Origin of the sequence: Streptomyces sp. NPDC015125 (genome assembly GCF_043080045.1) — a bacterium.
Lineage (GTDB): Bacteria > Actinomycetota > Actinomycetes > Streptomycetales > Streptomycetaceae > Streptomyces.
In genome coordinates, this window is sequence record NZ_JBIBVF010000026.1 from 1 (window position 1) to 57671 (window position 57671).

Genomic DNA, 57671 nt, shown 5'->3' on the forward strand with positions numbered 1-57671 from the left:
GGTTGATAGGCCAGATATGGAAGCCCGGTAACGGGTGGAGTTGACTGGTACTAATAGGCCGAGGGCTTGTCCTCAGTTGCTCGCGTCCACTGTGTGGTTCCCGGGTTGCGAACAGTCGCAATCGCTGGTTGAACCAAGTTTCACTCTTTAACTAAAAAGTGTGCTTGTTCGCTAAGTGTCGATTTCCCGCTCTGCGGGGCGGCCCGATAGTGTTTCGGTGGTCATAGCGTTAGGGAAACGCCCGGTTACATTCCGAACCCGGAAGCTAAGCCTTTCCGCGCCGATGGTACTGCAGGGGGGACCCTGTGGGAGAGTAGGACGCCGCCGAACAATCTTTCAGGACCCTTGGTCCCAGCGTTCATGCTGGGGCCAAGGGTCCTTTTTGTTTTTATGCCGAAGCGCGCCGAACTCATCGGTGCGTGAGAATGAATGCAGTACCGATGACAGGAGTCACGTCGATGTCCACCAACTCTTCCGACGATCGTTCGGAGCGCCGGCCGCAGCGGCGCGACGACGGTGACCGCGGTGGTTTCCGGCGTGACGACCGGGGGCCGCGTCGGGACAACGACCGCGGCGGTCGCCCGGCCGGCGGCGGTGGCGGTTACGCGGGGCGGGACAACCGCGGTGGTGACCGTGGTGGGGACCGCACTGGTTTCCGTCGTGATGACCGGCCGTCCGGTGGTGACCGTGGCGGCTTCCGTGGGGGAGAACGCCGTGACGACCGGCCGCGTGGGCCGCGTCGCGATGATGAGCGTGGCGGTGGATTCCGGCGGGATGAACGGGGTGGAGACCGCCCCGGTGTCCGTCGTGATGACCGTCCCTCGGGTGGTGACCGTGGTGGGTACCGCGGTGGCGACCGGCGCGACGACCGTGGTGGGGAGCGCGGCGGGTTCCGCAGGGACGACCGTCGCGACGACCGCGGCGGGGACCGTGGCGGGGACCGGGGTGGTTTCCGTCGTGATGACCGTCCCTCGGGTGGCGATCGTGGTGGCTTCCGGCGTGACGAGCGGCGGGATGACCGGGGCGGCGAGCGCGGTGGTTTCCGTAGGGATGATCGGCCGTCCGGTGGGGACCGTGGCGGGTTCCGTAGGGATGATCGGCCGTCCGGTGGTGACCGTGGTGGGTACCGCGGTGGCGACCGGCGGGACGACCGCGGTGGTGACCGTGGTGGTTTCCGTAGGGACGACCGGCCGTCCGGTGGCGAGCGTGGTGGGTACCGCGGTGGCGACCGGCGCGACGACCGTGGTGGTGACCGGGGTGGTGACCGGGGTGGTTTCCGTAGGGACGACCGGCCGTCCGGTGGCGAGCGTGGCGGGTTCCGTGGTGGCGACCGCAGGGATGACCGGGGTGGGTTCCGGCGGGATGACCGGCCGTCCGGTGGCGATCGTGGTGGCTTCCGTAGGGATGATCGGCCGTCCGGTGGTGACCGTGGTGGGTACCGCGGTGGCGACCGGCGGGACGACCGTGGTGGTTTCCGTAGGGACGACCGGCCGTCCGGTGGGGACCGTGGCGGGTTCCGTAGGGACGACCGGCCGTCCGGTGGCGAGCGTGGCGGGTTCCGTGGTGGTGACCGGCGGGACGACCGCGGGCCGCGGCGGGACGACCGCGGTGGTGACCGGGGTGGGTTCCGTAGGGACGATGAGCGTGGGCGTCGGCCGTATGGCGCGGGGCTCGGGCGGGATGACCGCCGGGACGATCGGCGCGATGACCGGCGGGACCGGGACCGGGAGCCGATCAAGCGGCTGCCGATTCCGGAGGATGTCACCGGTGACGAGATCGACAAGGATGTGCGTCAGGAACTGCTGAGCCTGCCGAAGACGCTTGCCGAGGATGTCGCCAAGAACCTGGTGATGGTGGCGAAGCTGCTGGACGAGGACCCGGAGAAGGCGTACGGGTACTCGCGGGTGGCGCTGCGGCTGGCGTCCAGGGTTGCGGCGGTGCGTGAGGCCGCGGGCTTTGCGGCGTATGCGGTCGGCAAGTACAGCGAGGCGCTGGCGGAGTTCCGGGCGGCACGGCGGATGACCGGCAGCGCGGAGCTGTGGCCCGTCATGGCGGACTGTGAGCGCGGTCTGGGGCGGCCGGAGAAGGCGATGGCCATGGCCGGTGAGCCGGAGGTCCAGAAGCTGGACCGGGCCGGACAGGTCGAGATGCGGCTGGTTGCGGCGGGTGCCCGGCGGGACATGGGGCAGGCGGACGCCGCGGTGGTGACGCTGCAGAGCCCGGAGCTGGCGTCGAGTGCGGTGCACCCGTGGACGGCGCGGCTGCGGTACGCGTACGCGGATGCGCTGCTGGCGGTCGGGCGTGAGAGCGAGGCGCGCGACTGGTTCGCCAGGGCGCTGGAGGCCGACCAGGGCGGCACCACGGATGCCTCGGACCGGCTCGCGGAGCTGGACGGGGTGGAGTTCACCGATGCGCTGGAGGAGGCCGACGAGGTGGATGCGGCGGCCGAGGTGGACGAGGCGGTCGAAGGCGACGAGGCACGGGACGATGACGGTGCGCGGGACGACGAGGGCCCGGCGAAGGGCTGAGTCGGCGGCTCGTTTCGTGATGAGCTGAGGTGAGAAGAAGGGCGGGTCCCCGTGATGGGGGCCCGCCCTTCTTCCTTTCCGGTGCGGGTCAGGGGGCCGGTGCGTAGGGGGCGATGGGGTTGCGGAGGGTGCCGATGAGCTGGAGGGCGCCGGCGGGGTCCTGGAGGTCGACCATCTGCTGGTTGTTGCGCAGCTGGAGGCGGTTGAGGCAGGAGAGGGCGAACTCGGGGGTGAACATGTCGTACTGCTGGAACTTGTCGGCCAGGTGGGGGGCGGTGGCCTGGTAGTCGGTGACGCAGGCGGCGACCGTGCGCCAGAAGGTGTCCTCGTCGAGGACGCCGCGGTCGGCGAGGGTGCCGCTCAGGAAGCGGAAGAAGCAGTCGAAGACGTCGGTGAAGACGGAGAGGAGCTTTTTGTCCTCGGGGACGTCGGCGCGGATGCGTTCGACGGTGGGGGGCAGGACCGCGTGCGGGTCCATGACGGCGATCTCTTCGGCGATGTCCTTGAAGATCACGCGGTCCACCGCGCCGTCCTCGATGACCAGGATGGCGTTCTCGCCGTGCGGCATGAAGACCAGGTCGTAGGCGTAGAAGGCGTGGAGGACGGGGGTGAGATACGCGTCGAGGTAGCGGCGGAGCCAGCGCGCGGGCTCCAGGCCGGACTCCTCGATCAGGGCGGCGGCGAACGAGCCGCCCTCGTCGTCGAGGTGCAGCAACGAGGCCATGGTGGCCAGCCGTTGGCCCGGTTCGACGGTGGGTACCGGGCTTTCGCGCCACAGGGCGGCGAGCATTTTCAGATACGGGGAGCCCTTGGCGGTGGCGGCCTCGTACTGGCGGTGGTGGTACCCGATGGCGGCGCGCTCGCGGATGATCGAGAAACGGGCGGCCCGGAAGGTGTCATCGGCGGCGATCAGGCGGGCCAGCCAGTCGTTGATGGCCGGGGTGGCCTCCATGTAGGAGGCGGACAGGCCGCGCATAAAGCCCATGTTGAGGACGGAGAGGGCCGTTTTGACGTAGTGCTTGGTGGGGCTGGTGGTGTTGAAGAAGGTGCGGATGGACTGCTGGGCGAGGTAGTCGTCGTCGCCGGGGCCCAGGCACACCAGGCGCTGCCGGGCGACCTCGGCGGCGAAGGTGATGGAGAGCTTGTTCCACCACTGCCAGGGGTGGGTGGGGAAGAAGTAGTAGTCGTCGGGGTCGAGGCCGAGGGTGGTGAGGGTGGTGGTGAAACGGGTGCGGGTGGCGTCGTCGAGCTCGTCGCGTACGAGGGTGTCGTAGTCGAGGTCGGCGCCGGCGGTGAAGGTGGCGTGGTCGCGGTGGGCGGCGAGCCAGATCAGCCGGAGCGGGCTCGCGGTCTCCGGGGCGTAGGCGTGGTACTCGTGGATGCCGAAGCCGAGGCGGCCGTTGTTGGCGACGAAGCAGGGGTGGCCCTCGGTCATACCGGTCTCGATGGTCTGGAACGGTGACTTCGCGAGCTCGGCGGCGCTGGGCAGGCCGGCGGCGAGTTTGTAGGCGGTGCCGGACAGGGTGGAGCTGATCTCCTCCAGATAGACCGGCAGGATGTCCTCGCCGAGGCCCAGGGCTTCGCGCAGTTCGATGAAGAACTCCAGCGCGTCCAGGGGGAGTTCGGTGTCACCGCGGTGGCGGGTGATGCTGTCGGCGTCGACCTGCCAGTGGTCCAGCGCCTGCCGGCGGGCGGCGAAGCGGTAGGCGGTGGTGCCGTCGTCGCTGGGTATGCAGTAGTGGTCGTCCTGCGGCAGGCGCTGAGGCGTGAGCAGCCGCTCATGGGCGAACTCGGCGAGCCCCTTGCGGATCAGCAGGCGGTTGGCGCGGGCCCACAGCGCGGGGGTGAGGTGGGCGACGGCGTCCTGGGCGGTCGGCCCGTTGCCGGCGGTCATCGGTGGTCTCCTCTGGTGGCCAGGAACTGTTCGCGGGTGCAGGTGCTGAGGTAGGCGTCTTTGGAGGGGAGCGAGACGGTGCGCTGGATCTCGAAGCCGACGGCCTTGTTGAGGGCGTGGACGGCGGTGTTGGAGGCGTCGGGTTCGACGACCACGCGGCGGGTGGCCGGGTCGGCGAAGAGCATCTCCATGACGGTGGTGATGACGGCCCGGGTGAAGCCGTGTACCGGGGTGTCGGTGGGGGCCGACAGGAAGTGCATGCCGACGTCGCCGGGTGCGGCGGCGTGGATGCCGACCAGCTCCCGGTGGGCGGGGTCGTAGCGCTCCATGAGGAAGGCCGGGGTGCCGTTGTGCAGGCCGAGGAAGGCGTCGTGGAAGGGGTCGGCGGCTATCCGCGTGAACTCCTTCTCGACCGCGGCGAGGTCGCACTCCTGCATCAGCCAGAAGACGGCCTTGGGGTGCGTGACCCAGCGGTGCAGCAGCTCGGCGTCGGCGGGCGGGTCGACCGGGCGCACGGAGAATTCTCCCAGCGCGGGGTCGGTACGGGTGAAGAGCGGAGCGCTCATGCCGGGGTCTCCATGAGGTGGTGCGGGCCGGCCGGGGCGGCGAATTCCTGGAAGGCGACGGTCTTTTCGACCGGGTAGTGCTCGCGGCCGAGCAGCTCGCGGATGATGCACGCGTTGCGGTACGCGGCCATGCCGAGGTCGGGGGTGACGAAGCCATGGGTGTGCAGCTCGGCGTTCTGCACATAGATGCCGTGGCCGGTGGTGTCGATGCTGTAGTTGCGCGCCACGTCGTAGCGGCCGGCGTCGTCCCAGGCGATCCGGTCGTGGACGGGGGCGAGGAAGTCCGGTACGCGGTAGCGGTAGCCGGTGGCGAGGATCAGGCCCTGGGTGTCGAGGGTGAAGTCGGTGCCCTGTTCCTCCTGGCGCAGGCCGAGGGTGTAGGTACCGCTCGCCTCGTCGTAACCGGCCCGGTGCAGCGCGGTGTTGGTGAGCAGCCGGGTGGGGACGGGGCCGGCCAGGTTCTTCTGGTAGAGCAGGTCGAAGATGTCGTTGATCAGGGCGGAGTCGATGCCCTTGTAGAGGTGTTTCTGGGTGGCGTTGAGGTGGTCGCGGGTGGCCGGCGGGAGGGCGTGGAAGTAGTCCACGTACTCCGGTGAGGTCATCTCCAGCGTGAGCTTGGTGTATTCGAGGGGGAAGAAGCGGGGGGAGCGGGTGGCCCAGGTCAGGTGGTAGCCGTGGCTGTCGATGTCCTGGAGGAGGTCGTAGTAGATCTCGGCGGCGCTCTGGCCGCTGCCGATCAGGGTGATGCTCTCCTTGGCCTGGAGGGCGGGCTTGGCGTCCAGGTAGCCGGCGTTGTGCAGCAGGTCGCCGCCCAGGCCCTGGCAGGCGTCGGGGAGGTAGGGCGGGGTGCCGGTGCCCAGGACGAGCTTGCGGGCCCGGTGGGTCGTGCGGTCGCCGGTGGGGAGGTGCTCGGCGTGGACGACGTACAGCTCGGCGCTCGGGTCGTACTCGACGCGGGTGACCCGGTGGGCGAAGCGGACGTTGTCCAGTTTGCCGGCCGCCCAGCGGCAGTAGTCGTTGAACTCGGCGCGCAGCGGATAGAAGCTCTCGCGGATGTAGAACGGGTACAGCCGCCCTGATTCCTTGAGGTAGTTCAGGAACGAGAAGGGCGAGGTGGGGTCGGCGAGGGTGACCAGGTCGGCCAGGAACGGCACCTGGAGGTGGCTGCTGTCCAGCATCATGCCGGGGTGCCAGTCGAAGGAGGCTTTGTCGTCCAGGAACAGGCCGTCGAGTCCGTCGATCGGCTCGGTCAGGCAGGCCAGGCCCAGGTTGAACGGGCCGAGGCCGATGGCGATGAAGTCGTAAGGGGCGGACACGAGGTCTCCGATGGGGGAGGTCTGTGGTGGGGCGTTCTGCGGTGGGGGCCGGTGGGGAGGGTCAGCGCGCGCTGAGCGCCGGCCGCGGCTGCTCGGCGAGGAAGCTGCCGGCGTGTTCGGCGATCAGGTCGAGGACGGTGGCGATGTCCCCCACCGTCGTCTCCGGGTTGAGCAGGGTGAACTTGAGGTGGTGGCGGCCGTCGACGACCGTGCCCGCGACGATCGCGTCACCGGAGGCGGCCAGGGCCTCCCGGGCGTGCAGATTGACCCGGTCGCCGAGTTCGGGGTCCTGGTCGGTGCCGGGGACGTAGCGGAAGACCAGGGTGCTCAGCTGGGGCTCGACGACGACGGAGAAGCGGGGGTCGTCGTGGAGGAGTTTCCAGGCCTCGGCGGCGCGGTCGATGACGTCGTCGAAGAGTTCCCCGACGGCCCGGGCACCCATGATGCGCAGGGTGAGCCAGAGCTTGAGGGCGTCGAAGCGGCGGGTCGTCTGGATCGACTTGTCGACCTGGTTGGGGATGCGCTGCTCCGCCATACGGCGCGGATTGAGATAGTCCGCGTGGTAGGTGACGTGCTGCAGCGTGGCCCGGTCGCGGACCAGCACGGCGCTCGAACTGACCGGCTGGAAGAAGGACTTGTGGTAGTCGACGGTCACCGAGTCCGCGTGTTCGATGCCGGTCAGCAGTGCGCGGCGGCGGGAGACCAGCAGGCCGCAGCCGTAGGCGGCGTCGACATGCATCCAGGCGCCGTAGCCGGCGCACAGGCCGGCGATCTCGGGGAGCGGGTCGATGGAGCCGAAGTCGGTGGTGCCGGCGGTGGCGACGACGGCCATGGGTATCAGGCCGTCGCGGTGGCAGCGTGCCAGTTCCGCGGCCAGGCTGTCGGTGCGCATCCGCTTGCTCTCGTCGCTGGGGACGGTGATGACGGCCTCCGCGCCCATCCCCAGCAGGGTGGCCGACTTGCGGATGCTGAAGTGGCTGCACTCGGACGTGAGGATCCGCAGCCGGGGCAGGACGTCCGTGAGACGGGCGGCCGGGGGTCCCCCCTGCTCGAACGGAGTGGGGAGCCCGGGGGACGGTGCGCCGTCAGCGGCCAGCGCGCGGCGGCAGGCCTCGTCACGGGCGAGCAGCATGGCCTGGAGGTTGGACTGGCTGCCGCCGCTGGTGAAGACCCCGTCGGCCGCTGCGCCCAGGCCGATCCGCTCGGCCGTCCAGTCGATGAGCCGGCGCTCGATGAGCGTGCCGCCGGCGCTCTGGTCCCAGGTGTCCAGGGAGGAGTTGACGGCGGAGAGCACGGCCTCGCCGACGAGAGCGGGAATCACCACGGGGCAGTTGAGGTGCGCCAGGTAGCGCGGATGGTGGAAGTAGACGGCGTCGCGGAGGTAGACCTCTTCGAGTTCGTCGAGCGCGGCGGTCGCGTCGTGCAGCGGTGCGTCGAGGTCGACGCCCATGACGGCGGGCGTGAGGCCGTCGACGGTGATACCGGTGAACGGGCGGGTGGTGCCGGAGATTTTGGCGCTGATCCGTGTGACGCTCTCGGTGACCGCGCTGTGGTAGCGCTCGGCCGTCTTCTCGTTGAGCAGGTATGTCCGGCTGTCGGCCGGTTCCTCGGCGGGGCGCGCGAGGAGATCCATGAAGGTGTCCTCCCTGGTGCGGACTTGACCACGTCCTGCGCAGGCTGGAGGGCGCGCAGGGGCAGGGAGACCCACCCGTGCGACGTGGTTAGGTAAGGCTAACCTAATGTCGCTTCGGGTGGGGTGTGGGGTGCCGTGGAGGGGCGGCGGCCCGGGAGGTTCAGTTCCGGTGGTCGTCCAGGATGCGCAGGACCAGGCCCGTGGCGGGCTTGGGGCCGAACGAGGTGGACTTCCGCGGCATCGTCACGCCGTGCTCCGCGAGTTGACGGACCGTCTCCTCGGAGGTGGCGCGCATCAGGACCGCGGTGCCGCCGTGCCGGGCGGCCTGTTCGACGGCGGCGCCGGAGTGATGCAGATAGCTGATGTCCGACGGGTGGTCGGGGATGTGCCAGACCTCGTCCAGCAGGACGGAGTGCAGCACCGTGGCGTCCAGCCGCCGCCAGGCCTCGGGCCGGTCCCGGCGGATCGTACGGTCCAGCAGCCCGGGGTCGGGACGGTCCAGGAGGTGGAAGGAGTCCGGCCCGCCGGCGAGGACGAAGGCGGTGCCGGGCGTCTCCTCCAGGGCCTCCAGGGCGGCGGACAGCTCGCCCGGCAGGGTACGGACCCGGAAGGCGCCGGCCAGATCCGCCAGCGCCTTGGCGGGCGGCAGATGCGGCAGTACGCGGTGGATCGCGCGGACCTGGAGCGGGTAGCGGGCGGTGTCCACCAGCAGCACCAGGCCGGAGGCCCAGGGCGAGGCGGCGGTGGCGCCGGGCTGCTGCTCGTACAGCCGCTGATAGGTCGCCCAGCGGTGGTGGCCGTCGGCGATCAGCGCCTGCCGGCGGGTGAGATCGTCGTCGATGGCGGTGAGCTCGGCGGGGTCGGTGACCGCCCACAGGCGGTGCGCGAAGCCGTCCTCGGTGGTGGTGGCCAGCAACGGGTCGCGCTCCACCGTGCGCTCGATGACCGCAGCGGCGCCGGTCGCGGTGCCCTGGCTGCGGTACGAGAGCAGCAACGGCTCGAAATTGGCGGCCGCCGCACGCATCAGGGCGGCCCGGTCCTCGACCACTTCCGGGATGACACCCTCGTGCGGCAGCACCGGGCCGTCCAGGCCCAGCGCCCCGATCAGTCCGCGCTGCAGCACCTCGCCGGAGCGCTGCTCGTAGACGTACAGCGCGGGCTCGGCGTCCTGCCTCAGTACGCCCTCGGCGCGCCAGCGGCGCAGGGTGTCGGCGGCCTGGCGGTGGCGGGTGGTGGGGTCCGCGGCGTGCGGCAGGATCAGCCGGACGATGTTGTACGGGTCGGCGGTCTCCAAGTGGCGCACGCCATCCGGCCGCACCACCACGTCGTACGGCGGGGACGTCACAGCGGTCAGGCTGCTGACCCGGTCGCGGTCGTATCGCAGTCCGCGGAACGGAAGGAGGCGGAGGCCGTCGGTACTGGTCATTGAAGAATGCTATGCCGCCGGGCCGATGAGGGAAGATCGGGGGACGGCCCGTGCGTGGCTGGAAATATCGGTAGGCGCGAGGGGGAGAAACGGTGTATCGGGCGGCGCGGTGAGCGCGCGTCCGGTACCCGGCGGATCCCTTCGAACGGCGTGTGGGAGCGAGGAGCGAGACGGCATGAACGAGCAGGTTCGCAGGCGGCCCGACGGGTGCCGGCGCCCGCTGAGCGAGGCGTACGACACGGCGCTGCTGGATCTGGACGGCGTCGTCTACGCCGGCGGGCAGGCCATCGCCCATGCCGTGGAGTCGCTGACGAGTGCGCGGGACGGCGGGATGCACCTCGCCTATGTGACCAATAACGCCGCACGGACTCCGCAGGCCGTTGCCGATCAGTTGTCCGGTTTCGGGCTGCCGACCGGTCCGGAGGATGTGATCACGTCGGCCCAGGCGGTGGCGCGGCTGATCTCCGAGCAGGTGCCGGCGGGCGCGCGGGTGCTGGCCGTCGGTGGTGAGGGACTGTGGGTGGCGCTGCGCGAGCGCGGGCTTGAGCCCGTCCGCTCCGCGGATGACGACCCGGCGGCGGTGGTGCAGGGCTTTGACCCCACGCTGGACTGGGAGCGGCTGGCGGAGGCCGCGTATGCGGTGCAGCGCGGGGTGCCGTGGTTCGCGTCCAACACCGATCTGACGATCCCCAAGGAGCGGGGAATCGCCCCCGGCAACGGTGCGTTGGTGGAGGTGGTCCGGACCGCCGCGGGCGGCTCGCCGCAGGTGGCGGGCAAGCCGCAGCCGCCGATGCACCGGGAGACGGTGCTGCGCACCGGTGCACGGCGGCCGTTGGTGATCGGCGACCGGCTCGACACCGACATCGAGGGCGCCACCAACGGCGAGGTCGACTCGCTGCTGGTGCTCACCGGCGTCACCACCCCCGCCGAGCTGCTGGCCGCCCCGCCGCAGCACCGTCCCGCGTACGTGGACGAGGATCTGCGCGGGCTGCTGGCGCCGCAGCCGGAGGTGGCCGCGGACGACGGCGGGTTCCGGTGCGGCGGCTGGCGGGCCGAGGTGGCCGACGGCGCGCTCGCCGTGACGGGCGAGGGGACGCCGCTGGACGGGCTGCGGGCGCTGTGCGCGGCGGCCTGGACGGCTGCCGGGGACGGTAGTTGCGGGGCGGATGCGGGGAAGGCGCTGGGGCGGATCGGGAGGTGAGGTGGGGCGGATCGGGCGGGTGAGGTGGGGCGGGATCGGGAGGGTGAGGTGGGGCCGGGCCTTGTGGTCCGGTTCTTTCGGCCCGGTTCTTTCGGTCCGGCGCATTCGGTCCGGCGCATTCGGCCCGGGCCCCTGGCGGGTTCGTCAGTCCTCGCCGTCAGTTCTTGCCCTCAGTCCTTGCCCTGAGTTCTCGCTCTCAGTTGTCGTCGTCGTCGTCGTCGCCGCCGCCGTCGCCGTGGCGGTCAGCTCCGCGATCAGCTCCTCCTCGGTGGCGCCGCGGCGCCAGTAGCCGGTGAATTTCACCGCCCTGCGGTCGATGCCGCGCTCGCGGACGAGGTGCCTGCGCACCGCCTTGACCGTCCCGGCCTCGCCGGCGACCCAGGCGTACGGGCTGCCCTCCGGCAGTTCGGCGGCGCGCAGCGCGTCGAGCACCGGCTCGCCGCGCGCGGCGCTCGCCTCGTCCCGGACGAGCCAGCGGATGTCGGCATCGGCAAAGGTCGAAAGCCGCTGCCGGTCGTCCTCGTGCGCGATCTCGATCCAGACCTCGGCCCGGGTGCCGGGGGAGAGCCAGGACAGGATGCCGGCGATCGCGGGCAGCGCCGTCTCGTCGCCGGTGAGCAGAATCCAGTCGGTGCCTGCCGGTGGCCGGAAGTCGACGCCGCCGTTGTCCTCGACGGCCGGGGCGAGGACGGTCAGCCGGTCTCCGGGCCGGGCCCGGGCGGCCCAGCGGGAGGCGGGGCCGCCCGCCGTGGCGGCGGTGTCCGGCCCGGCGCCGTGCAGCGCGAAGTCGACATCGAACTCCCATGGCTCATAGCGCTGTTCGCGGATCGTGTACGAGCGCATCACCGCACGCTCGGCCGGATCCTGTGCCCGCCAGGCGGTGTACCAGCCGTCGCCGGTGTCGTCGAAGACCGGCCGGTCCTGGTGGGGCTGCGGGAGGAAGAGCTTGAAGCGCTGGTCGCGACCACCGGAGGCCAGTTCCGCGAGCCGCTCGCCGCCGAAGGTGATCCGCACCATGGAGGGGCTCAGCCGTTGGGACCGGACGACGTGCACATCGAAGAAGCGGAACGGTGCGGTGGAGGGGGCGACGGTCGTGGTCATGCGGGAACCTCCCGGGACGGTGGTGGGGGCGGGTGAGGCCGCGGCGGGCGGCTACGGCTCGCGGGCGCCGATCGCCGCGGCCGTACGTCAGTTGGCCTTCTTGGCGCCCTCGATCGCCTTGGCGAGCGATTCGATGAGCGGCGCGGCGCCCGCGTAGGAGAAGCGCGGCTCGCTCGACCAGGGGGTGATCTGGCCGGCCTTGACGGCGGGCAGCTTGGACCAGGAGGGCTTGGCGGCCAGGTCCTTGGGCTGGAGGGTGGCCGTCCGGTTGTCCAGCAGGAGGACGTCGGCCTGGTACTTGTCGGCGTTCTCCCAGCTCAGGCTCTCGAAGTAGCCGCCCTTGTCCAGGTGGTCGGGGACGATCAGCTCCACGCCGAGGGACTTGTAGTACATGAGGTCGGCGTTGATGCCGGGGTTGGAGGCGTAGAAGAGGTCGGGGCTGCCGGAGCAGGCGAGCACCTTGACCGGGTGGGACTTGGCGGCCTTGCGCAGCGCTGCGGAGGCCTTCTCGAAGCGGGCCTTGGCGTCGGTGACCTTCGTGGCCTTCAGATCGGCGCCGAGCGAGGCGGCCAGGTCGGCATAGCGCTCGATGATCTTGACGAGCGGGACGCGGGAGGAGGTGAGGGCGACGGACTCGGCAAGCTTGGTGATCTTGTCCTTGCTGTCGTCCGGTACGAACCACAGCGCGCCCGGCTCGTACATGTTGGTGACCAGCAGATCGGGGCGCAGCGCCGCGTACTTCTCGACGTTGAACTGGTTGTAGGCGTTGCCGATGACGGTGACCTTGTCGACGTCCAGGTCGCCCGCCTGCGGGTCGGGCTTGCCGTTCTTGAGCTTGGTGGGGCCGAAGACGCCGACGATCTGGTCGTCGATCCCGAAGTCGTGCAGCGCGGCCGCGCTGCCGGTGAAGGCAACGATGCGCTGGGGGGTGTTCTTCAGGGAGACCTTCTGCTTACGGTCGTCGGTGAACGACCACGGGCCTGTCGTGGTGCCGCTGTTGGTGCCGCCCGAGTCCTTGTCTCCGCCGCATGCGGCGAGCAGGGCGCCGATGCCGAGGGCACCGCCCGCGGCCAGGATGCCGCGACGGGACGGGGTGACGCTACGGGAGGTGCGCATGATGGCTGTGCTTCTCTCTGGGAGGGGCGGCTGGTCAACGTGAGGGTAGGCTAACCTAACTATCGTGTTGGTTGACAGTCCTCCCGAAGCAACAGCGGCCCCGGCCCCCGTGGCCCCCCGGAGACGGCATCTCCTGCGCTCCGCAGGGCTGGTGGCCTCCCTGGCCGTCCTCGCCGTGATCGCCGTCCTCGGTATCGCCGTCGGCGCGAAACAGATCCCCCTCGACCAGGTGTGGCACGGGGTGTTCCACTACTCCGGCTCCGACACCGACGTGGTCATCCGCGATGTCCGTTTTCCCCGCACCCTGCTCGGCCTGATCATCGGTGCCGCGCTCGGCCTGGCCGGCACGGTCATGCAGGCGCTGACCCGGAATCCCCTGGCCGACCCCGGAGTTCTCGGCATCAACGCCGGTGCCTCGGCCGCGGTCGTCTCCGCCATCAGCTTCTTCGGCGTCACCTCGCTGACCGGCTATGTGTGGTTCGCGTTCGCCGGCGCCGCGGTGGTCTCCGTCGCGGTGTACGTCCTCGGCGGCACCCGCAGCGCCACACCGGTGCGGCTCGCCCTCGCCGGCACCGCGCTCACCGCCGTCCTCGTCGGCTACATCAACGCCGTCAATCTGATGGACACCGCGGCCCTGGACAAGATGCGCTTCTGGACGGTGGGTTCGCTGGCCTCGGCCACCCTGCCGACGGTCAGCCAGATCGCGCCATTTCTCGCCGTGGGAGGTGTCCTCGCGCTGCTGCTCGCCCGGCCGCTGAATGCCCTCGCGCTCGGCGACGACCAGGCGCGGGCGCTGGGCGCCCGGCTGACCCGCACCCGGGTACTGGCGATGCTCGCGGTCACCCTGCTGTGCGGCGGGGCGACCGCCGCCTGTGGCCCGATCGTCTATGTGGGCCTGATGGTTCCGCATGTCGTACGGGCCATCACCGGGCCCGATATGCGCTGGATCCTGCCGTACTCCGCGGTGCTCTCGCCGGTCCTGCTGCTCGGCGCCGATGTGCTCGGCAGGGTGGTGGCCCGGCCCGGTGAGCTGCAGGTCGGCATCGTCACGGCCGTCGTCGGCGGCCCGGTCTTCATCTATCTCGTACGGCGTCGGAGGATGGCCCAGCTGTGAGTGCGACTGTGCGGCCCGGGAAGGGCACCGAGGAGAACATCGAGGAGAGCGCTGAGCACGGTGCCGGGCGGAGTGCTGAGCACAGCGCCGGCAGGAGTGCTGAGCAGAGCGCCGGGCAGAGCACCGAGGCGGTGGCGGGGGCCGGTGCCGCACGCGGCCGGGCGGGGCGGGCCCGGCGGGTCACGGTGGTGCGGACCAGGGGCGGGCTCTCGGCGCGCCTGGACGTGCCCGCCGTGGTGGCCGGGCTGGTGCTGCTGGCCGTCGCGCTGGCGGCCGCCGTCGCCCTGATCGGCTCCGGCGACTACCCGATGACCCCGGCCGAGGTGATCGCCACCCTGACCGGCGGCGGTGACGCGGGCCAGGAGTTCATCGTGCAGGATCTGCGGCTGCCACGGGTGCTGGTGGGGCTGTTGGTCGGTGCCGCGTTCGGGATCGCCGGGGCGGTCTTCCAGACCGTTTCGCGCAATCCGCTGGGCAGCCCGGACGTCCTCGGTTTCGCCCAGGGATCGTCCGTCGGCGCACTGGTCGCCATCGTCTACTTCCAGGCCGGGACCTTCGCGGTCGCCGCCGGAGCGGTCGTCGGCGGCGTGATCACCGGCATCGCCATCTTCCTGCTCGCCTGGAAGCGCGGCATCCACGGCTACCGCTTCGTGCTCGTCGGCATCGGAGCCAGCGCGATGCTCTACGCGATGGTGCTCTACCTCCTGACCAAGGCGAACATCGTCGACGCGACCCGGGCCACCACCTGGATGACCGGTTCCCTCAACGGCCGCGACTGGGACCAGCTGTGGCCGCTGGCCGCCGTCTGCGTCGTCCTCGTCCCGCTGCTGCTGTTCCACGGGCGTCCGCTGCGCATGCTGGAGATGGGCGATGACGCCGCGAGCGCCCTGGGCGTACGGGTCGAGCGGACCCGTATCGTCGTGCTGCTGGCGGCGGTCGTGCTCGTCGCCGCCGCCACCGCGGCGGCCGGGCCGATCTCCTTCGTGGCGCTGACCGCGCCCCAGTTGGCCCGGCGGATGTCCCTCCCGCGCTTCCTCAAGGGCGCGGGGAGAGGCGCACCCCTGCCCGGCCCGAATCTGCTGCTGTCCGCCCTCATGGGGTCCGTGCTGCTGGTCGCCGCGGACTGGGCCGCCCAGCGGCTCTTCGGCGCCGACCAGCTGCCGGTGGGCGTGCTGACCGGTGTCCTCGGTGGTGGCTATCTGTTGTGGCTGCTGGCCACGGAGCGCAAGGCGGGACGGATTTGAGACGGCGGGCGCGACGGACGGACGGGCCGGGGCGGCGAGCGGACGGGCCGGGCGGTGGTGCGCGCGCGGCGTGGCTGCGCCGGGCGGCGCCGCGAGCGCCGGGCGGTGACGGTGCGATGCGCGCCGGACGATGACGGTGCGATGCGCCGGGCAACAGCAGAGAAACGACAACCTCAGGAGTTCCGAAGTGAGCCGTCTTACGGCTGAGAAGGTCACCCTCGCCTACGACCAGCGGGTCATCGCCGAAAACCTCTCGGTGGCCATCCCCGACCACTCCTTCACGGTCATCGTCGGCCCGAATGCCTGCGGTAAGTCCACGCTGCTGCGCGCGCTCTCGCGGATGCTCAAGCCGGCCACGGGATCGGTGCTGTTGGACGGCTCCGCGATTTCCTCCCTGCCGGCCAAGAAGGTCGCCAGGATGCTCGGGCTGCTGCCGCAGTCCTCGATCGCCCCGGACGGGATCACCGTGGCGGACCTGGTGGCGCGGGGCCGCTATCCGCACCAGGGGCTGTTGCGGCAGTGGTCGGCCGACGACGAGCGGATCGTCCAGGAGTCGATGGCGGCCACCGGGGTCGGCGAGCTGGCCGACCGCTATGTCGACGAGCTGTCCGGCGGGCAGCGGCAGCGGGTGTGGATCGCGATGGCGCTCGCCCAGCAGACGCCGTTGTTCCTGCTCGACGAGCCGACGACGTATCTGGACATCCAGCACCAGATCGAGGTCCTGGACCTGTGCGCGGAGCTGCACGAGGAGCAGGGGCGGACGCTGGTCGCGGTGCTGCACGACCTCAACCACGCGGCCCGTTACGCGACCCATCTGATCGCCATGAAGGACGGCGCGGTCCTCGCCGAGGGCGCACCGGGCGACATCGTCACGGCGGAGCTGGTGGAACGGGTCTTCGGACTCAGCTGCCAGATCATCGAGGACCCGGAGACCGGCACCCCGCTGGTCGTCCCGGCCGCGCGCAAGCCCCGTGACGGCGGGAACGGAGCGGGCCGGGGCCCGGCGCGGAAGCCGCGCACGGGCCAGGGCGGGGGCCGGGCCGACGGCGACGCGGGCGAGGGGCGGGAAACCGAGAGGCGGGAAGCCGAGGGGAAGGAAGTCGAGGGGAAGGAGGCCGCCGGGAACCGGGCCGCCGGGAACACGAAGGGCGAGAAGGCGACTACAGCAGCGTCCTGAGGCGCAGCAGGTCGCGCAGGCCGGCCTCCAGTTTGACGCGACCGCTGCCCCAGGCCTTGGCGAAATTCAGCTTTCCGTCCACCAGGGCGAGCAGATCGTCGCCGGCCATGGACAGGCGGATCTCGGCCTTGTGCGGAGGCGGGCCGGGGACACTGGTCACCTCCTGGATGGAGCCCTCGGACAGCCGCCCGAGGAAGGTCACATCGAGGTCCGTGATGCGGCAGCTGAGCGAACGGTCGAACGCGGCCGCGCGCCGGACGTTGCCATCCGCCGAGGACAGATTCTGGGCCAGCCGGTCGAGAGCGGCGCGGCACTGGTCGAGGGTTGCCATCGTGAGCGACGATACGCCAGGTCGGGGACGGCTCGTTCGTCCTTGTCAGCCTTCGCCAAGGTAGCGTCGGGGGCATGGAAGAGCCGATGTCCGGCCCGGAGCCGGAGGCACCCGGGAGAGCCGCGCCAGCGCAGCCCGTGCGGCCAGCGCAGCCCGTGCGGTCAGGGGAGTATGCGCCGCGGGAGTCCGTGCCGTCCGGGCATGAGGGCCACGGGGCCGCGACCGCTGCGGGAGCCGTGGCGGATGCGGGAGCCGTGGACGCTGCCGAAGCCGTGGAAGCTGCCGGAGCCGCGTCGGCCGGCCATGCCGCGTCGGCCGGCCATGCCGAGCCGGACGGCGGACCGGCTGAGCGGGACGCCGGTGTCCGGCCGGATGCGGTGACCGAGCCGGGCGGCCCGGCCGAGCCGCAGCCGATCGGCGTGGGGACGACCCCGACCGGAGAGGACGCGGTCGACACCGTGCTGCGCCGCCTCGCCGATGCCGACCACCTCCCGGCAAGCGGACACCTGCGGGTGTACGAGGATGTGCATCGTGGGCTGCGCGATGTGCTGGCCGCCCTCGACCAGAACCCCGGGCCGCCCACACCTTCCTCGACTTTCTCGACGCCGCACGACAACAGGAGCTGAACCACAGGTGGCAGGAGTGGCACGACGCCGACTCGACGCGGAGCTGGTGCGCCGCAAGCTGGCCCGTTCCCGCGAGCACGCGAGCCAGCTGATCGCCGCGGGCCGGGTGACCGTCGGCGGGACGACCGCAACCAAGCCGGCCACTCAGGTGGAGACCAGCGCGGCCGTGGTCGTACGCGAGGACGAGGCCGATCCGGACTATGTCTCGCGCGGCGGGCACAAGCTCGCCGGAGCCCTCGGCGCCTTCGTGCCCCTGGGCCTGAAGATCGAGGGCCGGCGGGCGCTGGACGCGGGCGCCTCGACCGGTGGCTTCACCGATGTCCTGCTGCGGTCCGGTGCCGGTCATGTCGTGGCCGTCGACGTCGGATACGGACAGCTCGCCTGGTCGCTGCAGAGCGATGAGCGGGTCACCGTGAAGGACCGCACCAACGTCCGCGAGCTGACCCTCGAACAGATCGACTCCCAGCCCGTCGATCTCATCGTCGGCGATCTCTCGTTCATTCCGCTGGGACTCGTCCTGCCCGCGCTGGCCCGTTGTGCGGCGCCCGACGCGGACCTGGTGCTGATGGTCAAGCCGCAGTTCGAGGTCGGCAAGGAGCGGCTGGGCAGCGGCGGGGTGGTGCGCAGCGCGGAGCTGCGCGCCGAGGCGGTGCGGGCGGTCGCGCGTCGTGCCGCCGAACTGGAATTTGGCGTACTTGGCGTAACTGCGAGCCCGCTGCCCGGGCCTTCGGGAAATGTCGAGTACTTTCTGTGGCTCCGCGCCGGGGCGCCTGCACTCGACCCGGCGGACGTCGACCGTGCAGTGGCGGAGGGGCCTCGTTGACCACTACCCAGGCAGTTGAAGGCAGCGCAGCACACGGGAACACCGGAGCCGGGCGGACGGTTTTCCTGCTCGCCCACACCGGCCGCCCCGCGGCCATCCGCAGCGCCGAACTCGTGGTACAGGGGCTGCTGCGCTGCGGCATCGGAGTGCGGGTGCTGGCGGAGGAGGCCGCGGATCTGCCGCTGCCGCCGTCGGTCGAGCGCGTCGAGTCGGAGCAGTGCGCGGCCGAGGGCTGCGAACTGCTGGTGGTCCTGGGCGGGGACGGCACGCTGCTGCGTGGTGCGGACTTCTCCAGGACGTCCGGTGTCCCGATGCTCGGCGTGAACCTCGGCCGGGTCGGCTTCCTCGCGGAGGCCGAACGCGATGACCTCGACAAGGTCGTCGACCGGGTCGTCACCCGCGCGTACGAGGTCGAGGAGCGGATGACGCTCGATGTCCTCGTACGCAACAACGGCAGTGTCGTCTACACCGATTGGGCCCTGAACGAGGCATCGGTGGAGAAGGCCGCCAGGGAGCGGATGCTGGAGGTCGTGACCGAGGTCGACGGCCGGCCCGTCTCGCGCTTCGGCGGCGACGGGGTGGTCTGTGCGACGCCGACCGGTTCCACCGCGTATGCCTTCTCGGCCGGCGGCCCGGTGGTCTGGCCCGAGGTCGAGGCTCTGCTGATGGTCCCGATCAGCGCCCATGCCCTGTTCGCCAAGCCGCTGGTCACCTCGCCGCGCTCCGTCCTGGCGGTCGAGGTACAGCCCAAGACCCCGCACGGCGTGCTGTGGTGCGACGGCCGCCGCAGCACCGAACTCCCGGCCGGCGCCCGCGTCGAGGTCCGCCGCGGCGCGGTGCCCGTACGCCTGGCCCGTCTGCATCATGCCTCCTTCACGGATCGTCTGGTCGCCAAATTCGCCCTCCCGGTGGCGGGGTGGCGGGGAGCACCGCACTAGGAACCGTCCGGCAGACGAGGTGACGGGGGATGAGGTGACGGGGGCTGAGGAGACGGGGGACGGAGGAAACGGGGGACGGAGGGACGAGGGGCGGACCGTCCTGCCTGAGCCCCGGGCGGGGTTTCCAGGAGCTGTCGGCACCTCACCTGAGAAACACGGACCCGCGCGGCGGGGATCGCCCTCGTGCCGCCCCTCGTCGGGGACGTGGAGGGTGCGCCGCCCCCTGCCGTGACCGGCACCCTTCCCACCCCCGCCCGATCCGCTCACCCGGTCCGTCACGGCATCCGGTCACACCTCCGTATCCGGGCCGTGGTGACCTCCGGTCCTATGATCGGCCGAAGGGGAAGGCGGAGCGGACGGGGAAAGGGGAGGGGATGGAGAAGGAGAAGGAGAAGGGGGAGGGGCTGGAGGCGGGGGAGGGGCCGGACCGGAGCATCCGCACCGTGGAGGACGTACTCAAGCTCCTGGACGGCCTGTTCGCGCCGGAGGCTGACCGCTGGACGGTCGAAGGGGCCTCGTGGTGGGACAACTTCTACTCGGACCGCTCCAGGCCGGTGCCGTTCTTCGTGGCGAAGCCCGACGAGAACCTGGTCTCCTACCTCGAACGCGGACTGATCGGTCCAGGGCGCGCCCTGGACCTCGGGTGCGGCCCGGGCCGCAACGCCCTGCACCTCGCCTCCGCGGGCTTCGCGGTGGATGCCGTAGACCTCTCGCCGGCGGCCATCGCCTGGGCCAAGGACCGTGCCCACGAAGTGGGGGCCGACGTCCGGTTCCTGTGCGGCGACGCATTCACCCTTGCGGACACCGCACTGACCGGCCCGTACGACCTGATCTACGACTCCGGCTGCTTCCACCATCTGCCGCCGCACCGCCGCATCAGCTACCTCGCCCTCCTCGACCGGGCGCTGGCACCCGGCGGGCATCTCGCCCTCACCTGTTTCGCGGCGGGCGGGATGGGCTCCGAACTCGGTGATACCGACTTCTACCGCCAGTCCGGCCTCCACGGCGGCCTCGCCTACACCTCGGAGTCCCTGCGCCGGATCTTCTCCGGTCTGTCGGAGGTGGAACTGCGTCGCATGCACGACGAGGGACCGGAGTCCCCGTGCTTCGGCGAACCTTTCCTGTGGACAGCCCTGTTGCGCCGCACGGTCCAGTCGTAACCGGCCCCCGGCGCCCGGCCCCCGGCCCCTGGCGGTCCCTCATGAGGCGCATGCGGGCACCGTCCCGGCGAGTGCGGTCACCGTTCCGGCGAGTGCGGTCACCGTCCCGGCGAGTGCGGTCACCGTTCCGGTGAATGCGGGACGCCGGCCACGCAGCGCCGCCGTGCGTCGCTCCACTCGACATGAGCGCACCTTTCGTGCCGTTCTGTGACCGGCCTGACGGCAGAGCGTGACCGCACACCCTGAGGATTTCCTCCGTTTGCGAGGGGGTTTTCCGCAGGGCCGGTGGCAGGAGTGAGGGGAGGCCGTCGCGGGGCGGCCCCGGACCTCGTAAGGTCGTATCCGTGTTGGAGGAGATGCGGATCCGGTCCCTGGGTGTCATTGACGACGCCGTTGTCGAGCTGTCCCCCGGCTTCACGGCGGTGACCGGCGAGACGGGCGCGGGCAAGACCATGGTCGTCACCAGCCTCGGGCTGCTGCTCGGCGGGCGCGCCGACCCCGCGCTGGTGCGGATCGGCGCCAAGTCGGCGGTCGTGGAGGGCAGGATCGGCGTCGGCCCCCGTTCTCCCGCTGCCGTACGGGCCGAGGAGGCCGGCGCGGAGCTGGACGACGGCGCGCTGCTGATCAGCCGCACGCTCTCCGCCGAGGGCCGTTCGCGCGCCCATGTGGGCGGCCGCTCCGTACCGGTCGGTCTGCTGGCGGAGTTGGCCGACGACCTGGTGGCCGTGCACGGCCAGACCGACCAGCAGGGTCTGCTGCGGCCGGCCCGTCAACGCCAGGCGCTGGACCGCTACGCCGGGGACACGGTCGCCGTTCCGCTCGCCAAGTACACCGCCGCCCACCGCCGGCTGCGCGGCGTCGCCGCCGAGCTGGACGAGCTGACGACGCAGGCCCGTGAACGTGCGCAGGAGGCCGATCTGCTGCGTTACGGTCTCGACGAGATCGCGGAGGCCGAGCCGCAGCCCGGGGAGGACACCGACCTCGCCGCCGAGGCCGAGCGGCTCGGTCACGCCGAGGCCCTGGCCTCCGCGGCGACCGCCGCGCACGCTGCACTGGCCGGCAATCCCGAGGACCCCGAAGGCGTCGACGCCACGACCCTGGTCGCCGGCGCGCACCGTGCGCTGGAGGCCGTACGCAGTCACGACCAGGAGCTTTCCGCGCTCGCCGAGCGGCTCGGTGAGATCGGCATTCTGATGGCGGACGTGGCGGGCGAGTTGGCCAGTTACGCGGACGGCCTGGACGCCGACCCGTTGCGGCTCGCCGCGGTCGAGGAGCGTCGCGCCGCCCTGAACCATCTGACCCGCAAGTACGGCCAGGACATCGCGGCGGTGCTGGCCTGGTCCGAGGAGAGTGCCGCCCGGCTCGCCGAGCTGGACGGCGACGACGACCGGATCGGTGAGCTGGCCGCCGAGCGGTACGCATTGCGCGCCGAACTGGGCGAACTGGCACAAATGTTGACCGATGCCCGCACGGCGTCGGCGAAGCGCTTCGCCGATGCGGTCACCGCCGAACTCGCCGAACTCGCGATGCCGCACGCCCGGGTGACCGTCGAGATCCGCCAGACCGAGGTCGCCGAGGACGCCGACGGCATCGAGGTGGGCGGCCGCACCGTGGCCTACGGACCGGCCGGTGCCGACGAGGTCGAACTCCTGCTGGCGCCGCACCCGGGCGCACCGCCCCGGCCGATCGCCAAGGGGGCGTCCGGCGGTGAGCTCTCCCGGGTGATGCTCGCCGTCGAGGTGGTCTTCGCCGGCTCCGCCCCCGTACCGACCTACCTCTTCGACGAGGTCGACGCGGGGGTCGGCGGCAAGGCGGCCGTCGAGGTCGGCAGGCGGCTGGCCCGGCTCGCGAAGTCGGCGCAGGTCGTCGTCGTCACGCACCTCCCGCAGGTCGCGGCCTTCGCGGACCGCCAGCTGCTCGTGGCGAAGACGAACGACGGGTCGGTCACCAGGAGCGGCGTCACGGTCCTGGAGGGCGAGGAGCGGGTCCGTGAGCTCTCCCGGATGCTGGCCGGCCAGGAGGACTCCGAAACGGCCCGCGCGCACGCCGAGGAGCTGCTGGAGACGGCGCGCACGGGGAGCTAGGCCCCGGCCGTGGGCCGACGCCGGACGAGCGCCGACGCCGGCCCGCAAAGTGGCATCGCCCGAGTGGCATCGCTCACGGCGCGTCCGCCGCGATGCCGACCGCCCGCTCTCTCCGCGCCGGCGTTTGCGCTGGTGGGACACCCTCTGCAGAGGGCCGGGCGCTCGTGATCTTCGCGGCGTACCTCCCTTCGGTCATGACTACACTCGCCCACCATGTGCGAGCCCAGACGGTATGCAAAACGGCACAAGATACGCGGCGGCCGGCCGTGCGCCGATGCTTCCGCCGGGCGCGCGGGGGCTTCGCGGAGCCCGCTCGCCACCGTCACGCCTGCCCCGTACCGGACCTCCGCTGTCCGTAGCCGCACCCCATCGGCGCCGGCCTCCGGCACCCCGGGGGCCGTGTGAGACGCCGCGCGAACCGGGCCCGGCACCGGCGGTCCCGCGACCCGCGCGGTCACTGGCTGCTGCTGATCCTGATCCTCCCGGTGATGTTCGGGGCCCTGCTCTTCGAGGGCTGGACCACCCACGAGGTCGATGCCGCGAAGACGCGCAAGGACTGCACCAGCCCCGTGCCCAGGTCCGTCGACAAGGGCGGCCCGGTGCTCCGGTTCCACGACGGCAAGGCGGTCTCGTCCGCGGTGCCGGCCCGTACGGTGGCGCTCACCTACGACGGCGGGCCCGATCCCGTCTGGACACCCCGGCTGCTCGACCTGCTGCGCGAGCACCACGCCCACGCCACGTTCTTCCTCCGCGGCGCGCAGGCGGCCCAGCACCCGGACCTGGTGCGGCGGATCCGGGCCGAAGGACATGAGATCGGCTCGAACACCTACACCGGCGCCGCCATGGGCGCCTCCTCGCCGCTGCGCGCCTCGCTGGAGCAGTCGCTCACGCAGAAGGTGCTGGCGGGCAGCGCGGGCATCCACACCAAGCTGCTGCGGCTGCCGCAGACCACTGCGGTGGACACCATGTGCGGCGCCGAATGGAAGGCCGCACAGAAGGCCGGCGCGGAGGGGTACACCCTGGTCGCCGCCGACCGGTGGTTCCGCAATCCGTCGCAGGGCGTGATCCGGCAGTTCGGCCAGAACGATCTCGCCTACCTGGGGAGCAAGGAGCTGCTCGACAACCCGAAGGTGGCCAGGTTCACCACCGTGACGGCGGGAGTCCGCCAGCCCTCGCCCGACGAGCCGGTCTCCGGTGTCGAGCGCTGGTCGGGTACGGCCCTGATCTGGGCCAAGGCCCTGGGGCACGCTTTCATCAGCGGGATGGCCTGGGTGCTCGCCCTTGCGGGCGGACTGGGACTGCTGCGGCTGGCGATGCTGGTGTTCTTCGCCCGTACCCACGTCCGGCGGCTGACCCGTATCCGTCCCGGATCGACCTGGCTGCGCGAGGTCACCGACCCGGTGACGGTGCTGGTCCCCGCGTACAACGAAGCGGCGGGCATCGAGTCCACCGTCCGTTCGCTGCTCGCCTCGACCCACCGGCAGCTGCAGGTCATCGTGATCGACGACGGTTCGTCGGACGGCACGGCGGACCTCGCCGCCCGGATCGGCGATCCCCGGGTGAGGGTGATCCGGCAGTCCAACGCGGGCAAGGCGGCAGCCCTGAACACCGGCCTGGCCCATGCGCGGTACGACATCGTGGTCATGGTCGACGCCGACACCGTCTTCGAACGGGACGCCATCCACCACCTCATCCAGCCGCTCGCCCACCCGGCGGTGGGTGCGGTCAGCGGCAATACCAAGGTCGGCAACCGTCGTCGTCTGCTGGGCCGGTGGCAGCACCTGGAGTACGTCTTCGGGTTCAACCTCGACCGGCGGATGTTCGAGGTGCTGGAGTGCATGCCGACCGTGCCCGGTGCCATCGGGGCCTTCCGCCGGGATGCGCTGATGGGCGTCGGCGGCGTCAGCGGGGACACCCTCGCCGAGGACACCGACCTGACGATGGCCCTGTGGCAGGCGGGGTGGCGGGTGGTGTACGAGGAGTCCGCCGTGGCCTGGACCGAGGTGCCCACCTCGCTGAGCCAGCTGTGGCGGCAGCGCTACCGCTGGTGCTACGGCACGATCCAGGCCATGTGGAAGCACCGCGGGGCCGTCGTGCAAGTGGGCCCGGCCGGGCGCTCCGGCCGCCGCGGACTGAGCTATCTCGTCCTGTTCCAGGTCGCGCTGCCCCTGTTCGCGCCGGTCGTCGACATCTTCGCGCTGTACGGGCTGGTCTTCCTCGGCCCCTGGCTGTCGGCCGGCGTCTGGTGCGGCTTCCTGCTCGTGCAACTGATCTGTGCCGGCTATGCGCTGCGACTGGACGGGGAGAAGCTGCGGTCGCTGTGGGCGCTGCCGTTCCAGCTCCTGGTCTACCGGCAGCTGATGTACCTCGTCGTCATCCAGTCCGTGGTGGCCTTCCTGCTCGGCACCCGCCTGAAGTGGCACCGGATGCACCGCTCGGGGACCGCCGCGCAGCAGATCGGGCAGCCGGTGACGTACCGGAGCCTGTCGTCGAGGTGATTCCGGCCCCTACGCGCCCGGGCTCCCGCACAGACTTGGTGCACGCAAATGCCCTGGAACGGACAAAGTGCATGCTCTCTCCCCTAAGTGTCATTCCGGTGGGATGGATGTGCGGAATATTTGGTGAAGGGCACGTGAGCATGCAGACTGTCCGCCCATGAGTGACTGGCTGGACGGGGTCCCTGACGCCCACCGCTACGGTGGTGCGGGGGAGCCGGTGCACGAGCCGGTGCATCCCGTCGCAGGGCAGATTCGGCAGCACGCGCCGTCTCCGCAGCAGTCGATCATCGAGCCACGGCTGCCCGGCCCGTACGGCGGGCGCGGTGGGCCCGTGCGCAGGAGCACCCGGCCCGCGGCCACCCGCCCCACCTGGCGTCGCCGGGTCCTGCGGCTCTCGGGCCTCCTGTTCGCCGTGACCCTGCTCGCCTCCGTCGGCACCTACACGTGGGCCGACACCAAGCTCGCGCGCGACGTCGACCTCGGCGGGCTCGCCGGCCGGCCGGCACCGGGCAAGGGCGCCAACTATCTGATCGTGGGCTCCGACAGCCGCCAGGGCCTGTCCGGAAAGCAGCTGAAGGACCTGCACACCGGCGGCTCGGCGGCCGCGGGCCGCCGCACCGACTCGATGATCCTGCTGCACACCGGCGCCCACGGCACCACGATGATGAGCCTGCCGCGCGACTCCTGGGTGACCATCCCGCCGTACACCCGCCCCGAAACCGGCAAGCATTACGCCGCGTCGAAGGACAAGCTCAACGCGGCGTTCTCGCGGGGCGGCCCCGAGCTGCTCGTACGGACCATCGAGCGCAACACGGGCCTGCGCATCGGGCACTACACGGAGATCGGCTTCGCGGGTTTCGTCGGCATCGTGGACGCGGTCGGCGGGGTGCCGATGTGCCTGGACAAGGCCGTCAAGGACGAAAAGTCCGGCGAAAACCTCACCAAGGGCTGCCATACGCTCGACGGCCGTGCCGCGCTCGCATTCGTCCGCCAGCGTCACCAGGAGGCTCAGGGTGACCTCGGCCGCAGCCGGAACCAGCAGAAATTCCTGGCCGCGCTCTCCCACCAGGCGGCCACCCCCGGCACCCTGTTCAACCCGTCCAAGATCTACCCCACCATGAACGCGGGCCTCGACACACTCATCGTCGACAAGAACATGAGCCTGTGGAACCTCACCTCGCTCTTCGAAGCGATGAAGAGCGTCTCGGCCGGCAACGGCGCCCGCATCCGCGTCCCCGTCGCCGGCCTCGGCTTCAAGACCCCCAAGGGCAGCGCCGTGAAGTGGGACGTACCGCGGGCGAAGAAGCTCTTCGCGGAACTGCACCACGATCAGCCGGTGACGGCCGGGGCGAAGGGCCAGGCCGGCCGTCCCGGCAGGTGGGTGCGGGGCGGCGCGCTCTAGGGTGACGGGAGGTGAGCGCGGCAGGGTGCCGGGCGAGGGGAGTGACATGGTGGCGGGGGCAGGCAACAGGGTGCTGGGGCGGATCACGGCACTTCTGGGGGCGGCAGGGACGACCAGGGCCGCGTATACGGCGCTCCGGAAGCGGCCGCCGGGTGGCGCCGTCCGGTGGGAGCGGAAGAACTACGCGGGCCGGATCGTCAACCTGCACGCCGGGCTCGCCACGGCCACCGGTACCGCGCTCGCCGCCGCCACCGCACCGGGGCTGCCCGCCCGGACCCGGACCGCCACGGCGCTGGCCGTACTGGCCGCCGGGGGCTGCGGGGCGTACGACGACGTGTTCGGTGCCGATGACCCCCGCCGCGGATTCCGGGCGCACCTCTCGGCACTCCGGGACAAGGAAGTCACCAGCGGAGCCGTGAAGCTGTTCGGGATCGGCGCCGCGGGGCTCGCGGCGGGGGCTCTCCTCAAGGAGCGCCCGGCCGACAAGCTCCTGGCCGGTGTGGTGATCGCGGGCTCGGCCCACCTGGTGAACCTTCTGGATGTCCGGCCGGGCCGGGCGGCCGGCGCCGTCCTGGCCATCGGAGCACCCGGGCTGCTGCGCCGCGGTCCGGCGGGCCCGCTGTCCGCAGCGCCCATGGGGGCCGCGGCGGCCGTCATCGGCGATGACCTCGGGGAGCGCACGATGATGGGGGACTCCGGGGCGCACGCCCTCGGCGCAGCGCTCGGCCTGGCCATCGTCACCGGCAACGGTCGCCGGGGACTGGCCGCACACGCCGTGGGACTGGTCGCCGCCGCGGCCGCGGGGGACCGCGTCAGCCGGGCGGCCGCGGCGGTCTGAGGCCGCTGGGGCCGGGGGGGGGGGGGGGGGGGGGGGGGGCCCCCCCCCCCCCCCCCCCCCCCCCCCCCCCCCCACCCGCCGGCGGGGGGGGCGGCGGGGGCCCGGGCCCCCGCCCCGGCCGGGGGGGCCCGGGCCCGGGGGGGGCCGGGGGGGGGGGGGGGCGGGGGGGGCGGGGGGGGGGGGGGGCGCCCGCCCCGCCCCCCGCCCCCCCCGATGCGGACAAACACCCGTGTGCTCCGGCTGACGGCGTAAGCGCCCCCTACCGTGGCGCAGGCGCACTCCAGGAAGTGGACTCACTCGAACGAGCCGTTAATCCGCGCGGGCGGTTTGTCGCCCATGTGGGTGATCTGGTGGGTGCCGGGGTGAGACTTCCCACCGGAACGGCGGGCCGACGGTGCCGAATTGACATCGCAGGGCTGGCATCCTGGGCGCGGTGCGCAGTCGCGGGCGTGCCCACCCCGTCCTGTCGGGCGTGCTCGCCTCGTTCGTGTCGGGTGTGCTCGCCCCGTCCTACCCGTCCGCCGGGCAGGCGGGCGGCGGCTCGTCCGCGTCGCGGCACCCCGCAGCAAACGGACCGACTCGCCGGTACGGCCCGTCCCGCCCCCGACCCAGGAGCCCGACCACGTGATCAGCACCCCGACCTCGGTGCACGGGTTGTCGCCGCTGCGCACGGTCCAGGTGCTGGGGCACGGCAGCGCCGGCAGCGCCGCGCACGTCCGCTCGCTGGCCGAAGGGCTCGTCGCGCGCGGGGTGCGGGTGACCGTTTGCGCCACGACGGAAACCGAGGAGGCCTACGACTTCACCGGTGCGGGTGCGCGGTTCGCACATGTCCCTCCGCGCACGGATCCGGCGAGCGTGGCCTCGCTGCGCAGCGCCTGCTGGGATGCGGACCTCGTGCATGCGCACGGTCTGCGGGCCGGGCTGCGCGCCTCGATGGCGTTGCGCGGACTGCGCGGCCCCCGGGGCGGGCGGCGGGTTCCCCTGGTCATCACCTGGCACACCAAGGCGCACCTCGAGGGCGCGCGGGCCGGGCTGGTGCATCTGATGGAGCGGCGGGTGGCGCGGGCGGCGGCCGTCGTTCTCGGAGCGTGCTCCGACCTCGTGGACCGGGCGCGCGAGCGGGGCGCGCGTGATGCCCGGCTCGCCCCGGTCGCGATTCCCCGCCCCCGGTCAGGCGGCGCTCCTGCCGAGCTCGGGAACCACGACCGGACGTGCCGCAAGGAGCGGGCCGAACTGGGCGCGGTGGACCGCCCGTTGCTGCTCGCGGTCGGCCGTCTTGATGCGAGCCAGGGGCATGACCTCCTGCTGGACGCGGCGCACGCCTGGTGCGCGCTCGACCCGCAACCGCTGGTCGCCATCGCGGGGGAGGGCGAGCAGCGGGCGGCACTGCAGCGGCGGATCGACGCCGAGCAGTTGCCCGTCCAGTTGCTCGGGCGCCGCGACGATGTGCCCGAACTCCTCGCCGCCGCCGACCTGGTGGTGCTGCCCAGCAGGTGGGAGGCCCGCTCGCTGATCGCCCAGGAGGCGCTGCGCGCCGGGGTGCCGCTGGTCGCCACCGACACCGGAGGCACCCGCGAACTGGTCGGCCGCGCCGCGGAACTGGTGCGTTACGGCGATGCCGCTGCCCTGGCCCGTACGGTGCTCACGCTCCTTGCCGATCCGGTACGGCGGGATGCCCTCGCCGCGGCGGGCCGCGACCAGGCCGCCGGCTGGCCCAGCGAGAACGACACCGTTACCCAGGTCCTCAGCGTCTACGACGAATTGACCCAGCCGGTTCGGCCGGCGTAGTCGTAGCGGTCGAGGCGTCGAGGCGTCGAGGCGTCGAGGCGTCGAGGCATGGCGGCAGCCGGGCGCGGCCGGGCGCGCGTCCGGGCCCGCCGTCCGTTACGGCTTGTCCGTATGGCGCCTGGCACGCAGAGCCAGGCGCAGGCCCAGGACCGTCTGCGGATCGTCCAGGTCCGTGCCCAGCAGCTGAGCGATACGTGCCAGCCGGTCGTACAGCGTCTGCCGGTTCACCGTCAGGTCGCGGGCGGTCTCCGCCTTGCGGCCCGCGCTGGCCAGATAGGCCTCCAGCGTCGGCAGCAGCGGCTGACGGGCACCACGGTCATGGGCGAGCAGCGGCCCGATGGCGCGCTCCACGAAGTCGGTGAGCACCCCCTGCTCGCCGTGTTCGCGCATCCGCCACAGCAGCAGCTCGATGTCCAGGCGGCGCGCGTCGTACCAGGGCGCTTCCGGCAGCCCCTGGGCGGCGGCCGCGGCCTCCGTGGCATGCCGCAGGCCGGGGCCCGCGGCCGCCCAGTCGCCCGGTGTACCGACCACGACCACCGGCCGGTGTGCGGCCGGCCGGTCCAGGCCCGTGCGGACGACTCCGGCGCGCAGGGCGTCGGCGATCCGGTCGGCGAGCGCCTCGCGGTCCTGGCCCGCGCGCTGTGCGACAAGCATCGGGACCCGGCCCTCCACGGGGCGTACGCCGAGGAGCACGGCCACCCCGGGGGCGGCGAGCTCCTCGCGCAGAGCCTGGGCGAGCAGCGCCCAGCTGCCGGGGGAGGGAAGGCCGGCGGGCAGCCGCATCACCACCGGGAGCACGGGGTCCGTGCCGGGGCGGAAGCCCAGCAGGCGGGCCTGGCCGGGCGCCTCGGCGGCGGAGATCCGGCCCTCCGCCAGGTCGGCCAGGAAGTCGCCGCGGCCGCGGGCGGCGAGCACCTCCTCCTGACGGGACTGGAGCATCACGACGGCGAGGAGGTCGGCCGCGCGCTCGGCGGCGATCCGGTGCACCGGCGCCAAGGGGGCGTTGACGGGCAGCAGGACGAGGCGGGCGCGGACCGCGTCGGGGCCATGGCCGCCGCCGGGAACGTCGATGCGTACGCCGGTGTCGCGCAGGCCCTCCCAGGCCAGCAGCGGGTCGGCGTCCGCCGGGCCGTCGTCGGCGTCCGGGCCCGCCGCGTACAGCGGGCTGCCGTCGGGGGCCTCCAGGCAGAGCGGGTTGCCGGTGAAGACGGCCAGCAGCCGCAGCACCTCGGGAGCGCCGCCGCCCCGCAGCAGCACATCCGTGCAGCGCCGCAGGATCTCGTCGGCGTGCCGCAGCAGCGCGTAGTGGCTGTTGATGATCTCGGTGTGGATGGCTTCGGTGACCGTGACGTACGGGACCTCGCGGTGCAGCTGGATCAGCGGCAGTCCGCAGTCCCGTGCGGCGTCGACCAGTGCGGCCGGCAGGGAGGCGAAACGGGAGCCCAGCTCCACGACGAGAGCGGCGATCTCGCGGTCCGCGAGCTTACGGATGAAGGCGCGCTGTTCGGACGGCCGGGCACCCAGCCCGAGCCCGGTGGTCAGCAGCAGCTCGCCGCCCTTGAGCAGCGAGGCGATATGCGGGACCTCGCCCGCGTGCACCCAGCGCACCGGGCGGTCCAGCCGGTCCTCGCCGGCCAGGACCTCCGGCAGACCGCGTCGCAGCGCGGGCAGCTCCAGTGCCCTGCGTACCGTGATCTCGGCTTCGATCTTCGCTTCCGGCCCCATGACCTGGAACGGTACCCGTATTCCGCGGTGCGGAGCTGCGTGGTCCGGGCGGCGGTGCCGCACCACCCGGGTGCGGAACTGCGTGCCCGGGCAGCAGCGCCGCCCCGCACGGGGGCAGGGCAGGGGCGCGGCCGCAGATCAGGCCCGCCCCGCCCCCACCGCCCTCATGCCGACTCCCGCACCACCAGCCGCGCCCCAGTGATCACCGGCGCGAGTTCCGCCGGACCGGCCCCCGGCGCATGCTCCCCTCCCGGCGCCCTGTCCGTCCCGTCCGCTCTGTCCGCCCCGCCTGCCCTGTCTGCCCGGTCCACCCCGTCCGCCGCCGCCCCCTCGGACCTGCGCGGATCCAGCACTCGCAGCAGCAACCGGGCCATCAGCCGCCCCATCTCCTCCACGTCCTGCCGCACCGTGGTCAGCGGTGGATCCGCCCAGGCCGCCGGCTCCAGATCGTCGTAGCCGACCACCGCCACATCGTCCGGGACCCGCCGCCCACGGGCCCGGAGTGTGCGCAGCGCGCCGTTCGCCATCAGGTCGGAGCAGACGAAGACGGCGTCCAGGTCCGGTACGGCATCGAGGAGCTCGGCCATGGCCCGCTCGCCGCCCTGCGCCGTGAAGCCGCCGTCCGCGATCAGCCGCGGGTCCGGCTCCGGTGTACCGAGCGCATCGCGGTAGCCGTCGAGACGGTCCACCGCGGACGTCTGGTCGAGCGGCCCGGTGATCACGGCGATCCGGCGGCAACCACGGCCGAGGAGATGGTGTACGGCCTGGCGGGCACCGCCGCGGTTGTCGGTGTCGACGTACAACGGCCGCGGCGCGCGGTCGGCGCCCGCCCAGCCGGGCCGGCCGCCGTAGACGGTGGGCAGTCCGGCGCGCTCGGCCATGGCCGGCAGGGGGTCGTCGCGGTGCAGCGAGAACATCAGCGCGCCGTCGACATGCCCGGCCGACAGATAGCGGCCGATGCGGTCGTAGTCGGCGCGCTGCTCGACGAACATCAACAGGAGCTGGGTGTCGGCCGCGGCCAGTTCGCGGCTGATGCCCCGCAGTTGGCGTCCGAAGAACGGATCGCTGAAGACCCTGGCCTCGGGCTCCGCGATGACCACGGCGACCGCTCCCGTGCGGCGGGTGACCAGGGAGCGGGCCGCGCTGTTCGGTACGTAGCCCAGCGCGGTCACCGCCTCGCGGACCCGTTCCCGGACCGCGGCCCGTACACCCGCACCGCCGTTGACCACGCGGGAAACCGTGGCGCGGGAGACCCCGGCGAGCGCGGCGACCGCCTCCAGCGTCGGGCGCGGCCCCGGACCGTTCGGCTCAGCCACCTGCCACTCCCTTCCACTCCCCTCCACTCCTTCCACTCTTTCAACTCCTTTTTTCCCACGGTGACTTGACGGTGTCCCGTCGAGTCGGCAGGGTTCACTGCGCACGATATGAGAGCGCTCTCACGCTGGATGGCCCCAAGGAACTCCCCACCCCCCACTGCCGGAAAGAGTGTCATGAGCATGAGATATCGGCCCGGGAAGTCCGGTGTACAAGCGAGGGCAAAGCGACAGAAGCGGGCAGAAGCTCCGCTCTTCGCCGTGCGCACCGCACTCGTCACCACCGCCACCGCCACCGCCCCCACCGCCACGACCACCGCCTGTGCCTTCCCCCTCCCGACGGCCCCCACCGAGGAGACGGCCCCCGCCCCGCAAGGAGCCGCCTCGTGATCACGCGCCGCAGCCTGCTCGGCGGCCTCGCCGCCGGGGCCGCCACCGCCTCCGGAATCGCCCTGGCGGGCAGCGCCATCGGCGCCCCCGCCCCCGCCCGCGGGTCCGCCCGCACCGGCCGGGCCGCCGCGGGGATGCCCCTGCACCTCGTCAACAACTCCGGTGCCTACGCCAACTCCTCCGTCTGGATCTATATCGTCGGCAACGACGGCACCCAGCAGGTGCACGTCACTCCGGACGGCGAACTCAAGCCCGTCGCGGTCGCCGACAACGGCTCGGACGGTTTCACCGACTACGCCATCCCGCTCGCCGCGAGCGGCACCACGACCCTCCAGCTGCCGTACCTGTCCGGCCGGATCTACACCGCGCTGGGCGCCAAGCTGAAGTTCAAGGCGGTCCAGGACGGCAACGGCAAGGCCGCGCTCGCCTACCCGGCGGGCTGGGTCTCCGGCGACCCCAACTACGACGTGCTGCACGACTGCGCCGAGTTCACCTACAACTCCGGCGGGATGTTCTGCAACACCACCATGGTCGACATGTTCAGCGTCCCGCTCGCGATCAAGCTCACCGGGGCCAAGGAGCAGACCACGGGCACGCTCAAGGAAGGCGCCCGCGCCAAGATCTTCTCCGACGTCAAGGCCGCAGACGGCTTCGACCGCCTGGTCATCGACGACAAGCGGGTGATCGCCCCCGGCCACGGCCTGGACGGCGGGCTGTTCGCCAAGGACTACTTCGCCCCGGCCGTCGACGAGGCCTGGTCCGCCTATGAGGGCAAGGACCTGTCCGTGACCACCAACGCGGGCACCTTCACCGGCCGGGTCAGCGGCGGAAAGCTCACCTTCACCGTCCCCCAAGGCATGAAGAGCCAGGGTGGGAGTGCCCCCAGCGGTAGCGGGGGGAGTGCCCCCACCAAGACGGTCTCCTTCGACAAGCCGTCCACCCGCGATGTCCTGTTCTGCGACGGCACCCTCGCGGCCCCGAACGACGGGACCCTCGGCCCGGTCGCCGCCATCCTGGGCGCCGCGCTCAACCGCTCCACCCTCGCCTCGGAGGCACACCAGCCCACCACCGACCCGGCCGCCTTCTACCGGCAGCAACGGACCCATCACTACGCCAAGGCCATGCACGCCGCGACGCAGGACGGCAAGGCGTACGGCTTCGCCTTCGACGACGTCGGCGGCTTCGCCTCCTACATCGAGGACGGCGTCCCGAAGGAGATCACCCTCACCCTGACCCCCTTCTGACAAAGAAAGGTGCCGTCCGAAAGCCGGACGGCACCACGGAACGCCGGGAGGTTGGCGCCCCGAAGGAGGCGCTAACCTCCGTAGGCCCCGCTGGCGGTCAACCGCAGTGCCGTGTCGATCAGCGGAACATGGCTGAACGCCTGCGGGAAGTTGCCCACCTGCCGCTGTGCCTTGGGGTCCCACTCCTCCGCGAGCAGCCCCAGGTCGTTGCGGAGCGAGAGCAGCTTCTCGAAGAGCTTGCGGGCCTCGTCCACCCGGCCGATCATCGCGAGGTCGTCGGCGAGCCAGAACGAACACGCCAGGAAGGCGCCCTCCTCACCCTCCAGACCGTCCACCCCGAGATCGTCCGCACCGGACGTCGGGTAGCGCAGCACGAAGCCGTCCTCGGTGGACAGCTCCCGCTGGATCGCCTCGATGGTGCCGATGACGCGCTTGTCGTCCGGCGGCAGGAAGCCCATCTGCGGGATCAGCAGCAGCGAGGCGTCCAGCTCCTGCGAGCCGTAGGACTGGGTGAAGGTGTTGCGCTCCTTGTCGTACCCGTTCTCGCAGACGTCCCGGTGGATCGTCTCGCGCAGGTCCTTCCAGCGCTCCAGCGGCCCGTCGACGTCCCCGGCCTCGATCAGCTTGACCGTGCGGTCGACCGCGACCCAGGTCATGACCTTGGAGTGCACGAAGTGCCGGCGCGGGCCGCGGACCTCCCAGATCCCCTCGTCCGGCTCGTCCCAGTGCTTCTCCACCCACTGGATCAGCTTGAGCTGGAGCAGCGAGGCGTAGTCGTTGCGCGCCAGGCCCGTCATGTGCGCCAGGTGCAGCGCCTCGGTGACCTCGCCGTACACATCGAGCTGGAGCTGTCCGGCGGCACCGTTGCCGACCCGCACCGGACGGGAATTCTCGTAGCCGGGAAGCCAAGTGAGGTCGTTCTCGCCCAGTTCGCGCTCACCGGCGATGCCGTACATGATCTGCAGGTTCTCCGGATCGCCGGCCACCGCCCGCAGCAGCCACTCCCGCCAGGCCCGCGCCTCTTCGCGGTAGCCGGTGCGCAGCAGGGAGGACAGGGTGATCGCGGCGTCCCGCAGCCAGGTGAAGCGGTAGTCCCAGTTGCGCACGCCGCCGATGCACTCCGGCAGCGAGGTGGTCGGCGCCGCCACGATCCCGCCGGTCGGCGCGTACGTCAGCGCCTTGAGCGTGATCAGCGAGCGCACCACCGCATCGCGGTAGGGGCCGTGGTACGTGCAGTGCTCGACCCACTCGCGCCAGAACTCCTCGGTCGCCTCCAGCGACGCCTCGGGCTCCGCCACGGCCGGCGGCGGCTTGTGGGACGGCTCCCAGCTGATCGTGAACGCGATCCGCTCACCCGGCGAGACGGTGAAGTCGGAGTACGTCGTCAGGTCCTTGCCGTACGTCTCCGCCGCGGTGTCCAGCCACACCGAATCGGGGCCCGCGACCGCGACCGTACGGTCGTCGACCTTGTGCACCCAGGGCACGACCCAGCCGTAGGAGAACCGCATCCGCAGCTCGGAGCGCATCGGGACGCGGCCGCTGACGCCCTCCACGATGCGGATCAGCTGCGGCGCGCCATCGCGCGGGGGCATGAAGTCGATCACCCGGACGGTACCGCGCGGGGTGTCCCACTCCGATTCCAGGACGAGCGAATCGCCCCGATAGCGCCGGCGGTCGGCCGGTGCGGGCCGCCCCCCGGGGCCGTTGACCGGCCCCATCCGCCAGAATCCGTGCTCCTCCGTGCCCAGCAGCCCTGCAAAGACCGCCGGGGAGTCGAAGCGGGGCAGGCACAGCCAGTCGACCGTGCCGTCCCTGCACACTAGAGCGGCGGTTTGCATATCGCCGATAAGTGCGTAGTCCTCGATGCGCCCGGCCACGTGCATCTCCCGTCGAACTGGAGTCACGCCCCCCATGGGACGTTGTGATCTGTCCGTCCTGCCCATGAAACGTCGCCGAGCAGCGGGACCGGAAATTCGGGCTGGGGGCACCGCCCAGCGGTAGCTGGGGGAGGGTGGTGCCTTCCCGGACGGCTCGTTGCGAGTGTCCGAGCAGGATACGACGCACGTGGGTGATCCGCGCGCCCCTCGCGACGAGTGAAGCGGTCCAAATGGGTGGCCTCCGTCACGTGACAGCGTCATCCGGAACCGCCACCGCCAGGTTCCCATGTGTGGCCGGACACGACCATGCCCGGTCGCTGATAGCCTGGTACCCCGTGGACCGGTGGGACGCAGATAGATGTCACGGCAGAAGTCACGGCACCCCCGAACCGCAGCGACGGCACCTGAATCCCAGGCCCCACGCCGCTTCGCACCTCTCCACCTCGCGACCACGGGAGTTCCCTCTTGGCCATGCCGCCCAAATCCACGACGACCAAGCACCTCTTCGTCACCGGGGGCGTCGCCTCCTCGCTGGGCAAGGGGCTGACCGCCTCCAGCCTGGGTGCTCTCCTCAAGGCGCGGGGCCTGCGGGTCACGATGCAGAAGCTCGACCCGTACCTGAACGTCGACCCGGGAACGATGAACCCGTTCCAGCACGGTGAGGTCTTCGTCACCAACGACGGCGCCGAGACCGACCTGGACATCGGTCACTACGAGCGCTTCCTGGACGTCGACCTCGACGGCTCCGCGAACGTCACCACCGGCCAGGTCTACAACACCGTGATCGCCAAGGAGCGGCGCGGCGAGTACCTCGGTGACACCGTGCAGGTCATCCCGCACATCACCAACGAGATCAAGCACCGCATCCGGCGGATGGCGACCGAGGACGTCGACGTCGTCATCACCGAGGTCGGCGGCACCGTCGGCGACATCGAGTCGCTGCCGTTCCTGGAGACGGTCCGCCAGGTCCGCCACGAGGTCGGCCGGGACAACGTCTTCGTCGTGCACATCTCGCTGCTCCCCTACATCGGCCCCTCCGGTGAGCTGAAGACCAAGCCGACCCAGCACTCGGTCGCGGCGCTGCGCAACATCGGTATCCAGCCCGACGCGATCGTGCTGCGTGCCGACCGCGAGGTCCCGACCGCGATCAAGCGCAAGATCTCGCTGATGTGCGACGTCGACGAGGCCGCGGTCATCGCCTGCCCGGACGCGCCGTCGATCTACGACATCCCCAAGGTCGTGCACGCCGAGGGCCTGGACGCCTTCATCGTGCGCAAGCTGGACCTGCCGTTCCGCGATGTCGACTGGACCCAGTGGGCGGATCTGCTCGACCGCGTCCACAACCCCGACCACGAGGTCAAGGTCGCGCTGGTCGGCAAGTACATCGACCTGCCGGACGCCTACCTCTCGGTCACCGAGGCGCTGCGGGCCGGCGGCTTCGCGAACAAGACCCGCGTGAAGCTGAAGTGGGTCACCTCCGACGACTGCAAGACCCAGGCCGGCGCCGCCGAGCAGCTCGCCGACTGCGACGCCGTCTGCATCCCCGGCGGCTTCGGCGACCGCGGTGTGGACGGCAAGGTCGGCGCGATCACCTACGCCCGGGAGAACAAGCTCCCGCTGCTCGGCCTGTGCCTGGGCCTGCAGTGCGTGGTCATCGAGGCGGCCCGCAACCTGGCCGGCATCGAGGGCGCGAACTCCACCGAGTTCGACCCGGCCGCGGCCGACCCGGTGATCTCCACCATGGCCGAGCAGATGGACATCGTCGCAGGTGAGGGCGATATGGGCGGCACGATGCGGCTGGGTATGTACCCGGCCAAGCTCGCCGAGGGCTCCATCGTCCGCGAGGTCTACGACGACCAGCCGTACGTCGAGGAGCGCCACCGCCACCGCTACGAGGTCAACAACGCCTACCGCGGCGAGCTGGAGAAGAAGGCCGGGCTGCAGTTCTCCGGCACCTCCCCGGACAACAAGCTCGTCGAGTACGTCGAGTACCCGCGCGAGATGCACCCCTACCTCGTCGCCACCCAGGCGCACCCGGAGCTGCGCTCCCGCCCGACCCGCCCGCACCCGCTCTTCGCCGGACTGGTGAAGGCCGCGGTCGCGCGCAAGACGGGCACCGCGAAGTAAGGGACACCGCGGCGGATACGGTTGCCGGGGTACGGCCTCTTCGAGGTCGTGCCCCGGTTTCTGCGTTGGTACAGGCGACACACAGGAGGACGTGCCATGGCGATCAAGGACACCCCGGAGGAGTGGACGGTCACCGCGACCACGACGCCGTTCACCGGGAACAAGACCAGCGTGCGCACCGACGAGGTCGTGATGCCGGACGGCTCCACCGTCACCCGTGACTACCAGGTCCACCCCGGCTCGGTTGCCGTCCTCGCCCTCGACGACGAGGGCCGGGTGCTGGTGCTGCGCCAGTACCGCCACCCCGTACGCCAGAGGCTGTGGGAGATCCCCGCCGGGCTGCTCGACGTCCCCGGTGAGAACCCGTTGCACGCCGCGCAGCGCGAGCTGTACGAGGAGGCGCACGTCAAGGCCGCGGACTGGCGGGTGCTGACCGATGTCTACACCACGCCCGGCGGCTGCGACGAGGCCGTACGGATCTTCCTCGCCCGTGGTCTGTCCGAGGCCGAGGGGGAGCGGTTCGAGGTCTCCGAGGAGGAGGCCGACATGGAGCTGGCACGGGTGCCGCAGGCCGAGCTGGTCGGTCGGGTACTCGCCGGTGATCTGCACAACAACTGCCTCGTCGTGGGGGCGCTGGCGCTGACCGCCGCCCAGGGCGGCGAGGGCCTGGACGCGCTGCGGCCGGCCGATGCCCCGTGGCCGGCCCGCCCCTTCGAGGCCTGAGCCGCCGAAGTCCGCCGCCGTCCCGCCACGAGCCGGTCGGATGATCTACCGATCCGATCGGGTGACGCAACCGCCCTGCTCTGCAGGGGAGGTGACGGCCCGTGAACTACGCTCGGCAGCGTTCCGTCCCGGCGGCGGACACGTACGCGCAGGTGGACGGGAGCGTGACCGGTGACGGATCAGGCGGTGGGCGGGGGGCACCTCCCGCCGGAGATGGCGGACGGGCCGGCCACGGCGGCACCCGGACAGCGGGCGCCGGGAACCCGCAGGGACGGTGCCACCGCCCGCCCCGCCGCCCGTGCGGCCGCCACCGCCCCCGCCGCCGGCGGGTTCGCCGGACGCCGCCGCGAGCTCAAGGCGCTGCACGCCGATATCGCCCGGGCCGGCCTGGACACCCTCTCCGGCCGCAAGGGCGCCCGCAGCCGGGTGCTGCTGATCGCCGGCCGCCCCGGCTCCGGACGTACGGCCCTGGCCGAGGAGCTGCTGCGCGAGCTGGCGGACGGCCACCCCGACGGGGTGCTGCGGGCCACGCTGACCGGGCCGGGCGGCGATCCGGCCGGTACCGGCCGCACCGCGCGGGAGCTGCTGGCCGCACTCGGCCTCGACGCTCCGCCGGGCGCCGCCGAGGACGAGCTCACCGAGCAGCTGCGCGCGGCCCTCGCCGGGCGTCGTGCACTGCTCTTCCTGGACGACGCACCGGGCGCGGAACAGGTCGAACCGCTGCTCCCGGACGCCCCCGACTGCCTGGTCGTGGTGGTCTCGCAGGGGCCGCTGACCGGCATTCCGGACGTCCGGCCGTGTGCCCTGGGCGGCCTGGACAGCGCGGCCGGTGTCGAGATGCTCAGCCGGTACGCCGGTCCGACCCGGATCACCGTCGACCCGCGCACCGCCGACAGCGTCGCCGAGGAGTGCGGCGGCCAGCCCGCCGCGCTGGTGCTGGCCGGTGCCTGGCTCGCCGCCCGCCCCATGTCCTCGGTCGCCGATCTGTACCAGGCGCTGCACGCCGTCCCGCTGCCCGAGGACCTGCCCACCGGCGCCCGCCCGCTGTTCCGCGCCTTCCGACTCGTCCATGACGCCCTGCCGCCGCCCGCCGCCCGCATACTGCGGCTGATCACGCTGGCGCCGGCCGGTCTGGTGGACGCCCATATCGCCTCCGCCCTGGCCGGCTGCTCGGTGGCGGCGGCCGCCACGACGCTGGGCGACTTCACCGCGCTGGGCCTGCTGCGGCCGGTCGGCGCCGAGGACGACGGAGCCGCCGGCGTCGGCGCCGGCACCGGCGCCGGCGCGCCCGACCCGGCCCTGCGCCCGCAGTTCCGGCTGCCCGGCTGCCTCGCCCCGCTGGCGCGCGAACTGCTCCGGGAACACGAGCGTCCGGCCGATGTCCAACTGGCCCGCGCCCGGATGCTGGAGCGGACCGTGCGGCTGCTCCAGTCCTGCCGGGCGATGGCCGAGCCGGCCGATTCCCCCGCGCGGCAGAAGGTCGACGGGCTGCCGCGCTCGCTGCGCTTCTCCTCGAAGGCCGCTGCCGCGCACTGGCTGCACAGCCGCCGTGGTGCGCTCCTCGACGCCGCCGGCATCGCCGTCGCGGACGGCGAACTCGACACCCTGGACCGCCGGTTGATGGCCGCGCTGACCCGCACGCTGCTCGCGTACCAGGGCCCCGAGGCCGCCGCGCCGGACCTCTATGCGCTGCACGGACTCGTGCTCCAGGTCGCCGAGCGGCGCGAGCTGCCGCGGGAGAAGTCCGCCGCCCTGCTGAACCTCGCGGACCTGGACGGGCAGGCGGGCCGCACCGCTCAGGCGCTCACCCGCTACCGGGGTGCGCTGGAGGCCGCCCGCTCGGTGCAGGACCCGGTGGCGACCGGCCGGGCGCTGGAGTCGCTGGGTGGTACGTACCTCACGCTGGGCGACTGGCAGCGGGCCGCCGACTGGTACGGCCGGGCGCTGGAGCTGCGGCTGGCCCGCGGCGAGAGCGGGGACGCGGCACGGCTGCAGGGCCGGATCGGCGGGGCGCACACCTACGCGGGCCGGTGGGGCGAGGCGCTCAAGGCGTGGCGGGCGGCGGTCGGGACGTACCGCAGGACCGGCGATGTGGCCGGCCAGGCGCGGGCGACGGGTGAGGTGGCCCGGGTGCAGGAGTACGCGGGGCGGCCCGAGGAGGCGCTGCGGACCTGTCTCGAAGCCCTCGGCATCGCCCGGAAAGCGGGCGACGGACGACTGGAGGCGGCACTGCAACTACGGATTGCGGACACCCTCGAGCGGCTCGGAGATCCGGCCGCGGCACGGCTCCATCGGGCCGTGGGGGAGCGACTCCTCGAAGATCACTCCGAGTGACCTGCGAAATCGGTGGTGCTTCTCGCAAGAATTAATGCTTTGCAAGGCTAGACAACGAGAGCTCCTTCAATAGACTGGCCGGGCCGCGTTCAGCGCGGTCAGTTCCGTCATGCACCGCATGAGGGGATAATTCCTTCTGCACCCTCTCTTTCAAGGACCGTGATCGACGTGAAGGTCGGCATCCCCCGCGAGGTCAAGAACAACGAGTTCCGCGTGGCTATCACGCCCGCCGGAGTCAACGAACTCGTCCGCCACGGCCACCAGGTCTTCATCGAGAAGGACGCCGGCGCCGGCTCCTCCATCACGAATGAGGAGTACGTCTCCGCCGGTGCCTCCATCCTGGACACCGCCGATGAGGTCTGGGGCACCGCTGACCTGCTGCTGAAGGTCAAGGAGCCGATCGCGGAGGAGTACCACCGCCTCCGCAAGGACCAGACGCTCTTCACCTACCTGCACCTGGCCGCCTCGCGGGAGTGCACCGACGCGCTGCTGGAGTCCGGCACCACCGCGATCGCCTACGAGACCGTCGAGACGGCCGGCCGCCAGCTGCCGCTGCTCGCCCCGATGTCCGAGGTCGCGGGCCGGATCGCCCCGCAGGTCGGCGCCTACCACCTGATGCGCCAGGCCGGCGGCCGCGGTGTGCTGCCCGGCGGCGTCCCCGGTGTCCACGCGGGCAAGGCCGTCATCATCGGCGGTGGCGTCTCCGGCTGGAACGCGCTGCAGATCGCCGTGGGCCTCGGCTTCCACGTCACCCTGCTCGACAAGGACATCAACAAGCTCCGCGAGGCCGACAAGATCTTCGGCACCAAGGTGCAGACGATCGTCTCCAACGCCTACGAGCTGGAGAAGGCCGTCGTCGAGGCCGACCTCGTCGTCGGTGCCGTCCTGATCCCCGGCGCCAAGGCGCCGAAGCTGGTCACCAACGAGCTCGTCGCCAAGATGAAGCCCGGAAGTGTTCTTGTCGACATCGCGATCGACCAGGGCGGCTGCTTCGAGGACTCCCGTCCCACCACGCACGCCGAGCCGACCTTCGCGGTCCACAACTCGGTCTTCTACTGCGTCGCCAACATGCCCGGCGCGGTCCCGAACACCTCCACCCACGCGCTCACCAACGCCACGCTGCCCTACATCGTGGAGCTGGCGAACCGCGGCTGGGTCGAGGCGCTGCGCCGTGACCCGGCGCTGGCCAAGGGCCTGAACACGCACGACGGCAAGGTGGTCTACGGTCCCGTCGCCGAGGCGCACGGCCTGGAGCACGTCGAACTGCGCACCCTCCTCGGCTGAGACGTCAACGACGCGCGTCAACGCTGTATATCCGGCCGGGCCTTGTCGACAAGGCCCGGCCGGTTGCATGCGTGGCGTGCGGAACGCCTTGTTCCGGAACGTCGGCCCCCAACTCGCCGCGAACGTGACCCTTTAGCCGTTTCGCGCACCCCTGAAACTTCGGTCCGACGTCACTTGCGCCCTTGACATCGGGGGTCCGGTTACCGACACATCGTGCCGGGTCCGGTGGATTGTGTTGCTGCGGACGCCCGACACGCCATAGAGTCGCCAACCGTCGGCATGGTGCCACGCTGACCTATCGATAAAGTTTCCTGGTCACATCCAAGGAGGTAAGACGACTTGTGAATGAGTCGACATTTTCTCCCGGAGGTGGTCAACCAGGAGCGGTTGCACGGGGCCACGGTCCCTCGGGGCGCGAGGCTGTCGGCTCCGTTGCGGTCCACACCTTCGCAGCCCAGCAGAGCATTTCCACGACAGCCCACCAGAGCATGGACGGCCATCACGTGAACGCCATGGCCGGCGACCGGGGCAGTGGAGAACCCGCCCGTCTCGCCGACTACGACGACCTGCCCCAGGGGCACTTCTACGATCCGGACGCGGAGTACGAGCCCGACCCCGAATATGCCGCGACGCTCGCGCCGGACGCCGCGCGCCAGCGCCGGGAACGCGTCGGCCCGACCGGACGCCCGCTTCCCTATTTCCCCATCCCGGGACCGCTGTCCGACCACGGCCCCGCCAAAATCATCGCCATGTGCAACCAGAAGGGCGGGGTCGGCAAGACCACCTCGACCATCAACCTGGGTGCCGCACTTGCCGAATACGGACGACGGGTGCTGCTCGTCGACTTCGACCCGCAGGGTGCCCTGTCGGTCGGACTCGGCGTCAACCCGATGGAGCTCGATCTGACGGTCTACAACCTGCTCATGGAGCGGGGCATGGCGGCCGACGAGGTGCTCCTGAAGACCGCGGTTCCCAACATGGACCTGCTGCCCAGCAATATCGATTTGTCAGCTGCCGAGGTGCAGTTGGTCAGCGAGGTCGCGCGCGAGTCGACCCTGCAGCGCGCCCTGAAGCCGCTGCTGGCCGACTACGACTACATCGTCATCGACTGCCAGCCCTCCCTCGGTCTGCTCACCGTCAACGCCCTGACGGCGGCTCACAAGGTCATCGTGCCGCTGGAGTGCGAGTTCTTCGCGCTGCGCGGTGTCGCGCTGCTCACCGAGACGATCGAAAAGGTCCAGGAACGGCTCAACCCCGAGCTGGAGCTGGACGGCATCCTGGCGACGATGTACGACTCCCGCACGGTGCACAGCCGCGAGGTCCTGGCGCGTGTCGTCGAGGCCTTCGACGATCACGTCTACCACACCGTCATCGGCCGTACGGTCCGCTTCCCCGAGACCACCGTCGCGGGCGAGCCGATCACCACCTACGCCTCCAACTCCGTCGGCGCCGCCGCCTATCGCCAGCTCGCCAGGGAGGTGCTCGCCCGGTGTCACGCCGAGTGAGTCTTCCGGGAGCCGACGAACTGTTCCGCACCACCGGGGGAGGGGGGCTGCAGCCCTCCAGCCCCCGCCGCTCGGCGAACGGCTCCACGGCCGGCGGCGAGGCGCCCCGGGTACCCGCACCGGCCGGCGAGCCCGATACGGCGGAGGAGGGGCCGGAGACGGCCACCGCGGTACGGCAGCGACGGTCCGGGGCCGGAGGTTGGGACGCCCCGGCGGCGACGGCCGGTGACGGCGGACCGGCCACCCCGCCCCGGGTGCCCGCCGTCGGCCCCCCGGCCGAGCACAGCGGCCGGGAGGGCGACGCCGACGCCGCCAAGGGCCACCGGGCCCAGGCGGGCCAGGGCGGCCAGGCAGGTTCCGACGCGGCCGCCGCGGCGGCGCAGGCCGGAGGACAGGGCCGCCGGCGCGGTGGCTCCCGCGGTGCCAACCGTCGCCCCAGCGGCCGGGAGCGGCACGACGAGAAGATCACCGTCTATGTCTCCGCCGAGGAGCTCATGGACCTCGAACATGCGCGGCTGGTGCTGCGCGGCGAGCACGGCCTCGCCGTCGACCGCGGCCGGATCGTCCGCGAGGCGGTCGCCGTCGTCCTCGCCGACCTGGAGTCGCGCGGCGACGCCAGCATTCTGGTGCGGCGGCTGCGGGGGCGCTGACGCCCTCGCCCCGGCTCACGCGGGGGCGCGGCCGGTTCGGCACCACCGGGTGCCTGCGCCGTGGCCGCTCGCCGTTGTGGCGGAGTCTTCCTGTGGCGGTTGCCACGGTGCCGATACGGTGCTGAAACGTCACGCCGCGCGGGACCGGCCGCGTCCGGGTCGGCCCTGGCGAGGGTGCCGCGAGATAGCCTGCCCCCTCGGCGGGTTGTCCCGCCCGTGACCAGCCCGTCGCCCCCGGCACGGGGCCACAGCACCATGGACCGCGATGCCGACGACCAACGACGACGCCCCCGCGCCCCGCGCCCGTAGACCTCTCGGGCGCGGGGCCGCTGCGGGGCCGGTGGCACCGGATGCGCCCGCGGCGCCGGAGGAGCCCGCGGTACCGGCAGATGCCCCCGCGGCCGTCCCCGGTGTCTCTCCCGGCGGGACTTCCCCCGGGGCCGGCGACGGCACGTTCACCCTCCGGCTGGCGAACTTCGAGGGCCCCTTCGATCTCCTGCTGCAGTTGATCTCCAAGCACAAGCTGGACGTCACCGAGGTCGCGCTGTCGAAGGTGACCGACGAGTTCATGGCGCACATCCGGGCCATGGGGCCGGACTGGGATCTGGACCAGACCACGGAGTTCCTGGTCGTCGCGGCGACGCTGCTGGATCTGAAGGCGGCCCGGCTGCTGCCCGTGGCCGAAGTGGAGGACGAGGCCGATCTCGCGCTCCTGGAGGCGCGCGACCTGCTGTTCGCCCGGCTGCTGCAGTACCGCGCCTACAAGCGGATCGCGGACATCTTCAGCGGCCGGCTGGCGGACGAGGCCCGGCGCCACCCCCGTACGGTCGGGCTGGAGCCGTACCTCGCCGAGCTGTTGCCCGAGGTGGTCATCAGCACCGGAGCGGAGGGATTCGCCAAGCTCGCGGTGAAGGCGATGCAGCCCAAGGCCCGGCCGCAGGTCTATGTCGACCACATCCATGCGCCGCTGGTGAGCGTGCGGGAGCAGGCCGAGGTGGTGATGGCGCGGCTGCGGGAGGCGGGCGAGGCCGGCTTCCAGGAGCTGTGCGCGGACGCACCGGACACCCTCACCGTCGTGGCGCGCTTCCTGGCCCTGCTGGAGCTCTACCGGGAGCGGGTGGTGGCCCTGGAGCAGGAGGAGGCCCTGGGGGCGCTCACGGTCCGGTGGACGGGCGCGGAGGGGGCCGCGCCGGTGGTCACGGACGAGTTCGACCAGGAACCGGGGGAGCGCGCCGCCGAGGCGGAGCAGGGAGAGCACACAGCGAAGGAGCGGGCATGAGCGGCGTGGCCGGCAACGGGGCGTACGACATCACGGAGGCGGCGTCCGGTCCGGGCGGGGGCGCGGGGGAGCGGCCCGACGCACCGGCCGGGGCGCTGGGCGTCGACGGGCTGGCGCTGAAGCCCGCACTGGAGGCGGTCCTCATGGTCGTCGACGAGCCCGCGACCGAGGAACACCTGGCCAGGGTGTTGCAGCGGCCCCGCCGGGCGGTCGCGCTGGCGCTGCGCGAGCTGTCCGACGACTACGCCCGCCAGGGGCGCGGTTTCGACCTGCGCCTGGTGGCCGGGGGCTGGCGGTTCTACTCCCGTGCCGAGTACGCGGACGCGGTGGAGAGCTTCGTCCTGGACGGGCAGCAGGCCCGGCTCACGCAGGCCGCATTGGAGACTCTGGCCGTGGTCGCGTACCGTCAGCCGGTCAGCCGTTCCCGGGTCTCGGCCGTACGGGGCGTGAACTGTGACGGTGTGATGCGCACGCTTCTCCAGCGCGGCCTGGTGGAGGAGGCGGGGACGGAACCTGAAACAGGTGCGATCCTGTACAGGACGACGAATTACTTTCTGGAGCGGATGGGCCTGCGCGGCCTGGACGAGCTCCCTGAGCTCGCACCGTTCCTCCCGGAGGCGGAGGCGGTGGAGGGCGACTCCCCGGAAGGTATCCCGTCGTTCGACGTAGACGACAGCGGCGACTCTCAGACGGATCATTGATGCGAAGCAGCGGCAGGAACAACAGGGACAGCGGCCGGGGCGACCACCGCGGCGCCGGTGGGGGCACCCCGCGGCAGAAGGCCGGGGGGAAGAAGGACGACAAGCAGCGCTCGGGCCGTCCCCGTCCCGAGGAGCGCCGCTACGACGTGGGCGGATCCGGTGGTCCCGGGGGCTCCTCGGACCGCAAGGACGAGCGCGGCGGCGGCGCGAAGAGCGGTGGCGCCAAGAGCAGTGGCGCGAAGAGCGGCGGCAGCCGCGGCGCGGCGGCCCGTGGCGGCGCCAAGGGCGGCCCGCGTACCGGCGCTGCGTCCAAGGGGTCCCGTCCCGGTGCCAAGGGCGGCCCGCAGCGCGGCCGCGGCCAGGCGCCGGCACGGCCCCGTGAGTACGACGCCCAGGTGGAGGAGCGCAACCGCGCCCGCCACGACAAGCCCCAGGTCAAGACGCCCAAGACGTTCGGCGACCAGGAGGGCGAGCGTCTGCAGAAGGTGCTGGCCAGGGCCGGTATGGGCTCGCGGCGGGCCTGCGAGGAACTGATCGACCAGGCGCGGGTCGAGGTCAACGGCCAGATCGTCACGGAGCAGGGCGTCCGGGTCGACCCGGAGAAGGACGAGATCAAGGTCGACGGCCTGACGGTCGCCACCCAGTCGTACCTCTTCTTCGCGCTGAACAAGCCGGCCGGTGTGGTCTCCACCATGGAGGACCCGGACGGCCGCCAGTGCCTGGGCGACTACGTCACCAACCGTGAGACGCGGCTGTTCCACGTCGGCCGGCTGGACACCGAGACGGAGGGCATCATCCTGCTCACCAACCACGGCGAGCTGGCCCACCGTCTGACGCACCCGCGCTACGGCGTCAAGAAGACCTACCTGGCCGCGATCCAGGGCCCCCTCCCGCGCGACCTGGGCAAGCAGCTCAAGGACGGCATCCAGCTGGAGGACGGCTACGCCCGCGCCGACCACTTCCGGGTCGTGGAGAACACCGGCAAGAACTACCTCGTCGAGGTCACGCTCCACGAAGGCCGTAAGCACATCGTGCGCCGCATGCTGTCGGAGGCCGGCTTCCCGGTCGACAAGCTCGTCCGCACGAGCTTCGGCCCGATCGCCCTGGGCGACCAGAAGTCGGGCTGGCTGCGCCGGATGACCAACACCGAGGTCGGCATGCTGATGCGCGAGGTCGAGCTCTAGTCGCAGCACCGGGCCCGCAGGGACCTCCGGCGGACCCGGCGGACCCGGCGGACCCGTACGGCAGGGAAATGCCTTGCGGCGGCGCCGCACCACCCCTTAGTGTCACTGTGACATTAAGGGGTGGTTTTTTTGATGGTGTCCACGGGGTCCGCCGCTACCGGCTCACTGATCGGGCTCGCGCTCGGTGACGCGCTCGGTTTTCCCACCGAGTTCAACGACGTGCCGTCGATCCTGGCCAAGTGCGGCCCGTGGCGGCAGATGGCGCTGCCCGAGCCCGCCTTCGTCACCGACGACACCCAGATGACGCTGGCGCTGGGCCGCGGGCTGCGCACCGCCATGGGGCGCGGCGACCTCACCCCGGGCGGCCTCCTGGGTCCCGTGCGTGAGGAGTACGTCGCCTGGTGGCGCTCGCCCGACAACAACCGGGCACCGGGCGGGACGTGTCTGAGGGCCTGTGAGCTGCTCAGCGACGGGGACCTGCCGTGGGCCGGGGCCGCCCAGATGGGGTCGAAGGGCTGCGGCGCCAATATGCGGGTCGCGCCGATCGGGCTGGCACCGGGGCTGAGCCCCCACCAGCGCTCCGGCGCCGCGCAGCTGCAGTCCGCGCTGACCCATGGGCACCCCACCGCGCTGGCCGCCGGCGATCTGACCGCCTACGCCGTACGCGCCCTCGCCGACGGCACGCCGCCCGCCGAGCTGACCGGCCGGCTGCGGGCGTACGCCGAGGACCACCGCACCGTCTACCGGGAGGACTGGCTCGGCGACCTGTGGCGGCGGAGCCAGGACCCCTCCGCGACGGCCTTCGCCGCCCGCGGCTGGGACGAGTGCCTCGGTGTCCTGGACCGGCTGGACGCGGCGCTCGGCGCCCCGGACCCGGAGGCCGACCCCTGCCTGGCCACCGGCGCAGGCTGGATCGCCGAACAGGCGCTGGCCACCGGCCTGCTGTGCTTCCTGCTCTTCCCCGACGAGCCGCTCACCGCGCTGCGCCGGGCCGCCTGCACCTCCGGCGACTCCGACTCGATCGCCTGCCTCACCGGCGCCTTCGCGGGTGCCTACCTGGGCGCCGGCGCCTGGCCCGAGGAGTGGGCCTCCCGTATCGAGTACCGCGACGAACTGCTGGCACTGGGGGAGGCCTGGGATGCCTGAGAACCCGGCAGCCGGCGAAACGGCCGGCGAATCGACCGGCGAAACGGTCGGCCGCACGGGAGGCCGTCGTCCGTGCGGCCGGGCTGCCCGCCGTCGACCCGGGCGCCGGGCCTCAGCCGAGCGCTGACGCCCGCCGGGCCCGGAACAGGAAGTCGGCCACCCGGCCCCGGTCCGGCTCGGCCGGCAACGGCGAGCCGGACACGGCGGCCTCGGCCTCCTCGGCCAGCCTCGCCATCCGGCGCTCCACCGTGTCCCAGGCCACCTCACCGCGCCGGACCGCCAGCAGCTCCTCCCGGTCCCGGCCGACGTCCAGCGTGAGCCTGCCGGTACGGAGCAGATCGCGGGAGGAGGCCAGCAGCCGCAGCAGATGCATGGCGTGCTTCCAGCGGGGCGCGCCGTGCTGCCGTACGTCGGCCCGCAGTTGCTTGAGCTGACCGCCGGCGTAGCCCGTGAAGGTGCGGTGGGCCTGCCGGGACAGGAAGGCGTCGCGCAGCGCGAGCAGCTCCCGGCCGGTGGCGTCGACCCGCTCGACCAACGGGGAGTGCAGGCACTCCAGGATGGTGGGGTTGGCACGCAGGGCCAGATGGCAGAACCGCTCCAGCTCCCAGGAGAATTCCTCCTCGCGCGGCCCCTCCACATGGGTCGGCGGCTTCTCGAAGCCCCAGAAGAGCGGGGTGGGTGCGAGATACACCCCGCGCCGGTCGGTGTCACTGGTCTCCGTGGCCAGACCGAAGGCGCGCGAGCCCATCACACATGCGTAGACGGTGTGCTCGGCGACCAGGGTGTGACCTTCGGCGGCTTCGGACATGGCGGCGATTGTCGCTGGTGGGATGGTGAATGTCACCAGGTTTTGGAAGCGGAATGTCGAACTCCGGCAGCTTGCTCACCGTCGGTGGGCGGCCGGTCGCGACGCGCAGGGACCACCGCCCGTGCGCCGTCGGCCGTCCCGCCGGCCGGCCGCCGCGTACGGATTGTCGGTGCGGCTGGTTACGCTGATCAGTGCGCGCACAGGTGCGTGACGCGGCACAGAACGCAAGGGGAGCAGTGACGTGGCGGTACGAGCGGTCCGCGGGGCCGTCCAGCTGGAGCGGGACGACGCGGAGCATATGCAGCAGCAGGTCGGCGAGCTGCTCACCGCCCTTCTCGAACGCAACGACCTGCGCGCGGACGACCTGATCAGCGTGTGGTTCACCGCCACCCCCGATCTGCACAGCGACTTCCCGGCCGCCGCCGCGCGCGCCCTGGGCATCACGGACGTCCCGCTGATCTGCGCCCAGGAGCTGGATGTCACCGGCGCCATGGAGCGCGTGGTGCGGGTGCTCGCCCACGTCGAGACCGGTCTGTCCAAGGCCGGGATCGCCCATGTCTACCTCGGCGCGGCCGGGGCACTGCGAAAGGACATCGCGCAGTGAGGAGCGCACTCGTCATCGGAACGGGCCTGATCGGCACCTCCGCCGCGCTGGCGCTGAGCGCGCGCGGCGTCCAGGTCTTCCTGGAGGACCACGACCAGGCCCAGGCACTGACGGCCGCCGCGCTCGGCGCGGGCACCGCCGAGGCGCCCCCGGGCCCGGTCGATCTGGCCATCGTGGCCGTGCCACCGGCCCATGTCGCGGCGTCGCTGGCCGATGCCATCCGGCGCGGGGTGGCCCGCGCCTACCTCGACGTCGCCAGCGTCAAGGGCGGCCCGCGCCGCGAGCTGGAGGCGATGGGCTGCGAGCTGTCCGGCTACCTCGGCACCCATCCGATGGCCGGCAAGGAGCGCTCCGGCCCGCTGGCCGCCACCGCCGACCTCTTCGAGGGCCGGCCCTGGGTGCTCACCCCGACCCGCGACGGCGACATCGAGGTGCTCAATCTCGCACTGGAGCTGGTCGCCCTGTGCCGGGCCGTCCCGGTGGTGATGGACGCGGATGCGCACGACCGCGCCGTCGCCCTGGTCTCGCACACCCCGCAACTGGTCTCCAGCCTCGTGGCCGCCCGGCTCAAGGGTGCCGACGAGACCGCCGTACGGCTCTGCGGCCAGGGCATCCGCGATGTGACGCGGATCGCGGCCTCCGATCCGGGGATGTGGATCGACATCCTCTCCGCCAATCCGGGCCCGGTCGCCGATGTGCTGGGTGAGATCGCCGCCGACCTGGACGAGACCGTGCGCTCCCTGCGCGCCCTGGAGTCCGCCGACGACGCGAAGCGCGGCGGTGGCGCCGGTGGCATCGAGGACGTGCTCCGCCGCGGCAACGCCGGGCGGGAGCGGGTGCCCGGCAAGCACGGCGCCGCCCCGGCCGTCTACGAGATCGTCGCCGTGCACATCGGCGACCAGCCCGGCGAGCTGGCCCGGATCTTCGCCGACGCCGGCCGGGCCGGGGTCAATATCGAGGACGTCCGCATCGAGCACGCCACCGGCCAGCAGGCCGGCTTCATCCAGCTCATGGTCGAACCGCAGGCCGTTCCGGGGCTGACCGCGGAGCTGCGGGAGCGGGGCTGGTCCATCCGGCAATGACACCGTGGACGGCACCGTGCGGGTGAGCCAGTAACCTTGTCCGAGGCCCTTATGGCCCTTGGACCCCCGCCCCGTGTACAAGAAAGGTGTTCGTCACCGTGGAAACCGCCGCTCGGACCGCCCCGGCAGCAGTGATTGTCGCCATCGACGGCCCCGCAGGCACGGGCAAGTCCAGCACGTCCAAGGCCGTCGCCGCCAAGCTGGGCCTCGGCTACCTCGACACCGGCGCCCAGTACCGCGCGATCACCTGGTGGATGCTGACCAACGGCATCGACGTCAACGACGCGATCGCGGTGGCCGACGCCTCCGCCAAGCCTGTGATCGTCTCCGGCACCGACCCGGCCGCCCCGACCATCACGGTCGACGGCCTGGACGCCGCGGGCCCGATCCGCACCCAGGAGGTCACCGCCGCGGTCAGCGCGGTCAGCGCCGTCGCCGAGGTGCGGACCCTGATCACCGATCTGCAGCGCAGCATCGCCGCCGAGGCGCCGAACGGCATCGTCGTCGAGGGCCGGGACATCGGCATCACCGTCCTGCCCGACGCCGACCTCAAGGTCTTCCTCACCGCCTCCCCCGAGGCGCGGGCGGCCCGCCGCAGCGGCGAGCTCAAGGGCAAGGAGGCCGGAGACCTGGCCGCCACCCGCGAGGCGCTGATCAAGCGGGACGCCGCCGACTCCGGCCGGAAGACCTCCCCGCTGGCCAAGGCGGACGACGCCGTCGAGGTCGACACCACCGAGCTGACGCTGGAGCAGGTCATCGAGTGCGTGGTCACCCTCATCGAGGGCGCCGGCGCCGAAAAGGCAGGGCGGGTCGCCCGGTGACCGACAGCGGCGGGGCCCCGAGCGAGGCGGGCGCCGCGGTCGGGCGGCGGATCGGCATCGGCCTGATGTACGGGCTGTGGCGGCCGCGGGTGCTGGGCGCGTGGCGGGTGCCGTCGGCCGGCCCGGTGATCTTTGCCGTCAACCACTCGCACGGCATCGACGGCCCGATGGTGATGGGCACCGCGCCGCGGCCGGTGCACTTTCTGATCAAGAAGGAAGCCTTCGTCGGCCCGCTGGACCCGTTCCTGCGGGGCATCGGGCAGCTGAAGGTGGACCGCGACACCGCCGACCGCAAGGCGATCACCGACGCCCTCGGGGTACTGACGCAGGGCGGAGCGCTGGGGATCTTCCCGGAAGGCACCCGCGGCGAGGGCGACTTCGCCTCCCTGCGGGCGGGCCTGGCGTACTTCGCGGTGCGCTCCGGCGCCCCGGTGGTGCCGGTGGCGGTGCTCGGCAGCGCGGAGCGGCACAGCCGGCTGACGTCGGCCGTGCCGCCGCTGCGCTCCCGCGTCGATGTCGTCTTCGGTGATGCCTTCGAGGCCCAGGAAGGGGCGCGAAGCACGGCCGAGGGCGGTGGTGGGCGACGGGCGGGCAACAGTGGCCGGCGTACCCGTAAGGCGCTCGACGAGGCGACCGTACGGATCCAGGAGCGGCTGGCCGCCCACCTGGCCGGGGCCAGGCGCCTGACCGGGCGCTGAACAGACTTGAGTAGTGGGCCGCGGACGAGTGGCCCACCGATCACGATGATGAACGAGGAACGGACTTCATGAACGACCAGATCCCTACCGGCGACGAGCACGGTGCGCTTGGCGACGCCGAGTACGCGGAGTTCATGGAGCTCGCCGCGGAGGAGGGCTTCGACCTCGAGGCGGTCGAGGGCGACATCGCCGCGGCCGGCCACGGCCCGCTGCCCGTCCTCGCCGTCATCGGCCGCCCCAATGTCGGCAAGTCGACCCTGGTGAACCGCATCATCGGCCGCCGGGAAGCGGTCGTCGAGGACAAGCCGGGCGTCACCCGCGACCGCGTCACCTACGAGGCCGACTGGAACGGCCGCCGTTTCAAGGTCGTCGACACCGGCGGCTGGGAGCAGGACGTCCTCGGCATCGACGCCTCCGTGGCGCTGCAGGCCGAGTTCGCCATCGAGGCCGCCGACGCGGTCGTCTTCGTCGTCGACGCGAAGGTCGGCGCGACCGACACCGACGAGGCCGTCGTCAAGCTGCTGCGCCGGGCCGGCAAGCCCGTGGTCCTGGTCGCCAACAAGGTCGACGGCCCGTCGGGCGAGGCCGACGCCGCCATGCTGTGGTCGCTGGGCCTGGGCGAGCCCCACCCGATCTCCGCGCTGCACGGCCGCGGCACCGGCGACATGCTCGACGCCGCGCTGGACGCGCTGCCCGAGGCACCCGCGCAGACCTTCGGCACCGCCCTCGGCGGCCCCCGCCGGATCGCGCTGATCGGCCGGCCGAACGTCGGCAAGTCGTCGCTGCTGAACAAGGTCGCCGGCGAGGAGCGGGTGGTCGTCAACGAGACCGCCGGCACCACCCGCGACCCGGTCGACGAGATGATCGAACTGGGCGGCAAGACCTGGAAGTTCGTGGACACCGCGGGTATCCGCCGCCGGGTGCACCTCCAGGAAGGCGCCGACTACTACGCCTCGCTGCGCACCGCGGCGGCCGTCGAGAAGGCCGAGGTCGCGGTCGTCCTGATCGACGCGTCCGAATCCATCAGCGTCCAGGACCAGCGCATCATCACGATGGCCGTGGAGGCCGGACGCGCCCTGGTCATCGCCTACAACAAGTGGGACACCCTCGACGAGGAGCGGCGCTTCTACCTGGAGCGGGAGATCGAGCGGGACCTCGTGCAGATCCCCTGGGCGATGCGGGTGAACGTCTCCGCGCGCACCGGCCGCCACATGGAGAAGCTGGTCCCGGCGATCGAGACCGCGCTGGCCGGCTGGGAGACCCGTGTCCCCACCGGGCGGCTGAACTCCTTCCTCGGTGAGATCGTCGCCTCCCACCCGCACCCGATCCGCGGCGGCAAGCAGCCCCGCATCCTCTTCGGCACCCAGGCGGGCACCAAGCCGCCGCGCTTCGTCCTGTTCGCCTCCGGCTTCCTGGAGGCCGGCTACCGCCGCTTCGTCGAGCGGCGGCTGCGCGAGGAGTTCGGCTTCGACGGCACGCCGATCCACATCTCCGTGCGGGTGCGCGAGAAGCGCAGCAGGAAGAAGTAGCGGCGGCTCGGGCCGCGCGGACCGCTCAGTGTCCGTGCGGCCTGGCGTCCCGCTGCGCCGGTGGCAGCGCCGCCGGGACATGGCCCCGCGGGTGGTACGGCTGCCGGCTCACGACCTCCCAGTGGCCCGCGGACGCCGCAGTACGGTTCCAGTCCACGGCACCGCGCAGCGACTCCGGAAGCTCCGGCTCGTCCGTACGGTCCCCGGGCAGGGCCCGGAAGGCGCGGCGGTACTCGGCGTACAGCGCGTCATAGATCGGCGTGGCCGAACCGTGGTCCGTGGGGTGCGTCGTCCGGTGTTCGTGGGACGGGCGCATGCCGGGGATCGGGTGGGCGTACGGGGCGCGGGAGGAGGGGTCGTATGCGTGCACGTCTGTGCCAACGACCTCGACGGCCGTGGGATGCGGCTTTCATGCGGAAATGGCCGATCGCGAGGGCGTGACCGTCCGGAATGGCGGTCCCGCCCCCGCGATCGGGTCGGGGGCTGTCAGGTGCCGGCCAGCGGCATCTCCGCGGCGACCAGGGCGCCCTTGGCCGCGGCGTTCTCCAGTGCCTCGCGCAACAGGTCCTCGCGGGGCTGGTGGCCGATGGAGCCCGCGGGCGCCGCGTACATCAGCACCGACTGCGCCTTGTTGGCCGCGGCGCGCCAGCCGTCGGAGACGGCCAGCGGCTGGTGGGCCTGCCACCAGGCGGCCTGCCGGCCGGCGCTGCCCGGCTGCAGGACGGCGTGCAGTTTGCCCACGGCCAGCAGCGCGGACCAGCCCGGGTTCGGGCCGGGGAGCTGGTTCATGTCCGCCACCGGGTGGAAGCCCTGCTCCAGGAGCAGCGGAAGGAAGGCGTCGTCCGGGCCGGCCGAGCCGGGGCGGGCGATCGGGCCGTCCGGCTCGACCACCAGGGCCGGGCGCAGGTCGCCCTCGACCAGCACCAGACCACAGGTGATCCCGAGGGTCGCCTGGCGCGGGGTGGTGGGGAGCGGGACGGCCGGTGCGGGAGTCTCGGGGGCGGCGTCCTCGCCGGTGATGGAGCGCACGGCTCCCTGGAGCTGCTCCTCCGACACCGGGACGACCTGCGAGGGAATGCAGGTGGCATGGGCGAACGCGAGCACCGCGGTCTCCTCGCCCACGAACAGGACGGTGCTGGTGCGCTCCTGCTCGCTGTCTCCGGGGGTCCGGCAGGAGGTGCAGTCGTAGTTGCCGGGGGCGTCGCCACCGGCCAGCAGGCGGTCGGCTTCTTCGTCGCCGATCTCGGCGCGAACGTCGTCGCTGACGTCGAGCATGCGCGGCACGGGTGGCTCCTCGATCTCTGTGCGTCTGCCGGGTGGTCTCCCGGCTCGTACAAGGACAACGGGTGACCTGCGGCAGGAGTCACGCGAGGGCGGGAACGGAATCGAACCAATCCCCGCACAGCGGAAAACCGTGGAAAGCCGCCCCAGAAGTGGTCACATAACGCCAACTCTTGCGCAGAACCTGGTGCAGTCGGCGGTGTTCCGTACACCGGACCGGGTGCGGGCGGGGGCCTGAGGGCGTGGCGCGCTGGTCAGCGGCCGACGGCTGCTTACCGTCACCGGCTATGTCGGACAACTCTTCGGCGCCTCGGCGCTTCGTGGGATCCGTCGGGCTGCTCACCGCGGCGGCCGCCGCCCTGGTGCTGTGCCTGCCCGGCGCCGCCGCCGCCGACGGGACCGGCGGCGGCCCCGGCGGCAAGGACACGCATGCCTGCGCCGCCGACCAGTGGCCATGGGGCTGCCTCGCGGAGTGCGAGAGCAGCGGGGACTGGCACGTCAACACCGGCAACACCTTCTACGGCGGGCTGCAGTTCTGGCAGCCCACCTGGGAGGCCTTCGGCGGCCTCGACTTCGCGGAGCGGGCCGACCTCGCCACCCGCAAGGAGCAGATCAAGATCGCGAAGCGGGTGCAGGCCGCCCAGGGGTGGGGCGCCTGGCCCGTGTGCGCCCGGCGTTACGGGCTGCTCGCCCCCGCGCGGACCCATGTCGTACGGAGCGGGGAGACGCTCGGCGAGATCGCCGAGAAGTACCGGGTGAAGGGCGGCTGGCGGGCGCTGTACAGCGCCAACCGCTCGACCATCGGACCGGACCCCGGCAGGCTGTTGGCCGGCACCGAGCTGCGGCTCCCCGAGGGGCCGAAGAAGCACTCCCGCCCGGCTCGCGACGACTGACGGGCGGACGGCGGGAGTCCGGTGGCGGGAGTCCGGCGGCGGGAGTCCGGCGGCCCGGGAGTGCGACGGGATCCCCTCCGCCTCCGCCTCCGCCTCCGCCTCCGCCGGGTGCCCGGGCCCGATCCACCGGAAGTCCCGGCGATCCGGCGGAGGCGGAGGGGATCCGGGGTCGGGAGGTTCCATGCCCTGGCTACCGATGACCTAACTTTTGCGGAACAACTTGGCGAAAGGGTCAACCAGGAACCCGTTTTCGCGGTCCTACGGTTCAGCAGGGGGATGCGTCGCGCCGTCGGGAGGGGGGCGCGACGCATCCCACGGGGAGACCGGAACGAAAGACCAGGGGACACGGGGACGGATGCACATCTCATTCCTGATTCACAATGCTTACGGCATCGGGGGGACGATCCGGACGACGTTCAACCTTGCGCGTACGCTCGCCGAGCAGCACGACGTCGAGATCGTGTCCGTACTGCGCCACCGCGACGACCCGGTCTTCGACCTCGGCCGGCGGGTCGCGTTGCGGCATCTCGTGGACCTCAGGGAGAACAGCCCCGCCTACGAGGGCGCGGACCCCGCACACGCCCGTCCCGCCAGGATATTTCCCGCCGCCGAGAACCGGTTCGGCCAGTACAGCGAGCTCACCGACGACCGGATAGCCCAGCATCTGCGCCGGATGGAGACGGACGTGGTGGTCGGCACCCGGCCCGGACTCAATGTGCACATCGCCAAGCAGGCACGCCGCGGCCCGGTCCGGATAGGCCAGGAGCACCTCACCCTGGACACCCACAGCCGGGCGCTCAAACTCGCGCTGCGCAGCGCCTATCCGCGCCTCGACGCGGTCACCACCGTCACCGAGGCCGATGCCCGTGCCTACCGCGGGACGCTGCGGCTGCCCGGGGTGCGGGTCGAGGCGGTGCCCAACAGCGTGCCGGCGCCCGCTCTTGCGCCCGCCGACGGCAGCGGCAAGTGGGTCGTCGCGGCCGGCCGGCTCGCCCGCGTCAAGCGCTATGACGTCCTCATCCGCGCCTTCGCCCACGTCGCCGCCCAGCGCCCCGACTGGCGCCTGCGGATATACGGCGGCGGTGCCGAGAAGGCCGCGCTGCGCGCCCTGATCGACGAACTCGGCCTGTACAACCACGTCTTCCTGATGGGCCCGGCCAACCCCCTGGAGCCCGAGTGGGCCAAGGGCTCGATCGCGGCGGTCTCCTCCAGTCTGGAGTCCTTCGGGATGACCATCGTCGAGGCCATGCGCTGCGGTCTGCCGGTCGTCGCCACCAACTGCCCGCACGGCCCCGGCGAGATCATCGACGACGGGGTGGACGGCAAGCTGGTCCCGGTCGGCAATCCGGAGGCGCTGGCCGGCTCGCTGCTCACGCTGATCAACGACGACGCCACCCGCAGGCGGATGGGCGGGGCCGCGCTGGCCTCGTCGGCCCGCTTCGACCCCGCCACGGTCGCCGGACGCTATGAGGAGCTCTTCGGCGAGCTGCTCGCCCGCAGGCGGGGCCACCGGCTGCACGGCAGCCTGCATCGCGCCCGGGGAGCCCTGCTCGGCGGCGCATACGCCACCAAGGATGCGGCCCGCGCCGCGATGAGAGGGGTGCGGACGGTATGACGGCGTCGAGCCAACTGACCGTGACCGGAGATGAGATGAAGGAGTCCTCTGCCA

Annotated in this window: 49 protein-coding genes, 2 rRNA genes and 1 pseudogene (1 of these 52 running past the window's edge); 37 read left to right on the plus strand and 15 right to left on the minus strand. The window is 72.0% G+C overall.

The annotated features are described in order from the left end of the window. The 4 genes and pseudogenes from ACF088_RS35405 to ACF088_RS35420 form a co-directional block, all read left to right on the plus strand. A 23S ribosomal RNA gene (locus ACF088_RS35405) occupies nt 1–74 on the plus strand; the annotation flags it as partial. 139 nt (nt 75–213) lie between these two features. Further along, a 5S ribosomal RNA gene (gene rrf, locus ACF088_RS35410) occupies nt 214–330 on the plus strand. 440 nt (nt 331–770) lie between these two features. Continuing rightward, nucleotides 771–1535, plus strand: a pseudogene (locus tag ACF088_RS35415) (hypothetical protein); the annotation flags it as partial. Nucleotides 1536–1742: 207 nt separating this feature from the next. After that, nucleotides 1743–2528 carry a hypothetical protein gene (locus tag ACF088_RS35420; protein WP_392380132.1) on the plus strand — a complete coding sequence of 262 codons (786 nt, stop codon included), beginning with the start codon at nt 1743–1745 and terminating at the stop codon, nt 2526–2528. A gap of 88 nt (nt 2529–2616) precedes the next feature. Here the strand turns inward: ACF088_RS35420 and ACF088_RS35425 are convergent, their stop codons facing one another. From ACF088_RS35425 to ACF088_RS35445, 5 genes are all read right to left on the minus strand, one after another. After that, entirely contained in the window at nt 2617–4422 is a 1806-nt protein-coding gene (locus ACF088_RS35425) for an IucA/IucC family protein (RefSeq protein ID WP_392380008.1), read from the minus strand. After that, on the minus strand, nt 4419–4988 hold the full coding sequence (locus tag ACF088_RS35430; protein ID WP_392380009.1) for a GNAT family N-acetyltransferase: 570 nt from the start codon (nt 4986–4988) through the stop codon (nt 4419–4421). Before ACF088_RS35430 ends, ACF088_RS35425 begins: the two co-directional genes overlap by 4 nt. After that, the gene (locus tag ACF088_RS35435; RefSeq protein ID WP_392380010.1) at nt 4985–6304 is read right to left on the minus strand and encodes a lysine N(6)-hydroxylase/L-ornithine N(5)-oxygenase family protein; all 1320 of its coding nucleotides are present in this window, start codon (nt 6302–6304) and stop codon (nt 4985–4987) included. The genes ACF088_RS35430 and ACF088_RS35435 overlap by 4 nt, the downstream gene beginning before the upstream one ends. Before the next feature lie 61 nt (nt 6305–6365). After that, a complete protein-coding gene (locus ACF088_RS35440; RefSeq protein WP_392380011.1) occupies nt 6366–7937 on the minus strand; it encodes a pyridoxal phosphate-dependent decarboxylase family protein in 1572 nt (523 codons plus the stop codon). Nucleotides 7938–8097: 160 nt separating this feature from the next. Beyond that, the gene (locus ACF088_RS35445; RefSeq protein ID WP_392380012.1) at nt 8098–9363 is read right to left on the minus strand and encodes a DUF1015 family protein; all 1266 of its coding nucleotides are present in this window, start codon (nt 9361–9363) and stop codon (nt 8098–8100) included. A gap of 175 nt (nt 9364–9538) precedes the next feature. On the opposite strand from ACF088_RS35445, the gene ACF088_RS35450 reads away from it, so the two are divergent. After that, nucleotides 9539–10564 (plus strand): HAD-IIA family hydrolase, encoded by a 1026-nt coding sequence (locus tag ACF088_RS35450; protein ID WP_392380014.1) that lies wholly within the window; start codon nt 9539–9541, stop codon nt 10562–10564. Between the two features lie 144 nt (nt 10565–10708). Here the strand turns inward: ACF088_RS35450 and ACF088_RS35455 are convergent, their stop codons facing one another. Beyond that, nucleotides 10709–11665, minus strand: coding sequence for a siderophore-interacting protein (locus ACF088_RS35455; RefSeq protein WP_392380015.1), 957 nt, complete (start codon nt 11663–11665; stop codon nt 10709–10711). Nucleotides 11666–11752: 87 nt separating this feature from the next. Next, nucleotides 11753–12781 carry an ABC transporter substrate-binding protein gene (locus ACF088_RS35460; RefSeq protein WP_392380016.1) on the minus strand — a complete coding sequence of 343 codons (1029 nt, stop codon included), beginning with the start codon at nt 12779–12781 and terminating at the stop codon, nt 11753–11755. Nucleotides 12782–12845: 64 nt separating this feature from the next. Here ACF088_RS35460 and ACF088_RS35465 point away from each other — a divergent pair, with 64 nt between their 5' ends. From ACF088_RS35465 to ACF088_RS35475, 3 genes are all read left to right on the plus strand, one after another. Further along, complete coding sequence (locus tag ACF088_RS35465; RefSeq protein ID WP_392380017.1) at nt 12846–13895, plus strand: FecCD family ABC transporter permease; 1050 nt, start codon at nt 12846–12848, stop codon at nt 13893–13895. A gap of 131 nt (nt 13896–14026) precedes the next feature. Then, nucleotides 14027–15139 (plus strand): FecCD family ABC transporter permease, encoded by a 1113-nt coding sequence (locus ACF088_RS35470; protein WP_392380133.1) that lies wholly within the window; start codon nt 14027–14029, stop codon nt 15137–15139. A 187-nt stretch (nt 15140–15326) separates the two neighbouring features. Beyond that, nucleotides 15327–16316, plus strand: a complete 990-nt coding sequence (locus ACF088_RS35475; RefSeq protein WP_392380018.1) for an ABC transporter ATP-binding protein — start codon at nt 15327–15329, stop codon at nt 16314–16316. On the opposite strand, the gene ACF088_RS35480 is transcribed toward ACF088_RS35475, so the two are convergent. Further along, nucleotides 16300–16647 carry an SCP2 sterol-binding domain-containing protein gene (locus tag ACF088_RS35480; RefSeq protein WP_392380019.1) on the minus strand — a complete coding sequence of 116 codons (348 nt, stop codon included), beginning with the start codon at nt 16645–16647 and terminating at the stop codon, nt 16300–16302. The two genes, ACF088_RS35475 and ACF088_RS35480, sit on opposite strands and share 17 nt — an antisense overlap. A 254-nt stretch (nt 16648–16901) precedes the next feature. On the opposite strand from ACF088_RS35480, the gene ACF088_RS35485 reads away from it, so the two are divergent. From ACF088_RS35485 to ACF088_RS35500, 4 genes are all read left to right on the plus strand, one after another. Continuing rightward, nucleotides 16902–17273 (plus strand): hypothetical protein, encoded by a 372-nt coding sequence (locus ACF088_RS35485; protein WP_392380020.1) that lies wholly within the window; start codon nt 16902–16904, stop codon nt 17271–17273. 7 nt (nt 17274–17280) lie between these two features. Further along, nucleotides 17281–18096 (plus strand): TlyA family RNA methyltransferase, encoded by an 816-nt coding sequence (locus ACF088_RS35490; RefSeq protein ID WP_392380022.1) that lies wholly within the window; start codon nt 17281–17283, stop codon nt 18094–18096. Beyond that, nucleotides 18093–19034, plus strand: coding sequence for an NAD kinase (locus ACF088_RS35495; protein ID WP_350250170.1), 942 nt, complete (start codon nt 18093–18095; stop codon nt 19032–19034). Before ACF088_RS35490 ends, ACF088_RS35495 begins: the two co-directional genes overlap by 4 nt. 374 nt (nt 19035–19408) lie before the next feature. Then, complete coding sequence (locus ACF088_RS35500; RefSeq protein WP_392380024.1) at nt 19409–20194, plus strand: class I SAM-dependent methyltransferase; 786 nt, start codon at nt 19409–19411, stop codon at nt 20192–20194. 39 nt (nt 20195–20233) lie between these two features. On the opposite strand, the gene ACF088_RS35505 is transcribed toward ACF088_RS35500, so the two are convergent. Further along, entirely contained in the window at nt 20234–20371 is a 138-nt protein-coding gene (locus ACF088_RS35505; protein ID WP_392380025.1) for a hypothetical protein, read from the minus strand. Nucleotides 20372–20550: 179 nt separating this feature from the next. Here ACF088_RS35505 and recN point away from each other — a divergent pair, with 179 nt between their 5' ends. The 5 genes from recN to ACF088_RS35530 all read left to right on the plus strand — a co-directional run bounded on the left by recN (nt 20551) and on the right by ACF088_RS35530 (nt 28804). Next, on the plus strand, nt 20551–22278 hold the full coding sequence (recN, locus tag ACF088_RS35510) for a DNA repair protein RecN (protein WP_392380134.1): 1728 nt from the start codon (nt 20551–20553) through the stop codon (nt 22276–22278). 401 nt (nt 22279–22679) lie between these two features. Further along, nucleotides 22680–24776: a bifunctional polysaccharide deacetylase/glycosyltransferase family 2 protein gene (locus tag ACF088_RS35515; RefSeq protein ID WP_392380026.1), complete on the plus strand. Its 2097-nt coding sequence runs from the start codon at nt 22680–22682 to the stop codon at nt 24774–24776. Between the two features lie 157 nt (nt 24777–24933). Beyond that, nucleotides 24934–26178: an LCP family protein gene (locus tag ACF088_RS35520; RefSeq protein ID WP_392380027.1), complete on the plus strand. Its 1245-nt coding sequence runs from the start codon at nt 24934–24936 to the stop codon at nt 26176–26178. A 46-nt stretch (nt 26179–26224) separates the two neighbouring features. Next, nucleotides 26225–27016 carry a hypothetical protein gene (locus tag ACF088_RS35525; RefSeq protein ID WP_392380028.1) on the plus strand — a complete coding sequence of 264 codons (792 nt, stop codon included), beginning with the start codon at nt 26225–26227 and terminating at the stop codon, nt 27014–27016. 624 nt (nt 27017–27640) lie between these two features. Next, nucleotides 27641–28804, plus strand: a complete 1164-nt coding sequence (locus ACF088_RS35530) for a glycosyltransferase family 4 protein (RefSeq protein ID WP_392380029.1) — start codon at nt 27641–27643, stop codon at nt 28802–28804. A 96-nt stretch (nt 28805–28900) separates the two neighbouring features. On the opposite strand, the gene ACF088_RS35535 is transcribed toward ACF088_RS35530, so the two are convergent. Beyond that, nucleotides 28901–30529, minus strand: a complete 1629-nt coding sequence (locus ACF088_RS35535) for a PucR family transcriptional regulator (RefSeq protein ID WP_392380030.1) — start codon at nt 30527–30529, stop codon at nt 28901–28903. 164 nt (nt 30530–30693) lie between these two features. Beyond that, nucleotides 30694–31845 carry a LacI family DNA-binding transcriptional regulator gene (locus ACF088_RS35540; RefSeq protein ID WP_392380031.1) on the minus strand — a complete coding sequence of 384 codons (1152 nt, stop codon included), beginning with the start codon at nt 31843–31845 and terminating at the stop codon, nt 30694–30696. Between the two features lie 258 nt (nt 31846–32103). On the opposite strand from ACF088_RS35540, the gene ACF088_RS35545 reads away from it, so the two are divergent. After that, nucleotides 32104–32232 carry a hypothetical protein gene (locus tag ACF088_RS35545; RefSeq protein ID WP_392380032.1) on the plus strand — a complete coding sequence of 43 codons (129 nt, stop codon included), beginning with the start codon at nt 32104–32106 and terminating at the stop codon, nt 32230–32232. Continuing rightward, nucleotides 32229–33476: a beta-1,3-glucanase family protein gene (locus ACF088_RS35550; protein ID WP_392380033.1), complete on the plus strand. Its 1248-nt coding sequence runs from the start codon at nt 32229–32231 to the stop codon at nt 33474–33476. Before ACF088_RS35545 ends, ACF088_RS35550 begins: the two co-directional genes overlap by 4 nt. 71 nt (nt 33477–33547) lie before the next feature. Here the strand turns inward: ACF088_RS35550 and ACF088_RS35555 are convergent, their stop codons facing one another. Further along, the gene (locus ACF088_RS35555; protein WP_392380135.1) at nt 33548–35359 is read right to left on the minus strand and encodes a glycoside hydrolase family 15 protein; all 1812 of its coding nucleotides are present in this window, start codon (nt 35357–35359) and stop codon (nt 33548–33550) included. Between the two features lie 465 nt (nt 35360–35824). Between ACF088_RS35555 and ACF088_RS35560 the strand changes: the two genes are divergently transcribed. From ACF088_RS35560 to ACF088_RS35605, 10 genes are all read left to right on the plus strand, one after another. Beyond that, a complete protein-coding gene (locus ACF088_RS35560) occupies nt 35825–37480 on the plus strand; it encodes a CTP synthase (RefSeq protein ID WP_392380034.1) in 1656 nt (551 codons plus the stop codon). 96 nt (nt 37481–37576) lie between these two features. Then, complete coding sequence (locus ACF088_RS35565) at nt 37577–38203, plus strand: NUDIX domain-containing protein (RefSeq protein WP_392380035.1); 627 nt, start codon at nt 37577–37579, stop codon at nt 38201–38203. 171 nt (nt 38204–38374) lie between these two features. Then, entirely contained in the window at nt 38375–40537 is a 2163-nt protein-coding gene (locus ACF088_RS35570) for a tetratricopeptide repeat protein (protein WP_392380036.1), read from the plus strand. Nucleotides 40538–40705: 168 nt separating this feature from the next. After that, nucleotides 40706–41821, plus strand: a complete 1116-nt coding sequence (ald, locus tag ACF088_RS35575; RefSeq protein ID WP_088801953.1) for an alanine dehydrogenase — start codon at nt 40706–40708, stop codon at nt 41819–41821. 488 nt (nt 41822–42309) lie between these two features. Next, nucleotides 42310–43326, plus strand: a complete 1017-nt coding sequence (locus ACF088_RS35580) for an AAA family ATPase (protein ID WP_030990106.1) — start codon at nt 42310–42312, stop codon at nt 43324–43326. Further along, entirely contained in the window at nt 43311–43976 is a 666-nt protein-coding gene (locus ACF088_RS35585; RefSeq protein WP_392380037.1) for a hypothetical protein, read from the plus strand. The genes ACF088_RS35580 and ACF088_RS35585 overlap by 16 nt, the downstream gene beginning before the upstream one ends. Before the next feature lie 265 nt (nt 43977–44241). Then, nucleotides 44242–45255, plus strand: a complete 1014-nt coding sequence (locus tag ACF088_RS35590) for a segregation and condensation protein A (protein WP_392380038.1) — start codon at nt 44242–44244, stop codon at nt 45253–45255. Continuing rightward, complete coding sequence (gene scpB / locus ACF088_RS35595; RefSeq protein WP_392380039.1) at nt 45252–45956, plus strand: SMC-Scp complex subunit ScpB; 705 nt, start codon at nt 45252–45254, stop codon at nt 45954–45956. Before ACF088_RS35590 ends, scpB begins: the two co-directional genes overlap by 4 nt. Beyond that, on the plus strand, nt 45956–47140 hold the full coding sequence (locus ACF088_RS35600) for a pseudouridine synthase (RefSeq protein WP_392380040.1): 1185 nt from the start codon (nt 45956–45958) through the stop codon (nt 47138–47140). The genes scpB and ACF088_RS35600 overlap by 1 nt, the downstream gene beginning before the upstream one ends. Nucleotides 47141–47272: 132 nt before the next feature. Beyond that, entirely contained in the window at nt 47273–48286 is a 1014-nt protein-coding gene (locus ACF088_RS35605) for an ADP-ribosylglycohydrolase family protein (protein WP_392380041.1), read from the plus strand. A 112-nt stretch (nt 48287–48398) separates the two neighbouring features. Here the strand turns inward: ACF088_RS35605 and ACF088_RS35610 are convergent, their stop codons facing one another. Further along, nucleotides 48399–49094 (minus strand): DNA polymerase beta superfamily protein, encoded by a 696-nt coding sequence (locus tag ACF088_RS35610; protein WP_392380042.1) that lies wholly within the window; start codon nt 49092–49094, stop codon nt 48399–48401. 241 nt (nt 49095–49335) lie between these two features. Between ACF088_RS35610 and aroH the strand changes: the two genes are divergently transcribed. The 5 genes from aroH to der all read left to right on the plus strand — a co-directional run bounded on the left by aroH (nt 49336) and on the right by der (nt 53828). Next, nucleotides 49336–49698, plus strand: coding sequence for a chorismate mutase (aroH, locus tag ACF088_RS35615; protein ID WP_392380043.1), 363 nt, complete (start codon nt 49336–49338; stop codon nt 49696–49698). Then, entirely contained in the window at nt 49695–50780 is a 1086-nt protein-coding gene (locus ACF088_RS35620) for a prephenate dehydrogenase (RefSeq protein ID WP_392380044.1), read from the plus strand. The genes aroH and ACF088_RS35620 overlap by 4 nt, the downstream gene beginning before the upstream one ends. Nucleotides 50781–50866: 86 nt before the next feature. Then, the gene (gene cmk / locus ACF088_RS35625; protein ID WP_392380045.1) at nt 50867–51601 is read left to right on the plus strand and encodes a (d)CMP kinase; all 735 of its coding nucleotides are present in this window, start codon (nt 50867–50869) and stop codon (nt 51599–51601) included. Further along, nucleotides 51598–52299 carry a lysophospholipid acyltransferase family protein gene (locus ACF088_RS35630; protein WP_392380046.1) on the plus strand — a complete coding sequence of 234 codons (702 nt, stop codon included), beginning with the start codon at nt 51598–51600 and terminating at the stop codon, nt 52297–52299. The genes cmk and ACF088_RS35630 overlap by 4 nt, the downstream gene beginning before the upstream one ends. Before the next feature lie 68 nt (nt 52300–52367). Continuing rightward, on the plus strand, nt 52368–53828 hold the full coding sequence (gene der, locus ACF088_RS35635; RefSeq protein ID WP_392380047.1) for a ribosome biogenesis GTPase Der: 1461 nt from the start codon (nt 52368–52370) through the stop codon (nt 53826–53828). A 25-nt stretch (nt 53829–53853) separates the two neighbouring features. Here the strand turns inward: der and ACF088_RS35640 are convergent, their stop codons facing one another. Next, nucleotides 53854–54198, minus strand: coding sequence for a hypothetical protein (locus ACF088_RS35640; RefSeq protein WP_392380048.1), 345 nt, complete (start codon nt 54196–54198; stop codon nt 53854–53856). 116 nt (nt 54199–54314) lie between these two features. After that, nucleotides 54315–55112: a hypothetical protein gene (locus tag ACF088_RS35645; RefSeq protein ID WP_392380049.1), complete on the minus strand. Its 798-nt coding sequence runs from the start codon at nt 55110–55112 to the stop codon at nt 54315–54317. Between the two features lie 284 nt (nt 55113–55396). On the opposite strand from ACF088_RS35645, the gene ACF088_RS35650 reads away from it, so the two are divergent. The 3 genes from ACF088_RS35650 to ACF088_RS35660 form a co-directional block, all read left to right on the plus strand. Continuing rightward, nucleotides 55397–56002: a transglycosylase family protein gene (locus tag ACF088_RS35650; RefSeq protein WP_392380050.1), complete on the plus strand. Its 606-nt coding sequence runs from the start codon at nt 55397–55399 to the stop codon at nt 56000–56002. 355 nt (nt 56003–56357) lie between these two features. Continuing rightward, nucleotides 56358–57617, plus strand: a complete 1260-nt coding sequence (locus ACF088_RS35655; protein WP_392380051.1) for a glycosyltransferase family 4 protein — start codon at nt 56358–56360, stop codon at nt 57615–57617. Next, a protein-coding gene (locus tag ACF088_RS35660; RefSeq protein WP_392380052.1) for a hypothetical protein crosses the window boundary here: on the plus strand, nt 57614–57671 show its start. The gene runs 920 nt beyond the window's last position; 58 of the gene's 978 nt are visible here — the first part of the coding sequence; the start codon lies at nt 57614–57616; its stop codon lies off the right edge, out of view. The genes ACF088_RS35655 and ACF088_RS35660 overlap by 4 nt, the downstream gene beginning before the upstream one ends.

Coding starts and splice junctions, on each gene's coding strand:
- der (WP_392380047.1), top strand. CDS start 52,368: ATGAACGACCAGATCCCTACCGGCGACGAGCACGGTGCGCTTGGCGAC.
- ACF088_RS35520 (WP_392380027.1), top strand. CDS start 24,934: ATGAGTGACTGGCTGGACGGGGTCCCTGACGCCCACCGCTACGGTGGT.
- ACF088_RS35605 (WP_392380041.1), top strand. CDS start 47,273: ATGGTGTCCACGGGGTCCGCCGCTACCGGCTCACTGATCGGGCTCGCG.
- ACF088_RS35425 (WP_392380008.1), bottom strand. CDS start 4,422: ATGACCGCCGGCAACGGGCCGACCGCCCAGGACGCCGTCGCCCACCTC.
- ACF088_RS35555 (WP_392380135.1), bottom strand. CDS start 35,359: ATGCACGTGGCCGGGCGCATCGAGGACTACGCACTTATCGGCGATATG.
- ACF088_RS35460 (WP_392380016.1), bottom strand. CDS start 12,781: ATGCGCACCTCCCGTAGCGTCACCCCGTCCCGTCGCGGCATCCTGGCC.
- ACF088_RS35560 (WP_392380034.1), top strand. CDS start 35,825: ATGCCGCCCAAATCCACGACGACCAAGCACCTCTTCGTCACCGGGGGC.
- ACF088_RS35655 (WP_392380051.1), top strand. CDS start 56,358: ATGCACATCTCATTCCTGATTCACAATGCTTACGGCATCGGGGGGACG.
- ACF088_RS35455 (WP_392380015.1), bottom strand. CDS start 11,665: ATGACCACGACCGTCGCCCCCTCCACCGCACCGTTCCGCTTCTTCGAT.
- ACF088_RS35600 (WP_392380040.1), top strand. CDS start 45,956: ATGCGAAGCAGCGGCAGGAACAACAGGGACAGCGGCCGGGGCGACCAC.
- ACF088_RS35450 (WP_392380014.1), top strand. CDS start 9,539: ATGAACGAGCAGGTTCGCAGGCGGCCCGACGGGTGCCGGCGCCCGCTG.
- ACF088_RS35535 (WP_392380030.1), bottom strand. CDS start 30,529: ATGGGGCCGGAAGCGAAGATCGAAGCCGAGATCACGGTACGCAGGGCA.
- ACF088_RS35445 (WP_392380012.1), bottom strand. CDS start 9,363: ATGACCAGTACCGACGGCCTCCGCCTCCTTCCGTTCCGCGGACTGCGA.
- ACF088_RS35610 (WP_392380042.1), bottom strand. CDS start 49,094: ATGTCCGAAGCCGCCGAAGGTCACACCCTGGTCGCCGAGCACACCGTC.
- ACF088_RS35590 (WP_392380038.1), top strand. CDS start 44,242: ATGCCGACGACCAACGACGACGCCCCCGCGCCCCGCGCCCGTAGACCT.
- ACF088_RS35525 (WP_392380028.1), top strand. CDS start 26,225: ATGGTGGCGGGGGCAGGCAACAGGGTGCTGGGGCGGATCACGGCACTT.
- ACF088_RS35580 (WP_030990106.1), top strand. CDS start 42,310: ATGGACGGCCATCACGTGAACGCCATGGCCGGCGACCGGGGCAGTGGA.
- scpB (WP_392380039.1), top strand. CDS start 45,252: ATGAGCGGCGTGGCCGGCAACGGGGCGTACGACATCACGGAGGCGGCG.
- ACF088_RS35500 (WP_392380024.1), top strand. CDS start 19,409: ATGGAGAAGGAGAAGGAGAAGGGGGAGGGGCTGGAGGCGGGGGAGGGG.
- ACF088_RS35650 (WP_392380050.1), top strand. CDS start 55,397: ATGTCGGACAACTCTTCGGCGCCTCGGCGCTTCGTGGGATCCGTCGGG.
- ACF088_RS35480 (WP_392380019.1), bottom strand. CDS start 16,647: ATGGCAACCCTCGACCAGTGCCGCGCCGCTCTCGACCGGCTGGCCCAG.
- recN (WP_392380134.1), top strand. CDS start 20,551: ATGCGGATCCGGTCCCTGGGTGTCATTGACGACGCCGTTGTCGAGCTG.
- ACF088_RS35430 (WP_392380009.1), bottom strand. CDS start 4,988: ATGAGCGCTCCGCTCTTCACCCGTACCGACCCCGCGCTGGGAGAATTC.
- ACF088_RS35440 (WP_392380011.1), bottom strand. CDS start 7,937: ATGGATCTCCTCGCGCGCCCCGCCGAGGAACCGGCCGACAGCCGGACA.
- ACF088_RS35565 (WP_392380035.1), top strand. CDS start 37,577: ATGGCGATCAAGGACACCCCGGAGGAGTGGACGGTCACCGCGACCACG.